Consider the following 57,671-nt stretch of genomic DNA (forward strand, 5'->3'; position numbering starts at 1 on the left):
ATGGCGTCCAGCTTCCCTTCCAGCACCGGAATAATTAACTCACCCTGCGATAAATCCTGTTCAATTAAAAATGCCCGGCTGGTGATATAGCCGCGCTGCATATACCAGTCAGAAATGGCATGCACCAGTGAATTAATTTCGGTTAAGTTCAGGCAGCGATGAATATAAGGTGCGGCCAGCGATTGCTGCTGGCTGGCAGAAATCAGCGTGGCGTTGCGAATAGCGATTTGCTGCACCGGAAAGCAGGGGCCGGCCTGAGCGGAATCCGCTGCTGGTGTGCTCTGCGGCGCGGTAGCATTCCATAATGCGTCACGCTGCTGCTGGTCATTTTGCAAACGTTGCTGTTGCTGGTTCTGAATATAATCACGATCGCCGGGGTTTAAGGGGGCAGCTGTGACTTTTGTTGCGGTTAACATAGCGACGAGCGCTAACCACATCCTTGTATTAGGCATCATTTTTTTCGAATGGTTAATTAATCTGTTTGTAAGCGTTCTGTAAAGAAGCGAAAGGGAGGATATCACCTAATCAATCAGAGAGTTCCGTTAATTTAGAAAAAAGATAGATAGTCTAACATTTATATTATTTGTTAAAATAAGTAATGACTTATGTCAAATATCAGGATAAAGCACCATTATCAGTTGGCCCGATTACTAATAAATAAAAGCTAAGAGTAGTCACTCTGATGATTAAAGGATATTTACGATGAGAGAAAAAAGGAAATCATTAAAAACACCTAATGCTTAATTACTTTCCGTTATAAATAAAATGTGAAATTCATCACCTGTCACCCAGTTGCAGGATCTGAGTAAGAAATACGCAATTTTAAAATAGGATTTATGAAGTATTTAAACCAGAGCAATTAATGAGATGTTAGAAGTTTCGAGAGAAGCGGCTCAATAATGAAACTCAACCAGACGACGCCAGTTTATATTGGCACTTGGGGTTGTGTTGTAAAGTGTTAAAAATCGGTTATCAGGATTTACACCATTGTAGATATCCCTTTCTGTCGCATCGTAATTCAGGGAATGCCTTGAGGCAGCTTTGCAAAGAAATCAGCATAGCTTCGCGAACGCTGCTGGCGTATGACTTCCTTAAGCGCATCCAGTGGCGTTTCTGACCAGTCGACCCGTGTATCGACAGAGGCGTACTCCCGATCAAGCCAGATTTTCAAGGCGGCAGATTTAATGCCGCGCCTATCTCCACCTGCTCCAGCACCGGCTTCTAGCGCGGCGAATAATCGATCGTCAAAAGATTCGTTCTGCGATTGATGATAGTGATCCAGCATGGCTGTCAGTGTGTGATCATTTAACAGAAGATTGCCACCGACTACGCATTCACTTGTTACCAGGCAGCCAGCATACGTGCCGCATAGCCTGCCGCTCCAGTGAGCTATCTGGCCGTTAACATCAACAATCATCACCTGACGCCGTTCACTGTCATCATCTTCACCCAGAAGTCTTTCAAGCGTTTGTGCTGCAGAAAAACCGCTCCGCAGGTACCCAATACCATGAATACCATACAGCGGATTTGTCATCGCCTGAGTGGCAATAGCACCGACTCCCGCTGCACCATGCACTACCAGAGCCCCCACGGATGGGCCAGCCGTGGCTGTTGCAACTCCAAGCGCGCCGGTAATCGGATCACGCGCAACAATCGATAAAGTCATTTCTACTCCCGTTCACATATAAGAAAATTATAGGGATAAATTATTGCAAAGAACTTTATTTATGCGCATAAATTAATTTAAGGCAATGCTTAATCTTTCACCGCAGGTAGATGAGGGCGCTATGTTCAGCGAGCACACCAGAATGGGTTTAATCAAAAGATTGCTGCCAGTTTGTCTGGCTCTGGGGATGGTCACTATTTACCCGTTAAAGGCCGCCACACCGGCGGATGCGCTATTGATTGGACAGGTGGCAGAACCGCAATCTCTCGATCCGCAGGTCGCAACAGCCGCCAATGATTCCCGTATTCTGGTTAACCTTTACGATGGTCTGGTGCGTAATGGTGCCAATAAACTGGATATTGAACCTGCTCTCGCAATACACTGGCAAATCAGCCCGGATGGCCTTAATTATCGTTTTCAGCTGCGCCGGGGCGTCATCTTTCATGATGGCACACCCTTTAATGCTGCTGCGGTGAAGTACACGTTTGAGCGCATGCTGGATGATAAGCATCCAGAACATGATACCGGGCCCTTCCCGCTCTCCTTCTTCTTTTCTTCGATCAAAACCATCGACGTTGTCGATGAGTACACCGTGGTATTTCATCTTAAACAGCCGTTTGCCCCACTGCTCTCTAACTTCGCCACGCCAGCGGGCCTGATCGTGTCGCCGACCGCAGTAGCAAAATATGGCAAAGACTTTGGTCGTCATCCGGTGGGTACCGGCGCATTCCACTTCAGCGAATGGCAATCCAATCAGCGCGTGGTGGTTAGTGCCAATAAAAATTATTGGGACGGTAAACCGGCTATCAATACCGTGGTATTCCGCCCCATTACGGACAGCAACACCCGTGTTGCTGAAATGCTCTCTGGCGGTATTGACGCCATGCCTGAAGTGCCGCCCGATACCGTCAAACTGTTTGAGCAAAAGCACGATCGCTTCCGGCTTTACCAGACCACAGGTCCACATGTCTGGTACGTAATGCTGAACACCAAAATTGCTCCGTTTAACGATGTCCGTGTTCGGCAGGCGGTGAACTACGCCATCAATAAACAATCGCTGGTGGAGAATATTCTGCAGGGCTCTGCCGATGTCGCCACTGGACCGATACCTGCTGCATTTCACTGGGCAAATAACAAAGACGTCTCTGCCTATCCTTATGATCCTCAGAAAACACGCCAACTGCTGAAAGAGGCCGGAGCAGAAGGTGCGACCCTTAAGTTCTTCGTTACCGAGGGTGGTTCGGGCATGCTTGATCCGTTACCGATGGCCGTTGCCATTCAGGCCGATCTCAAAGCCGTGGGCTTGCAGGTAAAAATTGAAACCTATGAATGGAACACTTATCTGGCAAAAGTGAACGCCGGCCTTGATGGTCAGACACACATGGCTGAAATGGCCTGGATGACCAACGATCCCGACACGTTGCCTTTCCTCACCCTCCGAAGCGACGCCTGGCCCGACAAAGGTGGCTTTAACTCCGGTTACTACAGTAATCCTAAGCTGGATACTTTACTGCAACAGGCTCGCCTGACTACCGACAACACAGCACGCGGGGCGATTTATCAGCAGGTACAGGAAATCGTGCATCAGGATGCACCGTGGATCTTCGTCGCCAACTGGAAGCAGAACGCGGTGACGTCGACCCGTATTGAGCATTTCACCCTGCAACCAAATTTCAATCTGTTACTTAACCGGGTAACGAAACACTGACTCTCATTTGAGGAGCCTGACGATGTGGATCTACCTATTAAAAAGGTTGTTATCTGTTATTCCGGTGCTGATTGGACTGTCACTGATTGTGTTTCTGATCCTGGCGCTGATCCCCGGTAATCCAGCGCAGGCGCTACTGGGTGCATGGGCGACTCCAGAAAATGTTGCGCGCATCAATCAGGAGTTGGGCCTGGATAAACCGCTGTACCAGCAATACTTCATCTGGATTGGCAACCTGCTGCATGGGGATTTTGGTCGCTCGTATGTACTCCATCGACCGGTTATAGACGAGGTGCTCGATCGATTGGGGGCTACCCTGATCCTGGGCGGCACCGCCCTGCTGATCAGTTCTGTTCTTGGCCTGCTGGCAGGGGTGATTTCAGCAGTCCGTCAGTTTGGCTGGGCCGATCGGACAATCACGCTGTTGGTGCTGTTGGGGATCTCGCTGCCTTCTTTCTGGATTGGTTTACTGATGATCATGGTATTTGCAGTACAGCTGCAGTGGTTCCCGGCATCTGGTATGTATGCCATATGGGGTGGCGGCGGACTGCTTGATTTGCTGCACCACCTCGCCATGCCTGCGATCACGCTTGCGCTGGTGGCAACGGGTGTGATCGCGCGCTTAACCCGCACGGCCATGCTTGAGGTTCTGCGTCAGGATTATATTCGCACCGCCCGCGCTAAAGGACTCAGTGAACGCAAAGTGATCTGGCGCCATGCATTCCGTGCGGCGCTGGTGGCGGTGATCCCGGTGATTGGCATTCAGGCTGGTTTTGTTATGGGTGGCGCAGTTTACATTGAGACTGTTTTTCAATGGCCGGGACTGGGCGCGATGCTGGTTAAAGCCGTCGCTACGCGCGATCTATTGCTAGTACAGGGCGGTGTACTGGTTGCTGCCGCAGCCTATGTGCTGATCAATCTATGTGCAGACATCCTGCAGTCGCTTCTCGACCCGAGGTTAACATCATGAGCCAGACAACATCTTTGGCGCCGACGCGTCACCGGGCGTCTCTCTGGTCACTGCTGCTCGCCAATCGGCTTGCCACATTAGGCCTGATAATACTGCTGCTGGTACTGATTACGGAACTGGCCGCACCGGTGATGCCGCTGCAAGACCCCGACGCCACGAATCTGCTGCAACGTCTGCTGCCACCGATGTCGCCGAATCATCTTCTTGGCACAGACCCGCTTGGCCGGGATCTACTATCACGCCTGATATGGGGCACGCGAGTGTCGCTGGTAGTGGGAATAAGCGCCACACTCATGGCTGCTCTGTTTGGCACATTCATTGGGTTAGTCGCGGGTTACGCGGGTGGACGAACGGATAGCGTGTTAATGCGTCTGATCGATATGCTGATGGCCTTTCCCTACATTCTACTGGCACTGGTTATTGTTGCTGTGCTGGGGCCGAGCCTCATCAATGCTCTGTACGCTATAGCTGTGGTCAATATTCCTTTCTTTGCTCGTAACATCCGTGGTCTGACCATCGGGCTGCGCCAGCGCGACTTCATTCATGCCGCGCGCCTATCTGGTAAAAATCACTTCCAGATTCTGCTGACCGAAGTGCTGCCAAATGTACTGCCTGTGATAGTGATAACCATGTCCACCACCGTTGGCTGGATGATCCTTGAAACCGCCGGACTTTCGTTTCTTGGCCTTGGCGCGCAGCCGCCCGCCGCTGATTTAGGATCTATGCTTGGCCAGGGCCGCGCACAGATGTTCAGCGCACCGCACGTATCGTTGGTCCCGGGCATCATGATCTTCCTGCTGGTGATGAGTTTTAACCTACTCGGTGACGGCATCCGAGACATGCTCGATCCACGTATGAAATCCGGGGTGCAACTGCGAGCCAGCGAAATGACTGACGTCAACCGACCTGCTATCCCTGCAGCGCGCTTTGCCAATGATGCCGTACTCGAAGTGGTCGATTTAGAGGTGGATTTTCGTTCAGGAACACGCCGGCAAGCCGCAGTTAAGGGGATTAGCTTCTCAGTGCGCGCGGGGGAATGCTTAGGTCTGATAGGAGAAAGTGGATCGGGCAAAAGTGTCACTGCATTATCTATAATGGGTTTGGTCGCATCACCGCCGGGTGAAGTCAGTGGTGGCGCCGTCTACGTCTCAGGTGAAGAGATGTTGTCACTCACCCCTTCCCAGCTGCAGCAACGTCGGGGGACGCGCGTCGCCTACATATTCCAGGACCCGCTAACCACCCTTCACCCGCAGATCAGCATCGGACAACAGGTTATTGAAGCTGTTCAGGCTCATCAGCCGCTTTCACGTCGCCAGGCTGAGATCAAAGCGCGGGCATTACTCGATAGTGTTGGTATTCCGGATGCCGGAAAGCGTTTTACCGCCTATCCACATCAGCTCTCCGGCGGGCAGCGGCAGCGCGTGGGTATTGCCATGGCATTAGCCAACGATCCTGACATCATCATTGCCGATGAACCCACTACTGCGCTGGATGTGACGGTACAGGCGCATATCCTCGCACTGTTACAGCAGTTGCGGCGTGAACGTGGCCTGACGTTGTTATTCATTACTCACGATTTCGGCGTCATCGCGCAAATTTGTGATCGGGTGGCTGTGATGCGCCAGGGCGAAATAGTCGAAACCGGTGACACGCAGCAGGTACTTAATGCCCCGCAGCACGAGTACACGCATCGACTCATTGCCAGCGTGCCAAAACTTGGCCAGGGGCGGTCATTCCTGCAGCATGTCGCACGTCTCTATATGCCCAACAATACCGCGGAGAAAAGCCTATGACCTACGCGTTAGAAGTAGAACATCTCAATAAGACTTTTGGCCGACGTGCAAGCTGGTTATCACCCGCGGAGCATCAGGTTACCGCGGTGAAAGATCTCTCACTGCAACTGGCCAAAGGCGAAACCCTGGCCGTTGTTGGGGAAAGCGGCTCAGGAAAAAGTACGCTAGCGCGCATGTTAGTGGGACTCGAAACACCCAGTTCGGGTGTAATCCGCCTAATGGGCGAAGATATGCGCCAGCACAAGCGTAACAGCAAAGCGTTCGCCCAGTTGATTCAGTATGTGTTTCAGGATCCCCAGGCTTCTCTCAACCCGCGTCACACCATTGGTGACATTCTGGATGCGCCACTCAAACATTTGCGCAACTACACCTCATCGGAAAGACAACGGCGCAAGTTAGAATTACTGGACGCGGTACAGATGCCGGCAGATGCACTTCACGGCTACTCGCATGAATTCTCCGGCGGCCAGGCACAGCGACTGGCGATTGCCCGAGCACTGGCAGCAGAAGCACAGATACTCGTGCTGGACGAACCGGTCAGCGCACTGGATGTGTCAGTTCAGGCACAGGTTCTGCTGTTATTGGAGCAGCTAAAACAACAGTTCTCCCTCTCCTATCTGTTTATTAGTCACGACCTGGCGGTAGTTGAAGCTATCGCCGATCGTGTGGCCGTTATTTATCGGGGAGATTTGGTAGAATGCGCGGCAAGTGATGCACTGTTTAACGCGCCGCAGCATGCCTATACCCAAAGCCTGCTTGCCAGCGCGCCGCGCCTGTAATGGACAAAGATGAAAAGTGAAAACCGAGATCTAGCAGAACCCGCCCGTCGTAAGCGTACCGATGAGATTGTTGATGCCATCAAAGAGGCGATCGTTCGTGACAACCTGCAGCCAGGCGATCGACTGCCGCAGGAAAAAGATCTCGCCACACGTTTTTCCGCAGGTAAAAGCACGGTTCGCGAGGCACTCAAGTCGCTTGAAGTTCAGGGACTCATTCGCACGCGCACTGGACCTGGTGGCGGCGCGTTTATCGAACCCATGAGTGAATCACGTGCCATGAGTTTGATGTCCAACTTCCTCTTCACACGCGACCTGTCGATCGCAAACATTTATGCCCTGCGCAAGGCCCTGGAGCCACTGGTTGCAGTGAGCGCCATCGAGCATATTGATGCGAAAGGATTTGAGCAGCTGCACCAGTTAATTGCCACCTACGATCATGAACCAGTAGACGATGATGAACGCTGGAACCAGCGCATGGCAGAGCTCGATTTTCATGCTGTGGTGGCCAGCTATTCCGACAATGTGCTGCTGGCATTCATTTGCCGATTCTTACAACGCCTACTCAAAGAGCAAGCCGTCTGCAAAGACATTTACCAGCGCCCAGAGCCTGTCGCACGCGCCACCGGTATAGATTTTCAATACAAGTTAATCGACGCAATGCGTCGCAAAGACACCTCACAGGTTGAAAACATCATGCGACAGCATATGCAGCATGCAGAGGATGCAATGCTCAAGCTGGAAGCATCGCTTGAAGAGCGTTTCATGAATGAGTAAGTAGACTCATGATTAGGAATCCAGATGTGAATGAGATAAAGCAGGCAGTACCGAATATACTTATTATGTTTAATAAGATATCTAAACACGTACTCAAATCGCCAACTGCTCATCACCTAGCTTCTATCTAATCACCCTCACGTTATTCCATACTTGCTCTTAGCATTTTGCTCTAAACATGAAGATCATAATTTAAAAAATTGAATTTTTTACATAAATAACATTATGCGACCTTTGGTTTGTAACGGCTAAATTCAGATGTCCGCCTCGGAGATGCGGATATTTTGTTGGACTGATTATGTTGAGCATCCTCAGATGCTGCCGTAGTACATTTCATTATTGATCCGCCCGAAGAAACCTTCGCATGCTGCGTTATCCGATGAGCAACCTTTGCGCGACATGGACCTTATAAGTCCCGACGAGTTGATACGATCAAGTCAGCCTGACCATTGATAATGACTGCCTCTGTCGCTGTGTATCAAAGGCTTTCCATTTTCTGTGAGCGTATCGATCGCATCATCCAGCATGGTATTCACCAGCTTTGCGTCCGGCCGCGTTCCGATCGTCCTGCTCACCACTTTGCCGTCAAAGGGGGGCGGACAATTTAAAGGCAGAAAGTTGGGTTATTCAGAGGAATACAGCATCCTTGGCTCTGGCGCCCTAATCAGGCAGTCCGTTTGCGTACAACCACTGTTTTACAGCACTGACTACGGAATACATACCTCCAGAGTCAGGCTGTCGTTCATCAACTTCAGGCGCATTCGAGCACTGAGCGCTTCATCGTTCCGGCCAGGTTTTCCAGTAAATTTTTCAACATCTGCACGGCGAGCATGACGCTCTGCAGGTTGTAATAAAGTGCGGCGTCATGCTGAATCAGATACTCTTCAAATTCCCGGTTGCGGAGTAATCCCATGGCTGAGTTAATCTGTTCCCGGAGATGGTTGCAGTTATTCATGTAAACATCCAGAGACTGATAATTCCCATCAGTCAGCTGGTGAAGCAGGATATTTACCTGCTCAAACTGCGTCATCAGCTCGCGATGATGCTTACCGTGTTTAATGAATTCATTAATATCCATGATTTCCCCATGAAATAAAGCACCCATCAGAAACGCTGCCAGTTCGCGCTGTCAGGCTTGCTGTAAAATGATCGGATCGGTACGTGCAGACGAGTGGGTTCAACAGGAATAATACTTTCTGGCAGTGCTGACTCCACACCTGCGGTACCGGGAAGAGAAAACTGCCTGACCAGACCAGAAAGCCTCTGCGCCTGATCCTGAAGCGAGGCGGAGGCCGCGGACGCTTCTTCTACCAGCGCCGCATTCTGCTGGGTAACATCGTCCATCTGACTGATGGCGAGGTGCACCTGAGTAATGCCGGTATTTTGCTCTTCTGCCGCGGCCGCGATGTCACTGACCAGATCGTTGACCTGACGGAACGCTCTCTTGAGTTCCGACATATTCCCCTCAACCGCCTCGGCCTGAGTGGCGCCGGATTCCACCAGGTTATAGGATGTATCGATGAGGTGTTTTATCTCACGTGCGGCCTGCGTAGACCGCTGGGAAAGGCTCCGGACCCCGCCTGCAACAACGGCGAAGCCCTTGCCCTGTTCTCCAGCCCGCGCGGCTTCTACGGCTGCGTTCAGTGCCAGGATGTTGGTCTGAAACGCGATGCCCTCTATCAGCGTGACAATTTCCGTGACCTTTTTCGAACTGCTCCTGATTTCCGCCATGGTAATCAGCATACTTCCCAGCGATGCCGCACTGGCGTCTGAAAGTTCAGCGGCATTACCGGACAGATGGCTCGCCTGACGCGTATTTTCGGCCGTCTGCCGGACCGTTTCGCTCAGCTCCGCCATGCTGGCCGCCGTCTGCTCGAGCGAGGCTGCCTGCTGCTCGGTACGGGAGGATAAATCTTCATTGCCGGCCGCAATCTGTGCTGAAGCCGAACTCACCGCATGGGAGGATGTACTTACAGCGTCCAGCGCGGTACTGACACGAAGCAGGAGCTGGTTGAATGCCTTTGCCATGACCCCGACTTCATCTCTGCGGCTGTCGTCAGCCTTAACGCTCAGATCCAGTCGGTCACCCGCGTGCAGCATGATTTCACTGATATGTTGCAGGCTCCGGCGAATACGCAGCAGGGTAAAAACGGTCAGCGTGCCAAGCAGCGCGATAGCAAGCGTCACCCCGACAGACATCCCCCAGAGGGTCCGCTTAAAAATCTCGTGGTTGATACGGCGCAGCCCTTCAGAAAGCGAGATATTGAGCACCAGCTGTTGACGATAGCCTTCTTTCAGCTCGTCGATGGCACCGCCGATGCCGCTTCCGTTCTCGAGCATGCTAAGCGTAACGTTGTCCTGATGCGCGCGGGACGCACTGAGGAAGGCTGGCAGCCTTGACTCAACTAGCCGGATTGTGACCAGCCCCTTTTCAGTCATCTTTTTGTCTTCATCGCTGGAGACATCGTTTTTCAGGTAATAATCCGCCAGGGTGCGGATATCCGCGATCCTCTGCGTAATGTCCTTTTCAACGGCCGGCATGCGCGCGTTGTCAGTCTGACTCTGATGCCGGTAAAGCGTCAGGGAAAGCCGGTTGCTGCGATCAATGAGCTCCCCCAGGTCCTTTATAGAAGGAATAGCATTATCCTGAACGTATTCAAAACGATCTTGAAATACGGAAAGCAGATGCACTGAAATAATTCCGGTCACAACGAGCGAAGCCGAGAGTAAAAAAAAAGCCAGGGTCAGCCTTTGCGTAATGTTCATTATTTTTTCACCTGGTAAAAGTTACAATTAAAAGGATTTAACAGCCGATCCATCGGCAAAAAAAAACCAACAATTATTTCAATAAAGCTGATTGAAATTATTATTAATTATTCATTTTATTTGATGTAGGTTCCCAGGGGAAATAATGGACATTCGTAATTCGGTGCTAATTTAAACCTCCAGAGTTCTTGGCTCGCATCCACTGACGGTAATGTGCAGGTGACATATCCATGGCCAGTTTAAACGCTTTACGGAAGGCCGTATCTTCAGAATAACCGCAGTTGAGAGCTACCTGATGAACACTGACGCTGGTGCTGGTAAGCATGGGGCACGACATCTCAATACGTATCCTTGTAATAAACTCCTTAGGACTCTCCTGCGACAGCGCCTTAAGCCTGCGCTGCAGCGTGCGTTCCGTAGTACCAAGAGCGGCAGCCAACTGTGCGGCATTTGTGGAGGGATTCTTAAACCGGATGAATTCCTGTGCGCGAACCAGAAAGGACATACCTTTATCTACAGGGCTGGAGACTGTGTCCAGATTCTGCCCCAGCAAATCATTATCCTTCAGCGACATCTCTGACGTGAGGCTGGCCACCTCCGCCCCTGCTGCTTTTTCAATGATATGCAGGGCAAGGGAAATCCACGAAAAGCACCCTCCCGTAGTGATCACCCCCCTGTCTTCCTCAAACTTTTTACCTTTTGCTAAGACGGCATCAGGATAACGTTCCTGTAGCATATGGCTGACCCACCAGGTTGTTGAATATGATCGTCCCTTCAGCAATCCCGCTTCGCCGAGGATAACGCTGCCAGTGCCCGCTCCGGCGACCAGTACGCCTTTCTCATGCATATTCCTGAACCAGTCCGCTGCAAGCCGGATACTGGCCATATTCAACGGCTGCAGGTCGTGCCCAAGCAACATTCCCGGCGCAATGAGTACGTCAGGCTGTCCCGCCGTTTTAAAGGAACTGTCAATATGAATGAGTCTGCCTTCAGCATCCCAGACCGGAGCGCCATCCGCGCTGACGATAAGCGTTTCAAAGGTTTGAGGATGAAGCCTGGATGCATGTTCTGGGGAGGCGGCAATCGCCTTATTGGTTATCCAGAACAGGTCGGTGGGGCCTGCAATAGCGGACAGTACGCTCCCCTCTAAAGCAAGTATGGCAATACGCATGGCGGTCTCCGTATAAGAAAAGTGTCGTAATTTGCGTGAAAATTGTTACTTTTTTCACTTTTTATAGGCTGAAAAAACCGAAAAATTGCAAAAAAGGGTGCGGCAGCCGATATTTTGCACAATATTATATTCATCTCCGTTCTCTGGTTAGTTATATGTGTTATTTTTTTCACATTTATATAAGCACTTAGTGTTGTATATTCAAACAAAATTGAGAGGGCTGCCGGTGTAGCATACGATGTGCAGGCAATCCGCTAAATATGGTGTACCTGGTTTTCCTAAAAAGGCTTACTTACTATTATGACCAGTGAAGAAGCACCGCATTCATATAGCAAACCTGCGATCCCCATTTAAAAAACATCTGCAAAACCCACGTCGTATCGATATTCAGGTGCTCTTTGATCAGCATGCTTGGCGAGAGGTATTGCTCAATGCAGCAGCGTGATCAAAAAGTAATTGAGGAGGGCTCCAGCGCCGGGTGTAGCTCCGGATGAACTATGACTCGCTTTATGTGGTGAGTTCGCGACACACGAAGAGGCTTACGCCTCTTCCTTTTTGGTTACTTAACCGTTTCGCAGAATTCAATGATTAACTGACAGGCTTTTTCCAGAGAATCGTTATCAATGGCGTAGGCGATGCGAATATAAGGCCCCAAGCCAAATGCACTACCATGCACGACGGATACACCTTTTTCTTCCAGCAATGCGGTTGCTACATCTTCATCCGTTGCCAGATACTGACCCGCTGCTGACGTTTTGCCAATCAGAGCGCTACAGTCTGCAAAGGAATAAAATGCACCCTGCGGCATGTCACAGTGCAGGCCTTGTGCGCTATTGAGCATGCGGACCATTAAATCCCGGCGTGCTGAGAAAGCCTGACGCGAAGTGGTCAGGAAATCACGCGGACCGGTCAGCGCTGCCAGCGCGGCGTGCTGTGAAATGGAGCTGGCACCGGAGGTCTGTTGCCCCTGCAGCTTCTCCATGGCGCTGATGAGCCAGCGCGGGCCTACGCAGAACCCGATACGCCAGCCAGTCATGGCCCAAGCTTTCGATACGCCGTTCATCGTCAGAATGCGATCTCTGAGCGCAGGAACAACCGCCGCCATCGTAGCAAACTCGATGTCATCAAAAATGAGATGCTCATAAATATCATCCGACAGGATGAGTATTTGCGGGTGTCTGATCAAAACATTTCCCAGCGCCGCCAGTTCGTCTCTGCTGTAGACCGCACCGGTTGGATTGGAGGGCGAGTTCAGAATAATCCAGCGCGTACGCGGCGTTATTGCGGCATCCAGCAAGTCAGGCGTGAGCTTAAAGCCGCTTTCCTGCCCACAGGCCACCGTAACGGGTGTTCCGCCGCAAAGCTGAACCATTTCCGGATAACTCACCCAGTAAGGCGCCGGAATAATGACTTCATCATCGTCATTCAGCGTAGCGGCCAGTGCGTTATAAATGACCTGTTTTCCGCCATTACTGATAAGGGTTTCCTGCCAGCTGACGTCAAGTCCGTTATCCAGCCGGAATTTATTCACTACGGCCTCACGTAATGCCCTGAGACCGGCTACCTGCGTATAGCGGGTATGGCCATTCTGAATAGCCATCATCGCCGCTGCACAAATATGCTTTGGCGTCGGGAAATCAGGTTCCCCGGCGCTCAGTGAAATGATGTTTTGGCCCTGCGCCTTCAGTTCTGCCACCTTGTCCATTATGCGATAGGTGGCGGACGGCTTGCCGCGCTCCAGGTATCGGTTAAGCTGCTGAGATGCTGTCATTGAGTTCTCCAGTGCGCCAGGCCCATCAGATCAACCGTAGTGCTGCCTGCTTCCAGTTTCTGCATCATGGCCCGCTCTTTCACCTCCCTTTGTTCAGAAGCCTCAAGCACGCGCGTCACCTCCTGCGCCGGGATAACGACAATACCGTCATCATCGGCAACGACCAAATCGCCGGCCTCTACGGAAATACCGGTAAAGCTGACAGGTTCGCCAACCGATTTGTAGCTCGCTTTAATCGTGCCGCGTACCGCAACTCCGCGCGAGTAAAGCGGAAAGCCGCGTTTCAGTACGGCTGCAATATCACGCACGCCACCATCAATAATCAGGCCTTTGACGCCGGCCGCCTGCGCAGCGACCGTCAGTACTTCCCCCCAGTAGCCTGCGATGAAGTTATCCGTTGTCACAACCAGCACGCTCCCCTCTGGCACTTTTTCCAGCGCCAGATGCAGTGCCAGATTATCTCCGGGAGAACAGGCAAGCGGATAAGCAGGCGCCGCGATACCCATGCCACGCCAGACCGTTTTTATTGCCGGGTCTACGGCACAATTCAGACCAGAGGCTTCAAACAGCGTTGAGCTACCAAGCTGCAGCGCGCGTTGAGCCTGTTCTTCTGTATAAAGTGACATTATGCTTTCCTCTGCAGCAGGTGGTACCCCAGCTCTTCGCGCGCCTGGCGCAGCGATTTATCTTCAACAAGTGCATGACGGATAGCTGATTCTATTTTTTCAATTTCATGCGCTACGCCTGCGACCTCTTCCGCCCTGTCGCGCGGGACAATCACCACGCCGCTCGCATCCGCCACAACGATATCGTTCGGTTCCACGCGCGCCGTGCCGATCGATACGGGCTGATTAATGGCATTGACCTGCACGCGGTCTTTGCCTGTGCGCATGAAGCGGCCTTTAGAGAAGATCGGATATCCGTCACCTAACGCTTTATGAACGTCACGGCATACGCCATCAATAACGGTGCCCGCGATACCTTTGCTGCCGGCAACCTGCGTCATGATGTCGCCCCATACCGTACAGTCTGTGCGTCCGTTGTTATCAATGACAACCATATATCCGGCGGGCACATCATCGATAAAATCGCCCACGGTTCCGGGAGGATTGCTGGCTGGCTCATACCGTACGGTATAAGCAAGACCCACGACAGCTTGCCTGTAGTTATCAAGTGGCATGACATCAAAACACTGTCCGCTCAGTCCGAGTTTATCCAGCGCGTCAGAAACGCCTGCGGTATTAAGTCCTTTGAACAGCTCGAGGAGCTGCTTTTCTGTTTCGCTCATGCCTTTTCACCCTAGTTAATCGCTTCAAACTGACTGTCATGCATGACTTCCGCTACTGAACGGCCTGCGCGAACGGCGGCTACCATGCCGTTCTGACGATGCGCGATTTTTTCAGCCTGCTTAATGACTTCTTCAATGAATTCAGCGGGAATAAAGACCGTTCCGCAGCGGTCAGCGATCACATAGTCATTTTCTTTTACCGTAACACCCGCCATGGTGACCGGATTGCCGGAATCAAGCTGTATGACGCGATTACGGGCGCTGATCATAGTGATGCCGCGGCCATAAACCGGATAGCCAATTTCCTCACTGCCTTCAATGTCCCGGCTCATGCCGTCCAGTACTGAACCACGTACGTTTTTACCCTTTGCCGCATTTGCAATGATGTCTCCCCAGCAGGAAATCCCCTCTTTACCGCCGGCAATGACCAGCACACGATCGTCAGAGGTAATTGCATCGATGACTGGCGTGATGAGGTGAACGGTAGGTCTTGCATCGGTTTTGGGGCCAAGCTGAATCGTGCTGGCGCGTCCAGCGATTTTTGGACAGTTCCATAGCGGGCGCAGGCCATAGGTCGCCCCCGGAAGCTCCAGAAAATCGAGAGCATCGGAAACCGTATTGGTATCAAGGCTGGCAAGCCTGTCGAGCAGAGAATGAGATGACATGGCGTTATCCATGGTGGTTGATTTAACCACACTATTGAACAACTATCCTGATAGGTAAAATACTTAAAGAAAATGGTTTTAATATTAAAAACATATCGAGGGAATATGATTAATTTTCGCATATTAAGACACATGTGGCTGTTTCTGGCCGTGGCAGAAGAGAAGCATTTTGGCCGCGCGGCTAAACGGCTCGGCATGACACAGCCACCACTGACGCAGCAAATTCAGGTGCTTGAAAGCTCGCTAAAAATCCAGCTGTTTGACCGGTCCCGGAAAGGAGTGCAGTTAACGCCCGCCGGCCAGGCAATCCTGCCTGCAGTGAAAAAGTTCGCCGGGCAGGTTGAGCGACTCGATCTGGCTATTCGCGAAGCGATTGCCGGTCAGACCGGCATTATTACCGTGGGGGCTATCAGTACGGCCATGCTTGACGTGCTGCCGGCCTACCTGGAAAAAATGAAGAAAGCGGTGCCAGAACTGACCATTTCGGTTAAAGAGATAGACAGCGCTGAGGCTATACCCTTACTGCAAAGCGGGGACATTGACCTGGCCTTTGCGCGTCTTACCGGCGCACTTGGTAATGATATCGCGTCCCTGCCGTTGGCCAGCGATAATCTGGTTGTTGCCCTTCCCCATGACCACTTTCTTGCCGGAAAAAACAGCGTTGCGCTTGACGCATTAAGCAATGAAAAGTGGGTTATGTTTGCCCGACATGTTAGCCCGGTTTTTTACGACAGCATCACAGCTGCTTGTCATAACCGGGGGTTTTCGCCCCGGATAATTCATGAAGTTCGATCTGTTGCATCTCAGATAGCATTCGTGAGCTGCGGCCAGGGCATCGCGCTCGTTCCCTCGAAGCTGGAGCGTCTGTCCCCCGCAAACATAGTGACTTTACCTCTCGACAAAAATATCAAAGTCATCACAACCGCCGTTGCCTGGTCCAGCGCAAGAAACAATCCTGCTGTAGATATGTTTATAGAGGTTATCAAGCAAACTTAAAGTATCAGGTAAGCCGTTAATTATCACAGGATCTTTTGTCAAGCCCGCTGCCAGTTTTCTTAACGTTCATTATCGGGCCCCGTTGTTGCGAGACTTAAGCACTGCAATGGACAGAAAGTTTTCCACAACACGGCTTTTATTCTGGTTATTCCAGGCTGCGGCTAAACCAATGGCTGGCACCGGTGGCCTGAGCTGTTTGAAACAGACACCGGCAAGCCTGAACTGCATCATCGACTGAGGTACGAGGGCAACGCCCAGAGCCGCTGCCACAACTGTCAGTATTGAAACTATATGCGGAGCCTTCTGACCTTCGATTGGGTCGAAGCCTGAACTGTGACAGGCCTGTAACGATGCCTCTCTAAGACTGGTACCAGTGTTCCGTGGGGTAAGAATAAAGGGTTCAGATCTCAACAAGTTCAGGTCAAGCTTACCTCTTTTGCCAGCAAGTGGATGATTATCCGACAGCGCCAGCACCAGTTTCTCCTCCAGCAAATGAGAAAGCGTAATGTTTTGCGGAATCTGTGTTGCTGGACGTAACAAAGCCACATCTAGTCTTTTAGCTTCAAGTTCGGCGATCAAATCTGAAGAGTTGGCTTCCGTCACGGTAAGGTTTACATCCGGAAAGCGATGCTTAAACGTGTTTATCGTGGCGGAGACAACAGGATTTACTCCCGCAGTCCCGGTAAATCCCAGATGAAGCCTGCCGGTTTCACCCAAGCCTGCACGCCGTGCGGATTTTATGGCCTCCTCTGCCAGTTTTTCCATGGGCTTTACGGCAGTATAAAATGCCTTACCTGCTTCGGACAGTTTAGCGCCCTGCCTGCCGCGTACAAAGAGGGAGACCTTCAGTTCTTTTTCAAGATCTCTGATTTGCATACTTAATGGTGGTTGACCAATACCTAACCGGGCAGCTGCGCGCGTAAAGTTTCTTTCTTCAGCCACCATAAGAAAATAGCGTATATGCCTGAGCTCCATACTATTTATATATCACAAGAATGACATTCATATATTGGACAGATATTAGCTGTTGCCGTAAGTTTTAGCGAATTTTTAAAAATGGAAACTTACATGGGTAAAAGTATCGTAACTTCTGAACGTTCTATTACTGTAAATCGACCAGGACGCAGAGAAGATATGCAATCAGTAGCCATAAAGCGTGGCACAAAAGAATATCTTCGTGCTGGCATCTCCCTCTTCTTGCTGGGGTTTGCGAGTTTTTCGCTAATCTACTGCGTTCAACCTTTATTGCCGGCATTTTCAGGTGCATTTTCCATATCTCCGGCCCAAAGCTCTCTGGCACTGTCTTTTACCAAAGGTCTCTTGGCTGTCTCCATATTACTTTCAGGCGCGTTCTCTCAGGCACTGGGCCGGAAAGGGCTGATGTTTACTTCAATGATGCTGGCCTCAGTGTGTAACATCGTAGCTGCGATTGTGCCGGAATGGCATCAGTTATTAATTGCGCGTGCAATTGAGGGGGTTGTGCTTGGCGGGGTCCCCGCTGTTGCTATGGCTTGGCTGGCTGAAGAAATTGAACCGACGCATCTTGGTAAAACCATGGGCTTATACGTCGGAGGTACAGCCTTCGGCGCCATGATGGGGCGTGTTGGTATGGGGTTGCTGACTGAGCTGACATCATGGCGCGGTGCGATGGAAATCCAGGGATTACTTTGCTTAGTCTCTGCGGTTGGGTTCTACGTGTTGCTACCCTTTTCAAAAAACTTTGTGAAAAATCCTGGTTTTAATGTCCGTTTTCATCTTAAAGCCTGGGGGCAACATTTAAGTAATCCGGGCCTGATTAGACTCTACGTTATCGGATTTTTTCTTACCAGCATATTTGTCACGTTGTTTAATTATGCGACCTTTCGCTTGTCAGAGGTTCCCTTTAACTTCAATCAAACTCAAATAAGCTCAGTTTTTTGTGCATTTGCTTTTGGCATCGTTTCATCCTCTGTTGCAGGAACTCTTGCAGATAAACTGGGCAAGAAGCCATTATTGATTGCTGGTTTTTTTCTGATGTTAGCAGGCTCCCTCTGCACACTTTCGTCTTCATTAGCGGGGATTGTTGCAGGCATAATTATGGTTACAACGGGTTTCTTTATTTCGCACTCGGTTGCGAGTGGTGCAGTGGGGCCACTTTCCGGAACTTTAAAAGGGCATGCATCGTCGCTGTATCTTCTTTTTTATTATATGGGATCGAGTGTGACAGGTTCGGCGGGCGGATGGTTCTGGCAACACGGCGGGTGGTCCGCGATTGTATATTTGACGGCGGTATTTTCAACGGCAGGAATGATTATATCCGCAAGTGTCAAAAAAAAATAATAATACTTTATTTATATATTATGCTCAAATAATTAATCATATTCTGGGTAGTGACATCGCCTGTACAGGAAAGAATATGACAAATGGGTGCTTCTGAAAAGCATACTCCCCGGGTGTTTAATCAGCCTGAGGGTGATAGGGAATCTGCTTTGACCTTCTGGTGCCACTCGCTGAGTGGTAGCCAGTTCTCAAGGGAGGTGACAGATAGGACCCTCCCTTTATTTATAGGTTTATTTCATGGTGCAGCACTCACCTCTGCAGGAAAGGCCTTTTTTACATGAGGCTGATCAAACCAATGCAAGTGCTTACCACGCCTAATAAGCAGATCAGGAGGTTGCCAGCGGCATGATAGATAAGTTGAGGTTGTGATTGAAGAGCGCAGCTGCATTCTTGCCAATGGTGATTCCTCACTTAAGGGTATTTCGACGTGCCTCTCTTAAAATATGGATACATCATCCAAAGATTAACCCTTCAGACCTGCTTGATGAGCTTAAAGGAGGCCATCTTGATGCCGTATATAAAGCCATGTATAACAACATCCAAATAAATTGATCTCTACCGGATGCCAGATGAGAAAATAAAAGTGATTGTACCCTCCGCGCATTCTTTAGCGCAACGCACCTCTGTTGAGTTAAAGTCATTAGGTGAAGAAGCATTTGTACTTTTGCCGGTAGCAGCAGGCCTCACATTGTGTTATGACATCCTATATTCCTGTCGCAGCGTAGGTTTTGAACACATACAGGGCTATGTACCTTGGCAAATTTCTTTTGTGGTGAATTTGGTGGCCGCGGAAATGGGTATCTCATAAATTCCCACGTCCGCAGCCTTTAACGTTTATTACCTTGATATCAACGCTGAGGCACCGGTTGTTTGCCTTAGCCCCACAACGAAGCAAAACGTGGCCTCTAAGGTGATACAAAACTCTTAACGTACTGTTGAATGAAAAAACTAAAATTTCTCATTTAGATGAATTTTTTTATAAATTAGTGAAGTTTAACAATGAGGTCAATAACCTCGGCTGCAAGCTTTGATTTTGTTGCCCTGGGAAAAGGATATTCATTGAATTGATCATCAATAGCTAGAAGCTCATTTTCGTCGTTATTAAAGCCAATGCTCTCGTCTGAAACGTCATTGGCAAGGATAAGGTTTATTTTTTTTCGTATTATTTTGCTTTTTGCGTTTTCTTTAATATCATGCGTCTCGGCTGCAAATCCAACTGTAAAATTGCTTTTTTTTGATTCAGATATTGTTTTGATAATGTCTGGGTTTTTTGATAAATATAATACTATATTACTATCGTCATCATATTTTTTTTTGATTTTAAAAGTGCTTGGCGATAACACTTTAAAATCAGCTACTGCCGCTGCACTTATAAAAATATCGCATGGCATATTGGCTTGGCAGGCTGCAAGCATGTCATCGGCACTTAATACGTCAATTCTTATAACTCCCTCAGGTGTTGGCAGTGAAACCGGTCCGGAAATCAATAAAACCCTACCCCCTGCTTTTTGCGCTGCCTCTGCCAGCGCATACCCCATTTTCCCCGAGCTATCATTAGTGATATACCTGACCGGATCGATTCTTTCCACAGTAGGTCCTGCAGTAATCACAATTTTTAAACCATTTAGTGAGTTCATTATTTTCCTCTTTAAGAACAACTGCCCAAGATCAGGTTTTAAACTGTTTATCAGTCTTTTTTACCATGATATAACATTGGAATTATAAACTTTCTTTTCTCGAATCATCGGGTGTGTGAATACAAGAAAAACTTATGCAGCACGAGTAGCCTTGCATTGCAGAGCCTCAGAGAAATTCACTCTACAGTATCAACAAGTTAGTCTAAAAATTAGTAATGGCTTTAGGATACCATAATCTGTTCTGTCATACACATTCAATTGTTGGAGAATGATAACTGTCTGTCCATCCGAACCCTGACCATTTTGAGCTTAGATTGGACTTACTTCATATTGAAAATAATTATGAACCCTTATCTTTTACTTTTATTATAAACAACGATCAATTATTAATTGAGTATAATTTTGAGTCAGGGTAAAAGGCGATCTATGAATTTTATCCGGATAGATAAATATTTAACGGCTCAACGTGAGATGTTTAATTAGTGCTGATGCTCCGGTATTTAATGCATTACCATTTTTCCAGGCAATCCATAGCTGCCGAAAAGACCAATTGTCTTGCAATTTAATGATGCGTAACGCCTTCTCCTTAGCGATTTTTATCACCGCAGAGCGTGGCAGAACAGAAATTCCTAAGCCTGCTTCAATAAGGCTTAATGCGGCATCGAATGAAGCCGCATGGAAAGGGATATTCAAGCTTTTACCTTGAGAAATCGCAGCATCTTTAATTATATTAAGAATTGCACTTCCATTATTCAGTCCGACAAAACAGTGATCAACAATCTGAGAGAACTGACATTCATTACCTAAATCAGGCATGAACGACGGTGGCGCCACAATAACTAACTGATCGATATGGTAGGTTTTTTTTTCCAGTCCGCGTGCATCAATATTGCCAGAAAAAATACCCACATCAATTTCGCCATGATTAAGGGCTTTAATAATCTCCACGCTTAACCGCTCCTCCAGAAGTATGTTCACATCTGGATGAAGACTCTGGAACGCAAAAAGATCTTTAGGCAGAAATTGGATTATTGAAGATGTGTTTGCCCAGATGCGGATATTTTCTTTAATACCAATAACATAGGTGTTAATTTGCTGAGTCAGAACATCTACGCTGGCAACTACGGATTTTGCTTGTATCAAAATCGATTCGCCGGCAGCTGTAAGTTGCAATCCCTGTGGACGCCGCTCGAACAGACGCTGACCAATCAGCTTTTCCAGCTCATTAATTCGTTTACTCACGGCAGAAAGCGTCATAAAGACATGTTCAGATGTCTGAGTGAGGCTACGCGTATATGCGGCCAGTACAAAAATTCTCAGTGTGATAAGATCCAGGCTACTGACATTGACCAAGCTTGACGCTCCTGACAAAAATTCATGAAATAAGGATAAAACGATAAATAATGCAACCATTATGATTTGAATATTGCAAAAGCTGACCCTGCATAAATAGCGCTCAGCTTGCCCGCTGTTATCTGTATCCAATCAAATGTAACCACGACGTGGCGGCAAAATCCCGTTCAGATAGTAATTGCCAATGGCTGCATACTTCCAGCGAACCGGATCATGCAAAGTATGCGTACGGGCATTCCGCCAGTGACGATCAAGATTATATTGGACAAGTGCTGCCTGTGCACCTGCATGTTCTATAAGCTTGGTACTGGCATTCAAACACAATTCTGTTGAAAGCGTTTTCACTTCCGCAACGGCAATTGACGCTTCGGCCAGAGCCTGAGGTGCAGGGTGCTGTTTGATGTCATTAACCTTTTCTGCCGCATTCATGATCATTGTCTCTACTGCATGTAACTCCGTCATAAGCGCACCATAATCTGCCAGCAATAACGTGTCTTTGGCGGCGCTGTCGACATCACTGTCGATCCAGGGACGTGAACGCGTGAGCACAAAGTGACGACAATCTTTCAAGGCAGCACGCGCAATACCTATCTGGATAGCGGCATGGTAGATCTGAGAATAGGGCCCTAGTCTCGTGGGCGAATCGAAGAGCGACTGAAAAGGAAGGATATTTGTGCTGACCACCGGCACATTGTACAGCGTCGCGCTTCCGCTGGCAGTGGTGCGTTGCCCCATGGCGGTCCAGTCGTCATGCAGTGTTAATCCGGGGCTATCTTTAGGCACATAAGCCATATGCTGAAAGCCCTCGTCATCTTTGACGAAGATGGCCAGCCAATCACACAGTAAAGCTCCGGTACAATACGCCTTAGCGCCATTGATGCGATATCCCGCAGCCGTATGCGTTAACAGCGTATTTCGGTGTGCGGCAGATGCGGTTTTACCTTGAGTTTCAGCCACCGCATTACCAAACCGCTCTCCTCTTAGCACTTTAGCGAAAAACGTCTGCTGCTGCTGCTGATTACCTAATAGCCTAAAACATTCAACTGAATAGAAATGCGTCTGCGGAATTTGTGCGATAGAGGGGTCTGCTTCACTGAGCGTCATTACAATCTCTACCAGCGTGCGTGTGCTGACATCTGCACCACCAAATGCTTTAGGTACCGTGATGCCCAGGATTCCACTCTGAGAAAGGATGTTAAGTTCACTGGCCGGCAGCGTGCGTGTCACATCGCGTTCAGATGATGAGGCGGCAATCTGCCCGACCACCTCTTGGATCACTGCCAACGCATCCTGCTCAGAACGAATAACATAGGCAGGTAGCATCTGAGATGGCATCTTATTACGTGAAAGGTCAATCATCTCTGGCTCCAGTTAGATAAAAGAGTGGCGCTGCGGGTATTCATTATTCAGCCAATAATTGCCAACGATTTTGTATTTCCAGCGAATAGGATCGTGCAGCGTATGGGTTCGTGCATTACGCCAGTGCCTGTCAAAGCCCAGATGGCCTAAAGCAGAGCTAGTGCCAGCCAGTTCAAACAATTTTTGTGACGCATCCAATGCGATTTGCGTGGTCAAAATTCGTGCTTCGGCCACAGCAACGGATATGTCGGCCGCCATTTTTGACGTGGCGCGTTGGGTGGTGAGCGCATCCAGCTTTTCTGCTGCCCGGCTTAATAAAGCACGTGCAGCTTTATATCTGACAGAAAGCAGTCCGATAGCAGAAACGATGTAGGGATCTTCACCCGCAGTTTCTTTGCCACTGTCTATCCATGGACGGGAGCGTGATTTAATGAAAGATTGCGTATCTTTGAGGGCAGCTTCTGCAATGCCTGCATCAATAGCAGCATGTAAAATCTGGACAAAGGCGCCCTGCAATGACAGCTGATCATCATAGAGCGTATGTGCTGGAAGGATTTGCGACGCCTCAAGGACAACCTGATCAAAGGAGACACTACCACTCCCGGTAATGCGTTGGCCAAAACCAGTCCAGTCATTGTGCAACGTAACTCCTTCACTATGGGTTTGCACAAATACCCGGGCCAGATGCCCCTCTTCGTCCAGAGCCAAAACCTGTAGCCAGTCCGAAAACTGCGCACCGGTACAATAGTATTTTGTGCCATTCAGCAGATAAGAATCCCCCTTCGCCTGGAGGGTCGTTTTTATATCCCGCGCATGTCGGGTATCACGCTCAGAGGTCGCACTGCCAAAACGCTCACCCGCCATTACACGCTCGAAATAGCGTCGTTTTTGCGGCTCTGCCCCCAACGTCTTGAGCGTATTAATCGCACCAAAATGGGTGACAGGAATCTGACCAATAGAGGGATCGGCAATAGAAATCAGACGAACAATATCGACCAGCGTCGAAACCGCGATATCCGCACCGCCGTATTCAGCTGGCAATGTACAGCCCAATAAGCCAGATTTAGCAAATAGGGACATTTCTACGTCAGGTGGAATGCGTTGCTCATCACGTTGGCGAGCTTCCAGGGCGTACTGTTCCGACAGCGCAGTTGCCACGGCCACGGCATGTTTATCATCTCTGATTACATTGCGGTTAGCCGTTTGGGAATGAGATTGACGATGGGGTAACATGTTTATGCCATCCTTATGCTTGTTTTCTGTAAATATTCAGCGCAGAAAAGGACTGTCTGACAGGCATAATCTCTATGGCATTAACGTTAATATGCTCGGGAAGCGTGGCGATCCAGTAGACCGATTCTGCAATGTCCTCAGCACTCAGTGCCTTAACATTTTCATAGCGTTTTTTAGCTTCTTGCTCATCACCTTTTAAACGTATGGTGGTAAATTCAGTGCCGCCAATTAAACCGGGTTCAACATTGGTCACTCGGACATCGGTGCCAATTAAGTCAGCACGCAAATTCTGGCTGAACTGTTTAACAAAAGCTTTTGAGGCACCATAGACATTGCCGCCTGGGTAAGGATATTTTCCGGCTACTGAACCAATGTTGATGATATGTCCACGGTTACGTTCGACCATACCCGGCAAAAACGTGTGCGTGAGCAGACTCAACCCGGTGATATTGGTATCAATCATACTGACCCAGTCTTCAGCGTTGGCCTGCTGCGCTTTTTCAATGCCTAATGCCAGACCAGCATTGTTGACCAATACACTGATCGATGAGAATGCTTCAGGAATCGCATTGAGAATATCAGGATAAGATGATCGATCAGCAACATCATGCTGAATGGGGTAGAAACGCTCACCTAATTCAGCGCGAATTTCATCTAAACGCGCTTGGCGGCGACCTGTGCCAATAACATTATGTCCTGCGGCGATGAAACGTCGTGCTATTGCCAATCCAATTCCTGCCGTCACACCTGTCACTAATATAGTCATCATATCCTCCTGTTTGTTTCCCGCATTTTGGTGGAACCCAAACTTCAAACCACTGGAGAGATAATCAAGCCGCCTTTCCCTTTCAGAAAGTGCTGAGCGAAAAAAGAAAACTTTCTGAAAAAAATGCTTTTTTATTATCTTTTATATAAAACGAAGAGGAAAAGTTATTAAAAACGCCATCTTACTGCATTTTTCGCATTAGCTTATGCTGAATACATCATATGCATTAGTAAATGCTTAAAAATACTTTAGCCACATCGTACAACCCCAATAACGTGTCGGGAGTTCATTACATCGCAGGAATTACAAAATGACTTTTTTGACTAAAAAAAAACAAGCTTTAGCTCTTTTGGTTATGAGTTTCGGCGCTATGGCCGGTTTAGCTCATGCTGCTAAACCAGAAAATGCATTAGTCGTTGCAAAAAATCTTGAGGACGTTATCACTCTTGATCCTGCCGAAGCCTATGAAAACACCACAGGTGAAATCATTAATAACAGCTATTCTCGTTTAGTTCATCGCGACAAAACGGATGCCACTAAAATCGTTGGTGATGTGGCACAAAGCTGGGCGGTTTCCGATGATGGTAAAACTTACACCTTTACACTTAATCCGAATGAGGAATTCCCCTCAGGACGTAAAATTAGTGCTGACGATGTGGTTTACTCTTTACAGCGTGTCATTCTGTTAAACAAAACACCCGCTTTCCTGCTGCGTAATTTTGGGTGGAATAAAGATAATATCCAGAAGAATGTCGAAGCGGTTGACGGAAAAGTGGTATTACACATCCAGGATGCGATAGCTCAACAACTGGTGCTGCAGATTCTGGCTACATCCGTCACGTCCATCGTTGATGAAAAACTGTTAGAACAACATACCAAAGATAATGATTTTGGTAACGGTTGGCTGCGCACGGCCTGGGCCGGCAGTGGTCCTTTCAGTATTCAAACCTGGCAACCCAAACAGGCTATCGTACTGGAAAAAAATAATCATTATTATGGCGATAAAGCTAAAATTGAGCGTGTTATTTTCCGCCATGTACCTGACAGCAGTACCCAGGCTCTCTTATTAAAGAAAGGGGATGTTGATTTAGCCTACAATCTCCAGCCCGATCAGTTAAGTGATTTAACGAAAGATAAGAACTTTACTACCGTTGACACACTTAAACTGACCCAAATTTATATGCCTCTGAATCAGAAAGTGGATGCATTAAAAAATGAGAAAGTCCGTGAGGCATTGAAGTGGCTCATTGACTATCAGGGAATTGAAAAAAATCTGCTGAAAGGCCAATGGGTCGTCCATCAGTCCTTTTATGGTATTGGGCAACGTGGCGTCATCACAGAGAACCCGTATCATTTAGACGTCAGCAAAGCGAAAGCCCTGCTTGATGAAGCGGGCTATAAAAATGGCTTTGCACTCAAAATGGACGTGGAAAATGCCTCGCCTTATCCGGATATAGCGCAGTCGATTCAGTCCACGTTTGCCCAGGCAGGCATTAAATTGCAGCTAGTCACCTCTGATCGCCGTCAGGTCGTCACTGAATACCGTGAACGTAAACATCAAACTATTCTGTGGCATGCGTCAGTGGATTATAACGACCCTAATGCCTCCGCGGCAGATTACGCCTATAACATCGACAACAGTGAGGCCTCGACCAATCGTAACCGCGCCTGGCGCAGCAGTTGGATTAACCCCGATATTAACAAGTTGACTGACACTGCCCTGCACGAAAAGGACGAAACAAAACGTATTGCGGATTATCAACAACTGCAGCGTGAAATGTGGAAAGTGTCACCGTATATCTTCCTCTTCCAGCAAAAAGAGCGGTTAGCGACTAATACCCATGTACATAACCTGATCACTGGCCCTAATTACGATGCCACGATTTACAACTACGTGGTTAAACGCTAAGTGAGACGAGTAAGCTGATGCCTGTAATTAAACGACTTGGCAACAATGTGGCAATCTTCCTGAGCACAGTAGTCGGACTGCTGTGCTTCACCTTCCTGATCGGAAAACTATTACCCATCGACCCGGTATTAGCGATTGTGGGTGAGCATGCCAGCGCCGATGTTTACGCTCAGGAGAAAGCAAAACTGGGGTTAAATGATCCCATTCCGACACAATTTTTCCACTACCTGGAAAAAGTGGTGCATGGCGATCTGGGCACGTCCATCACTACCGGTAAACCGGTCTTGCACGACGTTCTGCTCGCGGTTCCTGCTACGGTTGAGCTCGGCACAACGGCCATGCTGATTGGCCTTGTGTTAGGTATACCTTCCGGCATTGTGGCCGCAGTCTACCGTAATAAAATCCCGGATCGGTTGATCCGGGTATTAAGCATTTTCTCGCACGCGGTGCCAGGATTCTGGCTGGGTCTCATCTTCCTGCTCATTTTTTACGTAGAGCTGGGATGGGCACCCGGTCCGGGTCGCATAGATATTGCCTATCAATACAGCATTCCTTTGAAAACAGGTTTTCTGCTCTATGACACCCTGAGTGAAGGCGATATCTCCGCCTTTAAAGATGCTGTTGCGCACCTCATTTTGCCTTCACTGGTATTGGGGCTGGCAAGTGCTGCCTATCTTTGCCGTCTGACGCGGGGTTACATGATTGAGGCCCTCACCTCGGAATATATCACTACCGCTCGCATGAAGGGTATGCCAGAGCACGTGGTTATTCTGCGTCATTGTCTGCCCAATATTGCCGTGCCTTTAGTGACGTCGACTGCACTGTGCTACGTACACCTGATCGAAGGAGCCGTCTTAACGGAAACCATTTTTACCTGGCCAGGCCTGGGCCTCTATATCACACAATCCATTTTCAGCGCCGACCTCCCTGCCGTCATGGGAGCGGTGACCTTTATTGGCATCTTTTATTTAGTCGTGAACAAACTGGTAGATGCGCTCTATCCACTCCTCGACGCCAGGATAGCTAAAAAATGACCTATGAATCTGACATTGATCGTACTGAGCCTGTGGCCATAAGCGATCCCGCTCTGCCAAGGCTGATTAGCGTTCGCCAGCGAGTGAAAAACGCGTACAAGATTTTGACGAGCAATAGCCTGTTACTCTCCGGTACGTTGATTTTACTGGTGACCGTTTTAGCCGTGGCCTGTGCAGGCTGGATCAGTCATGCCAATCCGATACTGCAATCCTTGAGCCACCGCGTTGAACCGCCTTCCGCTGAACACTGGTTCGGAACAGACCAGCTCGGACGCGACATGCTTAGCCGGGTGTTATACGGCGGACGCGCCACGCTGATCATCGTTTTGTTTTCCGCACTGGCGATTGCGCCGGTGGGATTATTGGTTGGGATACTGGCGGGTTATTACGGCGGCGTGATTGATACCCTGTTTATGCGCATTACGGACATTTTTTTTGCGTTCCCACGACTGGTGTTAGCGTTGGCACTGTCCGCGGTGTTAGGAGCAGGCCTGTTTAATGCCGTGTTTGCGATCGTCATTAGTGCCTGGCCGCCCTATGCTCGCCAGGCGCGTGCCGAGGTGTTAACCATCATGGAAATGGACTTCATCAAAGCCGCACGTCTCTCTGGCGCTTCTGACATGCGTATTATTGTGCATTACATTCTGCCACTCTGCGCCTCTTCTGCTTTTATTCGCCTGGCACTCGATCTGTCGGGAATCATTATTATTGCTGCCGGTCTGGGGTTTCTTGGATTGGGGATTCAACCGCCCACACCTGAATGGGGCGCGATGATTTCGGAAGGCCGTCAATACATTTCTACCGCGTGGTGGATATCGCTGTTTCCCGGTCTTTCGATCCTGTTGATGAGCGCTGCATTCACTCTTTTAGGCGATGGCCTGCGCGATACCTTCGACCCGAAAAAGGAGCTGTCACAACATGACCAGCCCACTGCTTGAACTGGAAAAACTGTCGATTGCTTATCAGAATCGACGCGTAGTCAATGAGGTCAGCCTGACACTTAACTACCAGCAAAAGATCGCTATTGTTGGGGAATCAGGATCGGGGAAAACGCAGCTCGCTCGTGCGATTGCAGGTATTTTGCCTGATCAGGCACAGGTCACCTCACAGAAGTTCCTGTTTGCCGATCAGAATGTGACGGCCTTAAGCCGCCGTGCGCGTCAGGCGATGCGCGGAAGACAGATTGCGATGATTATGCAGGATCCGCACTATTCACTGAATCCGGTCATGCAGATAGGCGAACAGATCGCGGAGGTTTATCGTTATCATTTTGGTACTCCACGTCAACTCGCCAGGCAGAAAGCCCTGGAATCACTGGAAAAACTGCATATTAAAGACCCGGAGAAAATTTTTAAATCCTGGCCGCATCATATCTCCGGGGGGATGGGGCAACGTGTAATGATTGCGATGATGATGGCTGCATCACCCAAGCTGTTAATTGCCGATGAGCCCACTTCATCCTTGGATGGCTCAACCGCTTTGCGCGTGATTGAGGAGCTCGACCAGCAATTTAAACAGCATGATATGGGCATGATTTTTATTACTCACGATCTCGATCTTGCTACCCAGTTCTGTGAACAAATCATTGTGATGTACCGCGGCAACATCGTGGAAACGCTGGCGGCAAAACGCGTAGATGAAGCTCAGCACCCTTACACGCAAGGACTCCTGAAATGCATTCCCCGAGCAGGCCAGATGCCGGATCGATTGCCGACCTTAAGAGAAGGAACCTTTGCATGACGAGTCATAACGTGCTGTCGATTGAAAATGTCTCATTGCGCTATGGCGACAAAACAATTTTGCAGGATATTAATTTTGCCCTTCCTCAGGGAAAAAGCCTGGGCATCAGTGGTGAATCGGGTTCTGGTAAATCAACACTGCTGAAAATTGTCATGGGGCTGCTCACACCTGACAGTGGCACCATCGAGATTGAGGGTACGGCGCGTAAGCCAGGGCAAAAACTCAGTGCGTTTTCACAGCATGTTCAGATGGTGTTTCAGGATCCCTTTGGCGCACTGCATCCACGGCACACTATTCGAAAAATTCTGGCTGAACCTTTGGTGATCAATGACATCAAGCATGATGACGCAGATATCATCTCGACCCTGCAGGAAGTCGGTCTGAATCACAGTTTTTTGCACCGTTATCCGCATCAGCTTTCTGGGGGCCAGAGACAACGTGTCTCAATTGCTCGCGCGTTAATTTTAAAACCCAAACTGGTTGTTCTTGATGAGCCGACTTCCGCGTTAGATGTTTCAGTACAAGCTGAAATACTCAATCTGCTGAAAGATATTAAACAAAGCCATCATATTAGCTATCTGCTGGTGAGCCATAATCCAGCCGTAATCGAGTTTTTGTGTGATGAAGAAATGCACTTAAATAAAGGCCACTTTAGCCGCGTGAATTAGATAAAATCCCCGGAGTTTCCTCCGGGGATTTTATCTATTGTTTAATCGCTTCATCGTACAGCGTTGAGTCGCTAGGACCGGTAATCAGATTTTTGACTTTCGTATTAATTGCCAGGCGCTCTTTCTGTTGGAATAAATGTATGAACGGAGCAACCTTCCACATCTCGCGTTGTAACTGCTGATATTCCGCAATACGTTTGGCTTTATCGCGTTCATGTAAGGCCTTATCCGTAAGCTGGTTGATATTGTTATTAATCCAGTTGCTACGCCAGGCACGATTACGATTAGTGGAGTTGGCGCTGTCATCAACGTTATAGGCAAAATCTGATGCGGATACGTTAGGATCGTTATAGGAGCCCGATGCATGCCACAAAATAGTCTGATGTTTACGTTCACGGTATTCGGTAACGATCTGACGGCGGTCTGAAGTGACCAGCTTAAGCCGTATTCCCGCTTGTGCAAACGTGGACTGAATCGATTGCGCGATATCTGGATAAGGAGCTGCATTCTCAACGTCCATACGCAAATCAAAGCCATTTTTATACCCGGCTTCGTCCAGCAATTTTCTCGCCCGAGCAACATCCAGATGGAAAGGATTTTCAGTCAGGGCGCCCGGTTGGCCAATACTGATGAAAGACTGATGCTCGACCCATTGCCCCTGAAGTAGATTTTTCTCAATGCCCTGATAATCAATGAGCCATTTTAATGCCTCGCGCACTTTTACATTTTGCAAAGGTACATCTGTCTGGTTCAAAGGCATATAAATTTGGGTGAACCGCAACGTGTCAACGGTAGTGAAATGCTTATTTTGCAGCAATTTTGTTAACTGGTCGGGCTGCAGATTATTCGCCACGTCAACATCACCTTTTTCCAGCAGCAGCGCCTGCGTGCTGCTGTCGGCGACGTGTCGGAATATAATGCGCGCCAGATAGGCTTTATCACCAAAATAGGTGGGATTGCGTTTAAGCACAATAGCTTGTTTAGGTTGCCAGGTTTGAATACTAAAGGGGCCACTGCCCGCCCATGCGGTGCGCAACCAGCCATTGCCATAGTCATTGTTCTTGGTATGTTCCTCCAGCAATTTTGCATCCAAAACCGATCCCGGTGCCGAAGCAAGAATTTGTAATACCAGATCGGAAGCAATACTGTCTGCGATATGCACGACCACATTATTCCCGTCAGAATAGACGTTCTGCAGGATGTTTTTACTGTCCCAACCAAAGGTTTTCAACAGGAAGGAAGGTGTTTTATTGAGTAAAATCACGCGGCGCAGCGAATATACGGCATCATCTGCAGTAATGGCGCGGCCAGAAGGAAAATGCTCATTAGGCCGAATAGTGAACGTAAAGGTTTTCCCATCATCGGAGACTTTCCAGGTGGACGCAACGTCACCTTCAATGGTGGCAGGATTTTTCGGATCGCGTCGTACCAGACGTGAATAAGCATTATTAAGAATTTCGCTGGTGCTATTTTCATAGGCCTCAGCAGGGTCAAGGGTGATGACGTCTTCTATATTTTTCGCTACCACTAATGTATCCGGAGGTGTGGCACTCTGCACCCATGACGAGAAGAGTGAAGCCGTGATTCCCGCTAAAAGTAATGCCAGCGGTTTTCGTTTTAATATTTTATTAGTCATGATCCTTCCTGTGAGTTTTATAATGCATAGCCCGCACAGGCTAAAAACGGCGCGCAACAGAGATAAACGACTTTTTTGCATAAGCATTATCATTAGCTGATTTACAGAAAAGCTTTGTCAGAAAATGAATATGCGAACGGAGAATACTGCTAAAATCAGGGGGGCGATGCTTTTTTTGACGGTAATTTCCCTTTTTATCCTGCTCATTATAACCCGAACGTCCTTATTTCCTTCACAGAAACCCGCATTGACATTGCATCAACTGGAAGCCATTTCATTCACCTTCAGAAAGGGATAATTTATTTTTGACAAACTCAATGTTGCTAATAATGACTCACCCTTTCTGAATTATTCGCCTTGTTGAATATCAGGGATATTAAGAGCGTTTGATAGCAGACCACAACTATCTGGAGTGTAACATGTGTGCATTATCTCTTTCGGCGCGTTCAAATCCTCCGACCGATAAAGAACTTCTGGATGTATTTCGCCCCGTATTTAAACGCATCGCAGAAAATGCCATACAACGTGAAATAGATGGACGTCGTCCTCTTGAAGAAGTGAAATGGCTTCGTGAATCCGGTTTTACCGCCGTACGCGTGCCTCGTGAATACGGTGGATTGGGTGCCAGCTTACGTCAGCTTCATTTGCTATTAATCGAGCTGGCCGCCGCTGATTCTAACCTGTCTCACGCACTACGCGTACAGTTCCGCTTTATTGAAGGGCATCTAAAACAGCGTGATACCCCATGGAGCAGTGGCTGGTTGAAGAAAATTGCCTCTGGCGTCGTGATTGCAGCGGGAAGTGCTGAGCGTACCGGTCAGCATGGTAAACCCTCCACGCGTGTCACGGAGTTAGACGGTAAGTTCTATGTGAACGGCGGAAAATATTACTCTACCGGTTCCATTTATGCAGACTACCTCTCCGTTACCGCCACTACCGATCAGGATGAAGTTGTTACCGTGCTGGTGCCTGTTAATGCACCGGGCGTAGAAGTCATCGATGACTGGGTGGGATTTGGTCAAAAGTCCAGCGGCAGCGGTACCGCGATCTTTACGAATACCCTGGTCGATAAAGAAAATATTATGCCCCCCGCTCGCGGTACAGGAGGTCACTATGCGCATGTGCAGTTATCTCACCTCGCGACGACTGCGGGCATTGTGCGTCGTGCAACGGATGAAATCAGTGAATTTGTGGCCACACGCCACCGCACTTATAACCAGGCAAGCGCACAGGTCCCTGCCGATGACCCCCTCGTGCAGTCTGTCATCGGCCGTGCCGATGCCGCCGCATATTCTCTTAAGGCGCTGGTGCTCCAGGTTGCCGGTCAACTTGATGAGCTGGCAGACGCCCGCTATGCGCAACATCTTGGTGACACGTCACTGACGCAGCAGGAGATTGATCAACTGGAAAGAGATGCGGGTCTTGATACCTATCGCGCACAAACGGTGGTGTTTGATGTTGCCCTACGCGTCACGAATGAGATCTTCGAGGTGGGCGGTGCTTCTGCCATCGATCAACGCCGCCATCTGGATCGCCACTGGCGCAATGTTCGTACGCTTGCCTCACACAATCCTTTGATTTATCGCCATCGCCAGCTGGGCGAGTATCGCCTGAAAGGCACATCACCCTTTGATAAAAAAGATAAGAGCAAAAATCTGGCCAGTGAAGACGCGGGGCTCGGGGTTTAGCGCCCCCTGCTGAGGAAACACAGTGATGAGTACACGTCAGCTCCATCTCAATTTATTTATTTTTGATACCGGTCATCATGAAGCCGCATGGCGGATGCCGGAGTCCGAGCCCCATGTCAATGTCAATGTGAAGGCCTATCAGCACCTGGCAAAACTGGCCGAAGAGGCCAAATTTGATTCGCTGTTTTTGGCCGACAGCCCGGCAATGATGGGAGAACCAGGACGACGCCCAACGGCACGTCTTGACCCCACGATCCTTTTGTCTGCTATCGCTGCCAGTACGGACAAGATTGGACTGATTGCCACGGCTTCCACCACCTATAACGCGCCCTATGAACTGGCACGCCGCCTGAGTTCACTGGATCATATCTCTGCCGGCCGCGCAGGGTGGAATATTGTGACCACCTCAATTAAAGAGGCGGCGCGCAGTTTTGGTCTCCCGTTCCACCCGGGGCATGCGGAGCGCTACGATCGTGCAGATGAATTTGTGCAGGTTGTGACGCAACTCTGGCAATCCTGGCAGCCGGATGCAGTCATTGCAGATAAAGCAGCGGGTATCCATGCCATTGCCAGCAAAATCAAAGAAGTTAAGCATCACGGCGAACATTTTTCCGTTGAAGGCCCGCTGAATATCTCCCGTAGTCCACAGCTTTACCCGGTGCTGGTGCAGGCGGGTTCCAGCGAAGGAGGGAAAGCTTTTGCCGCGAAGTGGGCGGAAGCGGTCTTTACGGCCCAGACGACGTATGAAGAGGCACAAGTCTTTTACACGGAGCTGAAAACAAGGGCAGCCAACAATGGCCGAAATCCGGATCATCTGATCATTATGCCGGGTGTCGTGCCGGTTATTGCCGACACGCTTGCCGAAGCGCGCGAACTTGAAGCCGAGCTAAACGCGTTAATTATTCCTGAATACGCGTTGAACAAGCTTGCGAGTGTGCTGCAGATCCCGGTGGACGATCTGCATCTGGACCGCCATATTCCTGACAATCTGCCGCCAGAGGCGCTGGTTGAAGGCGCACGCAGCCGCAGAACGCTGGTTGTCGAACTGGCCCGACGTGAAAATCTGACCGTACGGCAGCTGATTAAACGTCTGGGAGGCGGCCGGGGTCACTGGACGCTAGTTGGGACGCCGACACAAGCCGCTGATGCCTTACAACACTACTTTGAGCAAGGTGCTGCCGACGGTTTCAATATCATGCCGGCACTGTTGCCATCCGGTCTGACGACCTTTGTGAAGCAGGTGGTACCCATTCTGCAGGAACGCGGTTTATTCCGCCGTGAATACAGTGGCAACACATTACGTGAACATTATGGGCTGCCCCTTCCGGCAGAACATCGTTAACTCATCTCTCTGAGGTCTGTATGTCAAATAATCTCCGCCTCGGCGTTGAACTGCCGGGAGAGGACCTGCTTCGTGCCATTGTGGAAGGCAACCACCTCGTTACGCGTTATTTAAAGCAGATCAACCCTGCCTATCTGTATATCGGTGGTGAGCGTAGTACCACGCTGAAGGGCGTATCGCCTAACCCGGGCATTGTTGCTGGCTGGCTCTCACGCAAGTTAACGCAGACAGGGTTCGTCATGGCCGCGTCATTTCAACGCGATCATCCTTTTAATATTGCGCGCCGCGTTGCGTCCTTTGACCACATTAGCCAAGGGCGCACAGGCGTGGCGATTAGCGCACAGGATCCGGCGCAGGCGCTGGGATTCAATGCACAATCATCGTGGACAACTGCCCCGCTGGATGCCCATGCGGTTGCCGATGGCATGTTAGCCATACGCAAACTCTGGCGCACCTGGCCACGTGAAACCTTGTCCGCTGATCCCGCGACCTCTGCGCAGGCGGTGGTGCGTTATGCCCACCATCAAGGGGTTTTCCCGACCTCTGGTCCCCTCAACAGCCCGACCACGCTACAGGGAGAGCCGTTACTATTCTGGCGTGTACCCACGTCGCCCTACCGGGAAGAACAACGACAGTGTGTGGCAGAGGCCGACGCGGTGATCGTGGATTTCTCCGATCTTGAAACCTTCACTCACTGGGCTACCCCACAGCTTGACGCAGCACGTCAGAACGGTGAACCGATTCAGTTACATGTTCGCCTCCCGTTAAACGCGCTGAAGCAGGACAACCTAAATCTTCTGGACCAGCATCCGGATGTCACTGCCCTGGTCATCTACGCCATCAGCGATGCACTGCCGGATTTGGTTGATCATATGCTGACCATCCCACGTCTCAGAGCCTTGACCCGCTATAGTGCATCGGCAAGTTCACTGCGTGAGGTGCTCGGCATTACGCGACATGCTGAACCTAATCTACAGGACAACGCCCCCGCATTTTCCGCTAAAAACCCGGAGCCAGCATGAAAAACAGCACCGCACGTAAACTGATAATTAACGTTAACGTTCTGGACTTCGGTCATTCGGGCTCGGCACGTGCTTATTCTGGACTTCCCGCCGACACGGTGATGTCGGCAGATTATTATGCGGAACTCGGACGTATCGCAGAGCGGGGTACCTTAGACGCTTTCTTTCTGGCGGATCACCCCTCTCTGACTAACGACCCACGCAGCAGCCGTGGAGCAAGAGCACTGGAGCCCACCGCGATTCTTACCACGGTCGCAGAAGCGACAACGCATCTCGGTTTGGTGGGTACGCTCTCTACCACTTATAACGATCCGGTTGAACTGGCAGATCGTTTTCTGACCCTCGATCATATCAGCGGAGGGCGCGCGGCATGGAATGCTGTCACAACCTACAGTGCGGCCACCGGGCCTAACTTTGGTGTTGAGGTGAATCCCGATCGTGAAACGCGCTATCGCCGGGCAGAAGCCTTTGTGGATGTGGTGGCACAACTGTGGCGTGCTGCTTACTACGGGCATGATGTCAATATTAACAATCAAGACTTTCAGGTGCATGGCCGGCTTGCTTTGCCTGGCTCCGCGCAGGGCTACCCGCTGTTCATTCAGGCAGGAGGTTCGGATCAGGGACGGTCACTAGCGGGTAGAACCGCCAATGGGGTATTCGCTGCGGAGATGGTGCTTTCCGCCGCGCAGGAACATTATCAGTACGTGAAAAATGTGGCAGTCGCGCACGGCAGAAAACCAGAAGATATTGCGATTCTACCCGGTCTGGTCACGGTGATTGGCAGTACCCAGGCTGAAGCCGAAGCGCGCGAACTGGCTCAAAAGTCTAAAGAGCCCGGTGATTATGAAATTCGTCGCCTGAGTGAAAAACTGGGCTTTGATTTATCCCTAGTTGATCCCGATGATCCTTTGCCTCAGGAAGCCATTTCGGACTACCCTGACCCACAACTGTTTAAAGGTTCGATGGGCTTCCGTGAAGCCTCTGTGCGTTTATTGCGTGAACGCCCTTACACCGTGCGGGAAGCGGTATCCGCCCTGGCGGGTAGCGGTCACAAGCGTATTATAGGCACTCCGGAAGCCATTGCTGACTTTATGGAAGAGTGGTTCTTATCGGGTGGTGCGGATGGCTTTAATCTGATGCCAGATATTCTACCGAGTGGCCTGGAAGATTTTGTCAGCGAAGTTGTGCCGCTCTTAAGAAAAAAAGGTATTTTCCGCCAGGAGTATGAAGCCAAAACATTACGAAAACGTTGGAACATGCAAGTGCAATAAAAAAATCCAGTAAATGAAAAAGTCTAAGAAAGAGTGCCCGATGAAGCGGGCGCTTACTAACCTATTTCATGAATTAATTAGAGTAACTCAACCATTTTGATATACTGCCTTCATAATTTTATAATCTATAGCTCAGCTTTAGGGTTTCCACATTCAGAGATATATGATAATTGTAGCCAGGGTATATTGATTTTTATTTTTTTTCAGCAAGCGATTTATATAACATTATCGAGCGCTAACACATTACTTGCGACATTATCATGTGAGATGATTGTCGGTTGATGCAATGGTTAAGTGAATAGAGTTGGAAATTAAACTATTTTCTCTTGGAAAGTTTAAAATAATTTTTTCGGCCGTGAAATGCATGCGTAAACTATTGTTGTTTAATTAATTAAGGTGAGCGGTCGCTTATTTGCTTCTGCAACTTGATAAATAGCAATAAAAGCAGGTTATAACCTTTCTTTTACCGATCTTCATTTGAGGAAGTAGTTGGTAGAGATTAAATTTAAATTTTACATTAGTAAGTTATCAACGGGTTATGATAAAAAAAAATCATCTTAATGAGAACGATTAAGCTTAATTTTTAATTTTTTTCAATTTAAGTAAGAGAAAATAGGATCTGATCGCTGAGTGATAATAAAAAACACGATAAAGATCTCAAAAAAAACTTTTCTATAAATGCCTGATAATTTTTATTTTGCATAAATATTAGTATGTTAGGTCGCCACCCCCTCCTCGCACCAGCCCAATACTCTTAAGGTTCATTTTTTCTGAACATAAGTTCATAAATGTAAGATTGCGATTTTAAGTATAATGTTCAATTATAATTACAAAGGAAAAAAACATGAACGAGTACGGTTTAAAAAATAAATAGATAAGCATCGATCTATAAGTACACCTAAAATATCAGATGTTCTTGACAATTTTTATCTGCCAGGACCATTGTTAGGTATAAAGCATGTTGCAGGTAAAAAAGCTATTGTTGGCAGTGCCTGAACGGTTCGCTATGACGCTATTGATAATGATAAACCAGGAACATTTTTTTTATTTTATTGACGATATTCAGGCAAGAGATGTCGTTGTAATCGATAATTCTGGTCGGCAGGATTGCACCGTCTGGGGAGGAAATCTTAGCAAGATAGCGGTACTAAAAGATATAGCCTGCACGTTGATAAACGCTATTTATCGTGATACCAAGAAAGCAAATGAGGTTAACTACCCACTATATGCAATAGATAATTTCATCCGAACTGGTAAATATTTTATTGAGGTTGTGGCAGTCAGCGAGCCTATATCGATCAACGGTACCATTAATAAAAATGGTCATTTAATTGCTGATGTTGATGGCGTCGTAGTAATTCCTGATCAGCATATCGGAAAGACGTTTGAAAGCTGCATCTTAATGAAAATGAAATTATAAAGGATACTTTTGTGGGATGTCCATACCAGAGGTGCGCGAAAAAAATAATTATCATCGGATAAGGCGAAACTTAAATAATTTAATCATTAACTCCATCAGGAATAATAGTTTATGAATAATTCCATATCTTTATCTTCCGAAACCATTGAATTATTGAAACAGCTTGGCGCTGCTACGGTTTATGAAGCACAAGGCGCATTTGGTGCACTCGACTCAGGCATTAAACCTCTTTGTCCTAAGATGAAAATGGTTGGGCCAGCTTTTACACTTGATATGCGACCCGCTGATAACCTTCTGATTCACTATGCTCTTCTCCATGCCAAGCCCGGCGATATTATGGTGATTGACTGCAAAGGATATTTAGAAGCAGGCGTCTGGGGTGATGTTCTTACGACTCAGGCGATAACTATTGGACTGGCGGGAATTCTTGTTAATGGAGCGGTGCGCGACGCACAGGCGATAGCTGATCTACAGTTTCCTACTTTTGCTCGTGGGCTGTCCATAAAAGGAACAGGCAAACACCAGCCGGGTAAAATAAACGTACCTGTACATATTGGTGAGTCTTTAATTAATCCCGGTGATATTATTATTGGGGACCGTGATGGCGTTGTAATCGTGCCGCCAAACATGCTTACAAATGCTATCGAAAAATCCATATTAAGAGAAGAGAAAGAAAGTCACTTCAAAAAACTAATAAAAGATGGCGCTACCACCGCTGAATTAATGATTCTGACAGAAACTTTCAGACGTTTTAATTTAAAATAAGGTGAAATCATGAGTACACCGGTGGAACTAAATTCAGCTAAGCGTAAATCCAGCCATTATCGTTGGTGGGTTGCTACTCTATTCTTCTTAATTTATACCATAGCAGCGGCAGATCGTGCTAATCTGGGAGTGGCTTTACCCTTTATTAGAAAAGAATTTACTATGACAAACACAGAGGCAGGTGCCCTTGCGAGTTTGTTTCTTGCTGCTTATGCACTGGTACAAATACCTTCTGCCTGGCTAATCTCACGTTTTGGCGTTAGAAAGGTTTTTACAACTTCAATGTTATTGACTTCTGTTGCTACTGCTCTAACAGGTATTGTCAGTTCCATTATTCAGTTAAAAATTTGCAGAGTTTTATTAGGTATAGCAGAAGGCCCATTACCAATTGGTGTAACTTCCACAATCAACAGTTGGTTCCCTTCTCGTGAAAAAGGTATTGCCTCAGGGATTTTTCTCTCATCAATTAAGCTAGGTCCTGTTCTTACACCTATTTTAGGTTCGTTAATAATTACCCATTGGGGCTGGAAAGAAATTTTTATTTTCTTTGCTTTGCCAGGACTTGTGTTACCTTTTGTGTGGTATTTTTTTGTCGCGAATAAGCCCGAGAATTCACGATTCACAAGCGAAGAAGAAACTAACCTGATAAATGAAAAATCAATTACAATAGGAGATTTTAAAAAGGGAAGTGATTTTAAAAAAATTGCTATTCTCGATAAATTAATACGGGTGAGAACGATAAAACATCTCGATTCATCCATGAAAGTATATCGCTCATGGAATGTATGGGGTTGTAGCTTTGGATACTGCTTCCAGCTTGGTATTTCAAGCCTGATGCTTACCTGGATCCCAACGTATCTGCTGACCGAAAAACATTTTTCAGTAATGGATATGGGATTTGTAGCCGCCGCACCTTGGGTAGGAGCAGTGATCGGAAACCTTTTCGGTGGCTTCCTTTCTGATAAACTCCTCGGAAAACGTCGAAAGCCTGGCATGCTAATATCTGCAATTGCCACCTCCATAATGATGTATTTTCTAGCGTATATTCCTGAAAATCCGTTGGCATGTTCAGTACTTTTGTTCTTGACTGGCCTTCTGCTGAGCATTGGTTTCTCAGCATATATGGTCTATCCAATGTCTTTTATTGACACGAAAAACTTCCCTGCAGCTAATGCTATCGTCAATATGGGAGGACAACTTGGTGGTGCGGCAACGCCATTTATTGCAGGATTAATCCTTGATTATCGAGGGTGGGATGCAGTATTTGTCTTTATGTCAATTATATCATTCCTTACCTTCATAATTGTGCTTACAATTGACGAGCCGATGAGCATGAATTAATTACGATAAGATGCTTTTTAATACATCAATAAATGCTGTAACATGAGTGCCGCAGTTGTCTGGATTACTGATAGCGTAGATATAACTGTTGATCTTGAAATCCTCAAATGGCAAAAATAAAATATCTTTCCGGGTATCATGAATCGCAGTTTTGCCTAATAAGGTCACTCCCAAGCCAGCGCCTACAAGTGCCAGTGCGGTATGAATTTCAACAGCTCGATGTGATATTACAGGCATGCATTGATGAGAGCTGAAATAGTTAAGTATTTTATTAGCGAAACCGCTTAGATTATCCTTAGGATAGCTTATAAAAGGTGAGCGGCAGAAATCATGTATAGTCAAAAAGCTTTTTTTCGCCAGGTAATGATTTCGTGGGATTGCGGCAAATAATGGATCAATCAATATAAGTTGATGATTCAAATTAGAAGGCACGATACAGTCCCCTTCAAATTCACGGGTGATACCGATATCTATAGTTTGATTTGCAATCAGCTCGGGCTGATATTCCGATAATATTTCTGTAAGATTAATGGATACATCATTATATTTTTCAGAGAAAATCCTTATTGATTCTGGTAATAAATTTATCATTAATGAACGAGGGAATGCTATATTCAATACGGTATCTGCACGGGTCATAAATTTTTTTGTTTCTATCTGCAGCTTCTCAAAATCAAACACGATCTGCTGAGCTCTTGGGTAAAAAAATTACCCAGTTTGGTTAGAGACATGGGGCGTGAGCCGCGATTGAGTAGCTCGCCTCCTAACTCTTGCTCCAGAGCTGCCAGTTGCATGCTGATTGCAGTAGGGGCAATGAACAACTGCTTTGCGGCCATGCTTGCACTTCCTGATTCCACTACCTGACAGAAGTAAATCAGCTGCTTGATGTTCATATCTTCATTCACTCAGTAACAAAAAAAACTTATCACAATAAATTTCTATCACGTGACAGCTTAAGACCATATTAGACTTTTTCGATGTTAAAGCGCCTGCTGTGAACAAATCTCTCATAAGCATATACTTGCAATCCTTATTGATTATGTAAGGATACACTTTAAAGCAAGAAAGTAATATCAGTATGATATCGCTTGGCAGAAGAACATCCAGAGGTGAATTATTACGATGTGTAAGCTTTTGACTTGGCCAGTAAGATCACTGGTTAACTTCAACAACATTGTTGATGACACTTATTTTCATACTTCCCGTGTAAAATATATGCTGTTCATTCATATTTGAATTAGTGGACATCCTTGTGAATATTAGTCATTTCGACCTCAATACTTTGCGCCTGTTTGTTACTGCCGCTGATTGCAAAAGCCTTACCAGAACGGCTGAGTTATCGAGCATTACACTCTCTGCAGTCAGCAAACGTATCAGTGAGCTTGAGCGGAATCTTAACTGTCAGCTTTTTACCAGACAACCTAGGGGTCTTGAGCTCACTACAGCAGGGCTAGGTCTTCTCAGGCATGCACGCTCAATTCTTGACAGTGTTAACTCAATGGCAAGTGAACTGAACGACTATGCCCGTGGTGCTGTTGGCCATGTCCGGATTGCTGCCAATGTTTCAGCAGTAATCCAGTTCCTGCCTGAAGATCTTGCCACTTTTTTCGAACTAAACCCGGGCATCAGGATTTACCTTGAAGAGGCGCTCAGCGATGCCGTTATTGACTCAGTCGAGTCTGGCCGCGTTGATATAGGTATTTTTGCAGATAACGTTGACGCGACAGTGTTAAGAACATTCCCATGGCGGCAGGACAGACTTGTACTGCTTGTGCCTGCAGCCCATCCTCTGGCAGCGCATGAAGCCATATGGTTCGAAGAAACCCTCGCCTGGGATTATGTAGCCCTGAACCAGGGGAGTTCGCTGCTCCGGCGAATAACCGATACGGCCGTAAGCGCAGGCCGCGTACTGAAGGTCAACATTCAGGTAACCAGTTTTGATGCCGTGTGCCGCATGATCCAGGCAGGCCTGGGTATAGGTATTTTACCTCTGAAAGCCATTACGCCGGCCCTTCTTGGTTCATCTCTGAAAGCCATTACGCTGAAAGACGACTGGGCGCTGAGGACGTTGCGTCTTGGTATTAATGCTAAAAAAAGCCTTCCTCCCGAAGCCATCAAGCTCATGGAGTATTTGATGAGTGTCTCAGATTCATCATCCCCTGAATAGCAATTAACTTGCCATTTTTACAAGCACAAGATGAAGTAGTTAATTAAAATTATTCAAAATCAACTAATTAAAATCATCAATCAACCTAGCCTTCCTTCCCACTTTCCATAATGGAAAGTACTTTTGAAAAAATGTGAATTCTCTTATTCCTTATGCAGAGCAATGCTTTCTTATGTTACGAAATAGTGAACGGAGGAAGCATGGCTTTACCACTCGAAGGGCTGCGCGTTATTGAAATGGGCCAACTTATTGCCGGGCCGATGGCTGGACGGATGCTGGCAGAATTTGGCGCTGATGTCATAAAGATAGAGCCGCCAGGCAAAGGCGATCCTTTACGTAAGTGGCGCATGCTGCATGACGGAACATCTGTCTGGTGGGCAGCACAGTCGCGCAATAAACGCTCTGTCACGCTGGATTTGCGGCAGACAGAAGGTCAGCAGATTGCCATGTCACTGCTCAGTACTGCTGATGTACTGATTGAGAACTTCCGTCCCGGAACCCTGGAGAAATGGGGACTCTGCTGGGAAACCCTGCATGCGAACAACCCCGGACTTATCGTCTTAAGTGTTTCCGGTTACGGGCAGACTGGCCCTTATCGGGATCGGCCAGGCTTCGGCGTGATTGGTGAAGCGATGGGAGGTTTACGTCATCTTTCGGGTGAACCCGGCAGAACGCCGGTGCGCGTCGGCGTGTCCATCGGAGACTCTCTTTCCGCCCTGCACGGCGTCATCGGCGTTTTACTCGCACTTCGGAGCCGGGAAACGACCGGCCACGGGCAGCAGGTAGACGTGGCGCTGTATGAATCCGTCTTCAACATGATGGAAAGCCTGATACCTGAATACGCTGTATTCGATCATATCCGTCAGCCTGCGGGCAGCAGCCTGCCCGGCATTGCGCCAACCAATGCTTACCGCTGTAAAGACGGCAAGTATGCGCTTGTGGCTGGAAATGGCGATTCTATTTTTCAGCGTCTGATGCAGATTATTGAACGCCCGGACCTGGCCGCCGATCCGGCGCTGGCACACAATGACGGGCGCGTGAAGCAGGTCGAAATGCTGGATGAAGCGATTGGAAAATGGACCAGTCAGCGTGGCCTTCCTGAAGTGCTGGCCTCATTAAATGAGGCCGGTATTCCGGCCGGAAAAATCTACGACGCAGCGGACATTGCCAACGATCCTCACTATAAAGCGCGCGACATGCTGTTACCAGCGCAGTTGCCTGACGGCACGCCGGTTATCCTGCCGGGCATCGTTCCTAAACTGCTGTCCACTCCAGGAAGCGTCAGGCATGCAGCGCCAGTGCTGGGCCAGCACACGGAAGAGGTATTGTCTGAACTGGGCATTGATGCGAAACAACGCCAGATATTGAAAGAAAAGGGGGTGGTATGACTCTCCAGCAACAACTCCCGGCCGGACGCATTTATATGCAGGAAGTTTGCCCGCGGGACGGGTTACAGAATGAGGCCGTCTTTGTAGAAACACAGGACAAAATTGCGTTGATCGACCGCCTGAGTGCGTGCGGTTTCGCTAAGGTAGAGGTAACGTCATTCACCTCTCCGAAAGCCATACCGGCGCTGAAAGATGCTGAAGCCGTGATGCACGGGATCCGGCGAGAAAAAGGCGTCGAATACAGCGTACTGGTGCCCAACCTGCGCGGCGCGGAACGGGCCATGGCCTGCCGGATTGATGAAGCCAATCTGGTCATGTCCGCGAGCGAAAGCCATAACAACACGAATCTGCGCATGAGCCGGGAGGCGTCTTTTTCGCAACTGACCCAGGTGATCCACGAGCTGAATAACACGCCCGTTGCAATTAACGTTTCTCTGTCAGCAGCTTTTGGTTGCCCGTTCGAGGGCGACGTACCGCAGAATACGGTCGTGAATTTTGTTGATCGCTTCGCTAATCTGGGCGTTCGCGGCGTGACGTTATGTGATACCACAGGAATGGCGTTTCCAGTCCAGGTATCCAAGCTGAGCCGGATGTTGAAACAGCATTTCCCGCACTTAGAGATCACCCTGCACTTTCATGATACCCGCGGACTCGCGCTGGCAAACACCGTTGCAGCGCTCTCTGAAGGCATTGATCGCTTTGATTCAGCAGCAGGGGGCCTCGGCGGATGCCCCTACGCACCGGGCGCCAGCGGCAACGTCTGTTCGGAAGATATGGTGCATATGCTTGAATTGATGGGCTATCAGACCAATGTGGATCTGCCTGCTCTTCTCGATATATCGCGTGACCTTGAGCCACTCATTGGGCACAAGGTGCATGGCGCAGTTGTAAAAGCCGGCCAGCGCTCTGAGTTACATCAGATACCGGCATCGCTTGAACAAAATTTTGATTGCTTCAGAAAAACAGAGAGCTAAACATGATTAACCATATTGATCACATTGTCATTACCACCCGGAATATCAAAGCCTGCACAGATTTTTATACTCGCGTGCTGGGCATGAAACTTATCCAGTTTGGTGACAACAGAATAGCGTTTACCTTCGGCCAGCAAAAAATCAATGTCCATGAATACGGCAAAGAAATAGATCCCAAAGCGCATCTCCCCGTGCCGGGTTCACTTGATATCTGCCTGATAAGTGCTTATCCGGTTGAAAAAATACAGGCGCATCTGAAGCACTCTGACGTGACGCTTGTCGAGGGACCGGTAACCCGCACCGGGGCGTGCGGTCCCATTACGTCGTTTTATCTTCGGGATCCCGACCTCAATCTCATTGAGATCTCACGCTATCAGGACCAGTAACCGGGGGCGATATGAAAATTGTGACGCTGGATGCGGGGACGTTGCCCGTTCCGTTAAAAAAACCTCAGAGCTGCGATAACTGGATTTATCGGGAAAGCACGCGCGAAGAGGATATCGTGTCCGTTCTGGATAACGCAGAAATTGTTATCACCAATAAAGTCCCGTTACGTAAAGCCTCCCTGGAAAAATTGCCCTCCCTGCGCTTTATCTGCGTTGCGGCTACAGGCTATGACTGTATTGACACGGAGTTTTGCCGGGCGCGCGGGATAGCGGTCAGTAACGTGCCGGGTTATTCGACCCGCAGCGTCTCTGAGAGCGTGATTGCTTCTGTTTTTGCCCTGAGGCGCCACCTTCTTGAGTACAGCTGCTCGTCACATACTGAGTGGTCGCTGTCCTCGCATTTCTGCCTGCATAAATCGCCTATCGGTGACATTCAGGAGGCAACGCTGGGCATTATCGGACGCGGAGATATTGGGTGTGCCGTTGCCCGTATGGCCAGAGCGCTTGGCATGAATGTGCTGTTTGCTGAACGGCCCGGACAAAGCAGTGTACGGGAGGGGTACACGCTCTTTGAAGACGTGATATCGCAGAGCGATATCCTGACCTTGCATTGCCCCCTGACCCCGGAAACTCATCAGATCATTAATCAGGACGTGCTGGCACGAATGAAGCACAGTGCTTTGCTGATAAATACGGCCAGAGGGGGATTAATCAATGAGGACGACCTGGCTGACGCCCTCAGCAGAGGAGAAATAGCGGGCGCAGCGCTGGATGTACTGACTAAAGAACCGCCTTCTCCGGAAAATATGCTTCTTCATGTTCGGCATAAAAACCTGTTAATCACGCCTCATATTGCCTGGGCGAGTCAGACAGGTGTGCAAAATCTTATCAAAGGAATTAATTACAACCTTGCTGGTTTTTTCGCTGGCGTAATAAAAAATCGCGTTGCCTGAATAAAAATGGCGTGCAATGACGCGCCTTTAACTGTCCCTACAAATCTAGTATCTCACCCGAGGAAATATTATGTCTCAGAACATCGCCACCTCGAAAAACAACAAAAGATGGTATAAACATCTATATGTACAGGTCATTATTGCCATCATCATTGGTATAGGTATAGGGCACTTTTATCCATCAGTGGGAGTGGATTTAAAACCGCTTGGCGATACATTTATTAAACTCATTCGTTTACTGATAGCGCCTATTATTTTTTGTACCATTGTCAGTGGTATCGCCAGCATGAAAAGCCTCAAAAGCGTAGGCCAGGTAGGCTGGAAGTCACTCGTTTATTTTGAGATTCTGACAACCCTTGCACTGATCATCGGTCTAATTGGTGTAAACCTGATGAGCCCCGGAAAAGGGATGCATATAGATCCTGCATCGCTTGATGGCGGAGCTATTGCAACCTATACCAAAGCGGCACACGAACAATCAGTGACAGGTTTTTTGACACACATCATACCTGACACCGTATTTGGTGCATTTGCAGAAGGGAATATCCTTCAGGTACTGTTTATCTCAGTTCTTTTTGCCTTCGGCCTTCAGCTTCTGGGGGATATTGGGAAACCTCTGCTTAATACAATTGATCTGATTGCCAAAACTTTCTTCCGTATGTTGAAAATAGTGATGTACGTTGCACCATTAGGCGCGATGGGAGCGATGTCCTTCACGATCGGGAAATATGGTGTATCTTCCCTGTCCTCATATGGTGCACTGCTTGTATGTTATTACACTACCGGTTTCATTTTTGTTTTTGTCATCCTCAATGTGGTGGCAAAACTATGCGGATTCAGTCTGTGGCGCTTTTTGTGCTACATACGTGAAGAGCTGGCATTAGTTCTGGGAACCTCATCCTCAGAATCCGCTTTACCACGCCTGATGACAAAGCTTGAAAAACTTGGTTGTGATAAGCCGGTAGTTGGCCTGGTAGTACCCTCCGGATATTGCTTTAATCTGGACGGAAGTTGCATCAATATGACCGTGCTGGTAGTTTTCATCGCGCAGGCTCTGGACATTAACCTGTCCGTGCAGCATCAGATTTCACTGTTAGTTATTCTGTTACTCACGTCCAAAGGAGCAGCGAGCGTCAGTGGGGGTGCTTTCATCACGCTTGCGGCAACGCTGGGTTCTATGAACAGCGTGCCTGCAGCTGGCTTGGTGCTTGTTCTTGGTGTTTACCGGTTTATTTCTGAAGGTGGAGCCCTTATAAATGTGATCGGTAATGGTGTAGCTACTTTGGTTATTTCACGCTGGAATGGGTCATTAGATGTGACGAAATTGCACGAAGAGTTGGGTATGAAAGTCACTAAGAAAAAAACGAATGATAATTATGTTATAGCGCGAGTGGTGAGTAAAGATTCATCCGCAAAAAGCTGAATATCATATTGAGGTAACAGTTGTTACCTCTTTTTTATCAGAAACGTCGCCAGTCAATCCCATCAATTTTAATCTAAATCTGCAACTCAGATATTGAATTCAGGGCAATGTCACGGGGCAAAACTACAATACCCGTTTCGTCACAAAAAACATAATCGCCGGGTGTAAAAGTAACATTTTTAAAGTTAACAGGTATACCAGAGACTCCCTCCCCGCGACGAATACGTTTTCCTGGATGCGCTGCGAGGGCTTTAACCCCCACGCAGAGCTTTCTCACGTTTGGCAGGTCACGAACGCAGCCATTTAAAATTACTCCTTCCCATCCATTTGAAACTCCTCTCCCCAACACTTCATCCCCCGTTAATGCCATCCTGAGTGACCCCCCACCATCGACCACCAAGACCTTTCCCTGCCCCGTTGAGTCAAGATTTTCTGCTATTTGAGTACTGTCTTCAAAACAGAAAACTGTCTGTATCTCCCCAAAAAACTTTTCTTTACCACCAAAGCTGTGTAATCCGGCATCAGCAATAAAAGCATGATGGAAAAAATGATCTACAAGATCGGGTGTACTGGTAAACTTGACCATAAGCGTTTTCCTTATTTAAAAGTCACGATTGTTCTGTTTATTATAATGTGTAAATATCATTATAATAAACAGATTGTGTTTGATTTTTTGTATTTCACAGCATATAGAACAGCTTTTGCAAAAAGCTATCTGCGTTAGCACACCAATAACATTGTCAGATGATGATATATTTATCACATTCTTAGACAAATAATGTACTTCAATAACCGGTTGCAAGTTTCGGATAAGTCATGCAGGCCAATTCACCCTGAGATATTTGTGCAACTTTTCTCATTTCAGCCTTCGATAAGGCATAATTAGTACAAACAATAACAATTATTATATTGCTTACATCGGAGTCGACAGCACAGTTATCTTCAAATAATTTATGAAGGATATCCATGGATTTCTATCCTCATTAATTACTTATTAAATAATCCCATTCCTTAATTGGAGTAATTATTTCACCTGTGCGGTTTACCATCACAGGCGCTAGAAATGAAAGTCCATTTTATTAATGAATAGAAGCGCCCAACAATCATGGCTATATAAAATGCGCAAAGTTCCCGATACATCAGAGGCTGCTAAGCGTCTCAGCGCGCCCTATCTTTTTTATATGGTCACCTGGCGTCCAGCATAAAGTGCATAGTACATCATTTGTCCCACTAGACATCTTCCTGTAGAGATTATGTATCGGTTTGTCACTTTAACGAAGCTACATGAGTTTAATTTAACAGTAATGGTTTGTTTCATGCCATAGCGGATCATATTAATATTCGGCAAAGCGGATAGACTCTGTTGTCAGCCTGTATATGTGTGCTTATGCTAAATGCTTGCAATTTTTTAACTGTTCGGTCTCATCCATCTATTTTATCTATCTGTTCGCTAAAGGCGTTATGTATGTTCATCAAAATATCAATGAAGTCTCATCCTGTGCATCGGTGCTACCAGCTCACTGAGCAGCACAGTTTTTTCTATTTTAGCAGTTGATGCACCGGTCTTCAGTACTGCCATTTTTCTGATTTCATTACTGATATACGGGTCTCCAACACAACTTCGCCATATATATTTTCCTTTGCTCATTTAACTTCTCTATTTATTATCCTATACATTAAAGAATATGGTAGAAAGCTCTATTTGATCTTTATCTGCCCTCGGCAAGATAATGACCACACATTGCTGACGTGACGCGCATGCCAGACAGCTCTGTGATTTGACTTTTTCATCCCGGTTGGTTTAAGGTAATTGGTGATATCTTTAACATCGCTTATTTCGATTAGTGATCTTTAATTGTTGGCTTTTGATCAGAGTGCACAATCCTGACGGAGTTATCTCAACGTGGCCTGCTGTTCCGAACGGCTATTTAGCTGAATTTTCAGGTCTCGTCCTTATTTTATGAAGACTGATGAAATTACGGATGATGAGTTCACTGTCTTCCGGATTCCCGTTCATGCCATCATGAGATTCAATATCCAGCTGCGCATTCAATAAAACGCATCTTCCATTTAACATTCCACTTCCTGACATTTTATGCGAATAAATTGAAATGTCCGAAAGAGGTACGAGAGCAGTTATGAAGTTATCATTAATCAAGGCGCGAGTTTCCTGATGCCACAGAAAGTATCTTAGTGCCCAGTTAAAATTCTTGCGGTCACCAATCTTATCGTCATAGACAAAAGCAATTATCCATTTACCTTTTTTTTCTGCCTCAGGTCTTGCATCAGCCAGTTTTAGATACGGCTGATTTTCCTTAAAATATTCCTGTTCCGGAATATGAAGTTGGGGGTCATTCAATGCTGCCAGAAGACGAGGCATAATATCGGTTTCGATATCACTTTTTAAACTGCTGTTCCAGATGAGGGGGGTGACAGACGTCCGGTGGATTTCCTTGGCTCCAAAACTTATAATGACCTGGCTCCCGTTAACTACTGTTTTAACGGTTGTCAGCACGTAGGCCTCATCTGTGGCGGTTTTGGTCCATGCGTAGCTTGTCAGGCAGCGTTCTGAGCTTTCTTCATAGTTGATTTGCTGAGCAACAATATTTCCATTAAGGCTGGAGCAAATTTTATTAAAAACCAGGGCTACCTGATTTGAGGCTTCTTTCATCGCTTTTAACGATTCAGCCTTCTGTTTTTCGGCAGGTAGAGTTAACAATGACTGGATTTTATTGAAATCATCTTTAACCGACGTGGAGACTTTTTCAGGTAGTAAAATTTGGTCCAGCTTATTGATAAAGAATTCCATATTCGGGTATCTTTTTTCAGGCTGATAGGCAAAGCAATTGTCAAAAAATGCCATCATATTCTTTTTATGGCTAGCATTCATCTTCCTGAACTGATCGGTCAGCTCTTCACGCTGGTGAGGCATGCGGTTACGGCCATCTAATAATACGTCCGGATGGCTTCCGGTTATCAGATAAAAAAGGATGCCTGCCGTAAAAGCAAGATCAGAACGTGGGTCCTGCTTATCGAGGCTGCCAGCGGATAGTTCTGGCAATCTCAAAAAGCGGTTTCCTACCTCTTGCCCGACTGAGGTCATTAGACCCCTGTCAGTATTATCATGATAATTAAGCCCAAAGTCTATCAAATGAGGACATTCGGGTCTGTCATCCAGAAGAATAATATTATCTGGTTTGATGTCTCTGTGAATGACCCTTACGGAGTGACACTTCATGACTATTTCAGCCAATTTCATCGTTGAAGCCACAGCCACATCAGGTTCCACACAGGACTGAATATCACGCCATTTAGATAATGTTTTTCCAGTAATGAATTCTGTAACAATATAAGGTGTGAATGATAAATCTTCGTGCTGATGAGCGTTGCTTTCAATTAATCTCGGCACACCTTCTGATTTAATAGCATGAAAGGCTGAAGCTTCAAGAAAGAATCTTGCACGGCGCTCTTTATCTTTACTGGATTTGATGACCTTAAGAAATGCTGATTCACCGCTATTCTTATTTTTTACTTTAAAACCATCTCCCTGTCCCCCAGCACCAACACTCATCCCCTCTTTAATCCAGCATGCCTTATAGTCTTTGTTATCTGCCCAGTTCATGCATTCTCCTTAATGGCGTTTCTCTTAGTCATCGTAATTGTACCATGATGTAGCGGAATCGATATTGGTGACATATAAACATAATTTAGACGTTCATATTTCCCTTGAAAAAGTCTGTAGCTGTTCGCTATGACTGAGCGAGATCTTATATCAGTGATTGCCTGTTGTACTAACTCCTCTTGCAACCAGGCATTTAACCAAGAGTGCCTGGTACGCCCCCAGCCCAGCCTTTAACGGTGCTTTCCTATTCCCGTCAGCGGGTTACGCCCGAAACGGCGACCGGTCCGCGCGCGATCGCCGCGCGGTTTAATCCGCGCCGCCCAGGTTATTCTCCGTATACGGGAGAAAAGCCGGAAAACCGATCCGGAACGGATCCGCAGAGGATCGATTTATTCCCGTGGTTTTCGCTGGACAGACAGGAGAAAATACGTTCCACACCGCCAGACAATGGAGATTAAAAGTTTGGGTACCGTTACCCCGCGAACTGACGCAGATTTCACGCAGCGACGGCCCACTTCTTTTTTACCTAAGCAATACCACGGCGATCACTAAGCTGTTATATAACCGATGCCTTAAGATTAAGGATTTCATTGCGCAAAACTATTTATGTTCAACGAGAACCCCTATTACTAGCTTCTTTTAATGGGAGTTTTAAGAGTCCATAGACTTTCGCATCACCTATCGACCGGACGCTTATCAAATCTCTAACCTTATATAATTATACTTATATAAGGCCAGACAATCATTTAAAACCCCTGTATCATGCGGATCCGAGCCGGATCCTGACCTCTCGGGCATTTATACGTAACGGCGAACATGAACGCTGGCCTGGCGATCGCGGTACCGACCGCAGGTGGTTAAAACTCCGGCAGCGCTACGTAAAATCTGGCGGGTATCTACCCTGCTCTTTCTCCAGAATTCACGTAGCGCTGCTGCCAGATACACGGGTGAAAATTGAGCAAAAATGAATGAACTCTCCGGTTTTACCGGCGTGGCCCTCAGCGGCAGCGCCGACGACGATATTACCGAGAAGCTGGCTGCGTTCGTACGTCACCGCGAGGCCTTTTCGCCCAACACGTGGCGGCAGCTGTTGAGCGTGATGCGGATCTGCTGGCGCTGGTCGCAGGAAAACAGGCGGTCGTTTCTCCCCATGTCTCCGGTGGATTTGCAGGACTACCTTTTCCATCTGCAGGCGATGGGGCGGGCAACTTCAACCATTTCGGTACATTCCGCACTCATCGCCATGTTACACCGTAACGCAGGTCTGGTCCCTCCAACGGTCTCACCCGAAGTTGTGCGCGCCAGAAAAAAGATTAACCGTACGGCCGTCATCTCGGGTGAACGCACCGGTCAGGCGATACCCTTCTGCCGGCCGGATCTGAATCGCCTTGATGCAGCATGGAATAAATCCCCCAGGCTTCAGCATCTGCGCGATCTCGCCTTCATCCATGTCGCCTATGGCACGTTACTGCGTATGAGTGAGCTGTCCCGCCTGCGGGTGCGGGACATCTCTCGTGCGGCCGACGGGCGCATTATCCTCGACGTCGGCTGGACCAAAACCATCCTGCAGTCGGGCGGTATCGTTAAGGCCCTCAGCACTCGCTCTTCCGAGCGGCTGATGCAATGGATTAACGCGGCTGGCCTGGCTGGCGAACCCGATGCCGTATTGTTCTGCCCCATACACCGGTCAAACAAAATTACCACCTTTTCAAACGTGCCTATGAGCGCCCCGTGTCTGGAAGATATCTGGCGGCGTGCAAGACATCAGGCGGGTATGAAGCCTCCAACGAAAACGAATAAGGGACGCTATTCCAGCTGGAGTGGTCACAGTGCGCGCGTCGGCGCAGCACAGGATATGGCCAGAAAAGGCATATCCATCGCGCAGATTATGCAGGAAGGTACCTGGTCACAAACTCAGACGGTCATGCGCTACATACGTATGGTGGAAGCCCACCGCGGCGCAATGGTGAGCCTGATGGAAAAGGATGATGATTAGCCGGGCTCTGTTGCTCTGCTTATCATGATCAGTGCGCAGTTAAGCCACACTGCAATCTGACTGTGCAGCGGGTAAATCAGCGCCATGTGTATTACTGTGCAATTCACCATAATACGCATAACCGGATTGGGAGTGTATGGCTGTTGATATAAACAGATTCATTGCAATGCCTGATTTCAGAGGGTTGCAGTCCGCCTATTTTCAGGAAATAACTGATGTGGTTCAGAAAGTTAATGCTATGATACCTCACCTAGTGTATAGCATTAATCAGCGTTTGAACCACACCGTTTCTTAGCAGCCACCTGCCTGTTTTGCCCCGTAGGTTGCTTGATCTACGGTGTATTTGTCTCCGGCACTTGAGGACAGTTGCTTAATGAGGCCTTTGCACGAGAAGCCCATCATATTGAGATACTGCTTCGCAGATTTCACCGCCTCCTGGTTCCAATCAATGTTCAGGCTGTCCACTGCTACCGTTGCGTCAGAAATCTCATAACCATCCCCAGCATCCGACGAGAGTTGGTCAATAAGTCCGTCCCGTGAGAAGCCCATCATACTGAGATACTGCTTTGCAGATCTAGCAGCATCATTTTGAGGCCCGGTCAAATCTCCCGCCCATGTGGGCGATGCGACAAATAAAGCAGCAGTCAGTACAATCTTCAAGATATTCATTGAAACATCTCCAAAACCTGTACGGCGCCTCTAACACCCTCTAAGCCCTTGTCTCACGAGCCTACTTTGCAGGGGGCCGCATATAAAAGTTAAACATCCTACGCCAGGGTTGTTTTTAAGCATCGGTCTGATACCGGCTTGAATTGAAGATACTGTGTTGTTTTTGCACCAGACGGGACGGATTATTCATTAAGATCAAAACACTTAACGCAGGATAATGTTCGTTGCCAGGCGGCCTCCATGGACGCTGAATTTCACAAGGGACAGCGCTGAATATCAGCAGGCGAAACCCTCCCCGGTTTAACCTGCTGACAGCATAGGAATGAACACATTTGTAGTTAAAGAAATCACCTGGTTTTGGTACGTAGCTCTTTAAGCCGCTTTTCTTCAGCCCGGCGCTGCTTATCCCGTCTTATTCTGTCCACAGTTTCCCTGAGCGTTGCTGCCTTAATCGGCAACTCTTTTGTCCAGAAAGCCTCCGGCACGAAGTAACTGTCTGGTTCTGCCTCAAATACGGCAGCCAGCTGCTCCAGAATGAGGTGCAAGTTTATGTTGTGTTCGACCTGTGATCGGATAACGGATTCCTGCATCGCAATTCTGAATAATTCATCAAGGTAAACTTTCATGGCCCGAAAACTTACGGGATGCGATTGCGTTTTGTCTTCCGGATCAGTGATAGCATCAAACTTTTCCAGCATAAAGTACACAGCAGGAAGCATCATAGCTTTAATGCGCGCCACCTCAATTTCAGGGCTCCGCCTTAAATCTCTCAGATTACTTAACCTTGAGCGGATGCAGGCGATGGGGTTAATCACTCTGACCAGTTCATGAGACTCTGCGCCTTCAGCCGTATCCTGCTCAACCATAAAACGCTCGGTATTCAGGAGCAGGTTATCACCTGAAAAATCTTCGTAGTTAAATCCGGACGGAAAGTCTATGACATCGACCGTATTAGGGCGATCGGGAGCGTCTGGATCTGCGAAGAAACGGCCATCAACTTCTTTAATTTGTTCTGTATCGCCATCAACCAGTGCAAACCGCGCCAGGGACGGCGGTTGCCCCTGTTCATTCATATTTGGATCCACGCCAAGAGCTGCAGCTATTGCGGCAGCATCATGACGCCGCGCGGAGTAATCCAGGTCCACAGAGGTGACAAGGCGGGCATCAGGAAGCGCATCTCTGTAGAGCTCTCTGTAATAGGAGACCCAGTACTGTATAGCTTGTCCTCCGATTGTAATCACGGGGTCTGCAAGTGTTTCTGCTCTGGCGATCAACTGTTTATTGAGGAGATATGCCTGTTCATAAGGCGGGATGACAGAGGATTCAGACATAAAAAAACCATCTTTAAGAAGATGGTTCATTTTGCATCATGAAGAGGTTTCAGGCAAAGCTGACGACATGTTTTGATGAAAGTTTACAGGATTTGCTGTAAGGGGACTTCTCAGCTGGTTTGTAGCCGAGTTCACCCCGGGCCACCGCAGCCGCTTTTTCATCATAACGCTTGTGTTGTGCTTCTTTGATTTCAGACGGAGACATTTTAAGTAACCGGGTTGCCTTTAGTAGATGACACTCCAAATTTATACCTTTTCATCTGCGGATTCCAGTTTTTTGACCATTAAAGAAGCAAAACACAGGCTGTGCCGGAATATCACTGCAGGCGAGTCATACTGAGAGGACCGGGAGCTGCAAATTACCAAGATTTTAGAAAATCTGATTAGTTTCGGTAGTACTGGCAAGAAGATGATGAAGGAAACTACCAGGATCAACTTCCTGCCTGCGCCATCCGGCACGGCTGAGCAAAGTATCGACCGGGGCAAATCTGCAGTTATACGAACGGACAGCGGTTTGAGCTGTTAGCCATCGTCATCAAAACCGCTTTCAAATAGGCTTTTCGCCGAAATAAGCACGATGCTTTTGGGCTGATACGAACGGCCTGCCGCCCCTCCCACCCAGATTCGCTGGAAGAGACAAACCCGGACATACCGGCGAGTCTCGCCAGCGATTTTTCGGCCTTTTAGTTCAGCTCCTGATAGCTGGCGGGGTCAAGATCAGGCATTGCCGGTGGCAAAGGCGCCGGCAGGACTCCACGGACGGTTTCATCATAGCTGACGGTTTCTGTAAACTGTCCCAACTTACGCTTCATTAAAAAATCCTGTAACAGCATTGTGCGTTATTAAAAGATTTTTTGATTACGCCATCCGTAATAAAAAAATTCTTTAGTTAAGGGGGCGGGATTAAAATAATCTTGTCTTCTAACTGAGCCATGAGGAGAGCGGGATAGCCATGATCAGAGGTTTAAGCGTGCTATAAGAGACAACCCTATAGCTGTTTTGGACAAAAACAGTAACTTACAAAGCCGCTTATAGGCCTTGGACACATAAAGATTTATGCTATGCGTGGGTGCTCACCCTCACTCAACTCAGAATGAAGGATAACTATGGCAGTTGACCAACGGGGATTCATTGCAATTCCAGAATTTCATGGTTTTCAAACCGCATTTGAAACAGTCGTCAACGATGTGGTTCAAAATCTGATAGAAGGAAATGGGACCCTTATTCATAGCATCTATGTCTATGGGAGTGTTGCTAAAGCTCGTGCTCAAGAAGCAGTCTCCGATTTAGATTTAACTATCATCCTGAACCATGAACCTAGTCAAATTGAACTTGATACAATGAACTCGATACAATGCAAATTGGAAGAAAATCATCCAGTTATCAGTAAAGTCGATTTCGATATTGGCTATCTGCATGAAGTGATGATTCCTGAAAATCTGCACAGCTGGGGATACTGGCTGAAACATCATTGCGTCTGTATTTATGGGCATGACTTACGTAATAGCATTAAACCCTTCAAACCTTCTCGATCAATCGCTTTGGCAGTCAATGGCGACTTCATGTCTGTACTTGATGGCTACATCAATCAACTAACCACCACGTCAGACCAGGCAGGAGTAAAACGTATACTTCGCGCAGCGTCCCGGAAGGTCATACGTGCAACAAGCATTCTTAGACAAGAAAGCGACAAAGATTGGCCTGAAACTTTAGAAGAGCATGCAAAAAAATTCAGCGACCGCTATCCCGCGTTAGAAGAAGAAATGGATTATTTCCTGGCAATGAGCGATACACCTCGAGGGGACATCATGGTTTTCTCGCGCCGATTGCAGACGTTTTCTTACTGGTTGAATGCCGAATCTCAATCGAGGTCGAGATCAGGCTTATAACGCATACTACTCGTGTGAAACTG

53 protein-coding genes and 1 pseudogene are annotated in these 57,671 nt (G+C 47.9%); 28 read left to right on the forward strand and 26 right to left on the reverse strand.

Annotated elements, in window-relative coordinates; translation table 11 throughout:
- Both K5Y32_RS21560 and K5Y32_RS21565 read right to left on the reverse strand, forming a co-directional pair.
- On the reverse strand, positions 1 to 416 hold a 416-nt coding region (locus tag K5Y32_RS21560; RefSeq protein ID WP_304624063.1), incomplete at its 3' end, for a POTRA domain-containing protein.
- A 602-nt stretch (positions 417 to 1,018) separates the two neighbouring features.
- Positions 1,019 to 1,666: a DUF1028 domain-containing protein gene (locus K5Y32_RS21565; protein WP_222185736.1), complete on the reverse strand. Its 648-nt coding sequence runs from the start codon at positions 1,664 to 1,666 to the stop codon at positions 1,019 to 1,021.
- A gap of 187 nt (positions 1,667 to 1,853) precedes the next feature.
- Between K5Y32_RS21565 and K5Y32_RS21570 the strand changes: the two genes are divergently transcribed.
- From K5Y32_RS21570 to K5Y32_RS21590, 5 genes are read left to right on the forward strand one after another with little or no spacing between them, the layout of a single operon-like run.
- A complete protein-coding gene (locus K5Y32_RS21570; protein WP_255602777.1) occupies positions 1,854 to 3,374 on the forward strand; it encodes an ABC transporter substrate-binding protein in 1,521 nt (506 codons plus the stop codon).
- Positions 3,375 to 3,396: 22 nt separating this feature from the next.
- Complete coding sequence (locus K5Y32_RS21575; protein WP_222185737.1) at positions 3,397 to 4,344, forward strand: ABC transporter permease; 948 nt, start codon at positions 3,397 to 3,399, stop codon at positions 4,342 to 4,344.
- The gene (locus K5Y32_RS21580) at positions 4,341 to 6,137 is read left to right on the forward strand and encodes a dipeptide/oligopeptide/nickel ABC transporter permease/ATP-binding protein (RefSeq protein WP_222185738.1); all 1,797 of its coding nucleotides are present in this window, start codon (positions 4,341 to 4,343) and stop codon (positions 6,135 to 6,137) included. The genes K5Y32_RS21575 and K5Y32_RS21580 overlap by 4 nt, the downstream gene beginning before the upstream one ends.
- On the forward strand, positions 6,134 to 6,916 hold the full coding sequence (locus K5Y32_RS21585; RefSeq protein WP_222185739.1) for an ABC transporter ATP-binding protein: 783 nt from the start codon (positions 6,134 to 6,136) through the stop codon (positions 6,914 to 6,916). Before K5Y32_RS21580 ends, K5Y32_RS21585 begins: the two co-directional genes overlap by 4 nt.
- A gap of 9 nt (positions 6,917 to 6,925) precedes the next feature.
- Positions 6,926 to 7,690 (forward strand): FadR/GntR family transcriptional regulator, encoded by a 765-nt coding sequence (locus K5Y32_RS21590; protein WP_222185740.1) that lies wholly within the window; start codon positions 6,926 to 6,928, stop codon positions 7,688 to 7,690.
- Between the two features lie 323 nt (positions 7,691 to 8,013).
- On the opposite strand, the pseudogene K5Y32_RS21595 reads toward K5Y32_RS21590, so the two are convergent.
- The 8 genes and pseudogenes from K5Y32_RS21595 to K5Y32_RS21630 all read right to left on the reverse strand — a co-directional run.
- Positions 8,014 to 8,280 (reverse strand): annotated as a pseudogene (locus tag K5Y32_RS21595) (IS3 family transposase); the annotation flags it as partial.
- 161 nt (positions 8,281 to 8,441) lie between these two features.
- Positions 8,442 to 8,795 (reverse strand): hypothetical protein, encoded by a 354-nt coding sequence (locus K5Y32_RS21600; protein ID WP_255602779.1) that lies wholly within the window; start codon positions 8,793 to 8,795, stop codon positions 8,442 to 8,444.
- The gene (locus K5Y32_RS21605) at positions 8,795 to 10,456 is read right to left on the reverse strand and encodes a methyl-accepting chemotaxis protein (RefSeq protein WP_222185741.1); all 1,662 of its coding nucleotides are present in this window, start codon (positions 10,454 to 10,456) and stop codon (positions 8,795 to 8,797) included. The genes K5Y32_RS21600 and K5Y32_RS21605 overlap by 1 nt, the downstream gene beginning before the upstream one ends.
- A 166-nt stretch (positions 10,457 to 10,622) precedes the next feature.
- On the reverse strand, positions 10,623 to 11,627 hold the full coding sequence (locus K5Y32_RS21610; protein ID WP_222185742.1) for a GlxA family transcriptional regulator: 1,005 nt from the start codon (positions 11,625 to 11,627) through the stop codon (positions 10,623 to 10,625).
- 559 nt (positions 11,628 to 12,186) lie between these two features.
- Positions 12,187 to 13,398: a pyridoxal phosphate-dependent aminotransferase gene (locus K5Y32_RS21615; protein ID WP_222185743.1), complete on the reverse strand. Its 1,212-nt coding sequence runs from the start codon at positions 13,396 to 13,398 to the stop codon at positions 12,187 to 12,189.
- Complete coding sequence (locus K5Y32_RS21620; protein WP_222185744.1) at positions 13,395 to 14,024, reverse strand: RraA family protein; 630 nt, start codon at positions 14,022 to 14,024, stop codon at positions 13,395 to 13,397. Before K5Y32_RS21620 ends, K5Y32_RS21615 begins: the two co-directional genes overlap by 4 nt.
- Positions 14,024 to 14,686 carry an RraA family protein gene (locus K5Y32_RS21625; protein WP_222185745.1) on the reverse strand — a complete coding sequence of 221 codons (663 nt, stop codon included), beginning with the start codon at positions 14,684 to 14,686 and terminating at the stop codon, positions 14,024 to 14,026. Before K5Y32_RS21625 ends, K5Y32_RS21620 begins: the two co-directional genes overlap by 1 nt.
- An 11-nt stretch (positions 14,687 to 14,697) precedes the next feature.
- Positions 14,698 to 15,351, reverse strand: a complete 654-nt coding sequence (locus K5Y32_RS21630) for an RraA family protein (RefSeq protein ID WP_222185746.1) — start codon at positions 15,349 to 15,351, stop codon at positions 14,698 to 14,700.
- A gap of 105 nt (positions 15,352 to 15,456) precedes the next feature.
- Here K5Y32_RS21630 and K5Y32_RS21635 point away from each other — a divergent pair, with 105 nt between their 5' ends.
- Positions 15,457 to 16,347 (forward strand): LysR family transcriptional regulator, encoded by an 891-nt coding sequence (locus K5Y32_RS21635; RefSeq protein ID WP_222185747.1) that lies wholly within the window; start codon positions 15,457 to 15,459, stop codon positions 16,345 to 16,347.
- Positions 16,348 to 16,416: 69 nt separating this feature from the next.
- Here the strand turns inward: K5Y32_RS21635 and K5Y32_RS21640 are convergent, their stop codons facing one another.
- Positions 16,417 to 17,322, reverse strand: coding sequence for a LysR family transcriptional regulator (locus K5Y32_RS21640; RefSeq protein WP_255602781.1), 906 nt, complete (start codon positions 17,320 to 17,322; stop codon positions 16,417 to 16,419).
- A gap of 93 nt (positions 17,323 to 17,415) precedes the next feature.
- Here K5Y32_RS21640 and K5Y32_RS21645 point away from each other — a divergent pair, with 93 nt between their 5' ends.
- Together K5Y32_RS21645 and K5Y32_RS21650 are read left to right on the forward strand one after the other, a co-directional pair.
- Positions 17,416 to 18,666: an MFS transporter gene (locus K5Y32_RS21645; RefSeq protein ID WP_222185749.1), complete on the forward strand. Its 1,251-nt coding sequence runs from the start codon at positions 17,416 to 17,418 to the stop codon at positions 18,664 to 18,666.
- 562 nt (positions 18,667 to 19,228) lie between these two features.
- Positions 19,229 to 19,474, forward strand: a complete 246-nt coding sequence (locus tag K5Y32_RS21650) for a LysR substrate-binding domain-containing protein (protein ID WP_222185750.1) — start codon at positions 19,229 to 19,231, stop codon at positions 19,472 to 19,474.
- Positions 19,475 to 19,649: 175 nt separating this feature from the next.
- Here the strand turns inward: K5Y32_RS21650 and K5Y32_RS21655 are convergent, their stop codons facing one another.
- From K5Y32_RS21655 to K5Y32_RS21675, 5 genes are all read right to left on the reverse strand, one after another.
- On the reverse strand, positions 19,650 to 20,303 hold the full coding sequence (locus K5Y32_RS21655; protein ID WP_222185751.1) for a phosphopantothenoylcysteine decarboxylase: 654 nt from the start codon (positions 20,301 to 20,303) through the stop codon (positions 19,650 to 19,652).
- 453 nt (positions 20,304 to 20,756) lie between these two features.
- On the reverse strand, positions 20,757 to 21,788 hold the full coding sequence (locus K5Y32_RS21660; RefSeq protein ID WP_222185752.1) for a LysR family transcriptional regulator: 1,032 nt from the start codon (positions 21,786 to 21,788) through the stop codon (positions 20,757 to 20,759).
- Positions 21,789 to 23,015 carry an SfnB family sulfur acquisition oxidoreductase gene (locus tag K5Y32_RS21665; protein WP_222185753.1) on the reverse strand — a complete coding sequence of 409 codons (1,227 nt, stop codon included), beginning with the start codon at positions 23,013 to 23,015 and terminating at the stop codon, positions 21,789 to 21,791. It lies immediately after the preceding gene.
- 12 nt (positions 23,016 to 23,027) lie between these two features.
- Entirely contained in the window at positions 23,028 to 24,248 is a 1,221-nt protein-coding gene (locus K5Y32_RS21670; RefSeq protein WP_222185754.1) for an SfnB family sulfur acquisition oxidoreductase, read from the reverse strand.
- A gap of 13 nt (positions 24,249 to 24,261) precedes the next feature.
- The gene (locus tag K5Y32_RS21675; RefSeq protein WP_222185934.1) at positions 24,262 to 25,014 is read right to left on the reverse strand and encodes an SDR family NAD(P)-dependent oxidoreductase; all 753 of its coding nucleotides are present in this window, start codon (positions 25,012 to 25,014) and stop codon (positions 24,262 to 24,264) included.
- 310 nt (positions 25,015 to 25,324) lie between these two features.
- On the opposite strand from K5Y32_RS21675, the gene K5Y32_RS21680 reads away from it, so the two are divergent.
- Genes K5Y32_RS21680 through K5Y32_RS21700 form a run of 5 tightly spaced genes read left to right on the forward strand, consistent with a single transcriptional unit; the run spans position 25,325 to position 30,365 of the window.
- On the forward strand, positions 25,325 to 26,923 hold the full coding sequence (locus K5Y32_RS21680) for an ABC transporter substrate-binding protein (protein WP_222185755.1): 1,599 nt from the start codon (positions 25,325 to 25,327) through the stop codon (positions 26,921 to 26,923).
- 17 nt (positions 26,924 to 26,940) lie between these two features.
- Positions 26,941 to 27,957: an ABC transporter permease gene (locus K5Y32_RS21685; protein ID WP_222185756.1), complete on the forward strand. Its 1,017-nt coding sequence runs from the start codon at positions 26,941 to 26,943 to the stop codon at positions 27,955 to 27,957.
- The gene (locus tag K5Y32_RS21690; RefSeq protein WP_222185757.1) at positions 27,954 to 28,895 is read left to right on the forward strand and encodes an ABC transporter permease; all 942 of its coding nucleotides are present in this window, start codon (positions 27,954 to 27,956) and stop codon (positions 28,893 to 28,895) included. Before K5Y32_RS21685 ends, K5Y32_RS21690 begins: the two co-directional genes overlap by 4 nt.
- Positions 28,876 to 29,697: an ABC transporter ATP-binding protein gene (locus tag K5Y32_RS21695; protein WP_222185758.1), complete on the forward strand. Its 822-nt coding sequence runs from the start codon at positions 28,876 to 28,878 to the stop codon at positions 29,695 to 29,697. Before K5Y32_RS21690 ends, K5Y32_RS21695 begins: the two co-directional genes overlap by 20 nt.
- A complete protein-coding gene (locus tag K5Y32_RS21700; protein ID WP_222185759.1) occupies positions 29,694 to 30,365 on the forward strand; it encodes an ABC transporter ATP-binding protein in 672 nt (223 codons plus the stop codon). Before K5Y32_RS21695 ends, K5Y32_RS21700 begins: the two co-directional genes overlap by 4 nt.
- 34 nt (positions 30,366 to 30,399) lie before the next feature.
- Here K5Y32_RS21700 and K5Y32_RS21705 read toward each other — a convergent pair whose 3' ends face one another.
- Positions 30,400 to 32,001, reverse strand: coding sequence for an ABC transporter substrate-binding protein (locus K5Y32_RS21705; protein ID WP_222185760.1), 1,602 nt, complete (start codon positions 31,999 to 32,001; stop codon positions 30,400 to 30,402).
- Between the two features lie 419 nt (positions 32,002 to 32,420).
- Between K5Y32_RS21705 and K5Y32_RS21710 the strand changes: the two genes are divergently transcribed.
- The 7 genes from K5Y32_RS21710 to K5Y32_RS21740 all read left to right on the forward strand — a co-directional run bounded on the left by K5Y32_RS21710 (position 32,421) and on the right by K5Y32_RS21740 (position 40,850).
- On the forward strand, positions 32,421 to 33,689 hold the full coding sequence (locus tag K5Y32_RS21710) for an acyl-CoA dehydrogenase family protein (protein WP_222185761.1): 1,269 nt from the start codon (positions 32,421 to 32,423) through the stop codon (positions 33,687 to 33,689).
- A gap of 25 nt (positions 33,690 to 33,714) precedes the next feature.
- Positions 33,715 to 35,031, forward strand: coding sequence for an LLM class flavin-dependent oxidoreductase (locus tag K5Y32_RS21715; protein ID WP_222185762.1), 1,317 nt, complete (start codon positions 33,715 to 33,717; stop codon positions 35,029 to 35,031).
- Between the two features lie 20 nt (positions 35,032 to 35,051).
- Complete coding sequence (locus K5Y32_RS21720; protein WP_222185763.1) at positions 35,052 to 36,053, forward strand: hypothetical protein; 1,002 nt, start codon at positions 35,052 to 35,054, stop codon at positions 36,051 to 36,053.
- Positions 36,050 to 37,324 carry an LLM class flavin-dependent oxidoreductase gene (locus K5Y32_RS21725; protein WP_222185764.1) on the forward strand — a complete coding sequence of 425 codons (1,275 nt, stop codon included), beginning with the start codon at positions 36,050 to 36,052 and terminating at the stop codon, positions 37,322 to 37,324. Before K5Y32_RS21720 ends, K5Y32_RS21725 begins: the two co-directional genes overlap by 4 nt.
- 958 nt (positions 37,325 to 38,282) lie before the next feature.
- Positions 38,283 to 38,744 (forward strand): RraA family protein, encoded by a 462-nt coding sequence (locus tag K5Y32_RS21730; RefSeq protein WP_222185765.1) that lies wholly within the window; start codon positions 38,283 to 38,285, stop codon positions 38,742 to 38,744.
- 111 nt (positions 38,745 to 38,855) lie between these two features.
- A complete protein-coding gene (locus tag K5Y32_RS21735) occupies positions 38,856 to 39,509 on the forward strand; it encodes an RraA family protein (protein ID WP_222185766.1) in 654 nt (217 codons plus the stop codon).
- A gap of 9 nt (positions 39,510 to 39,518) precedes the next feature.
- Positions 39,519 to 40,850 carry an MFS transporter gene (locus tag K5Y32_RS21740; protein WP_222185767.1) on the forward strand — a complete coding sequence of 444 codons (1,332 nt, stop codon included), beginning with the start codon at positions 39,519 to 39,521 and terminating at the stop codon, positions 40,848 to 40,850.
- Here K5Y32_RS21740 and K5Y32_RS21745 read toward each other — a convergent pair whose 3' ends face one another.
- Both K5Y32_RS21745 and K5Y32_RS25080 read right to left on the reverse strand, forming a co-directional pair.
- Positions 40,851 to 41,531, reverse strand: coding sequence for a LysR family substrate-binding domain-containing protein (locus K5Y32_RS21745; RefSeq protein ID WP_222185768.1), 681 nt, complete (start codon positions 41,529 to 41,531; stop codon positions 40,851 to 40,853).
- Positions 41,504 to 41,743 (reverse strand): LysR family transcriptional regulator, encoded by a 240-nt coding sequence (locus K5Y32_RS25080; RefSeq protein WP_222185769.1) that lies wholly within the window; start codon positions 41,741 to 41,743, stop codon positions 41,504 to 41,506. The genes K5Y32_RS21745 and K5Y32_RS25080 overlap by 28 nt, the downstream gene beginning before the upstream one ends.
- Positions 41,744 to 42,102: 359 nt before the next feature.
- Between K5Y32_RS25080 and K5Y32_RS21755 the strand changes: the two genes are divergently transcribed.
- The 6 genes from K5Y32_RS21755 (at position 42,103) to dctA (ending at position 48,141) form a co-directional block, all read left to right on the forward strand.
- The gene (locus K5Y32_RS21755) at positions 42,103 to 43,017 is read left to right on the forward strand and encodes a LysR family transcriptional regulator (protein ID WP_222185770.1); all 915 of its coding nucleotides are present in this window, start codon (positions 42,103 to 42,105) and stop codon (positions 43,015 to 43,017) included.
- A 200-nt stretch (positions 43,018 to 43,217) separates the two neighbouring features.
- On the forward strand, positions 43,218 to 44,405 hold the full coding sequence (locus K5Y32_RS21760; RefSeq protein ID WP_222185771.1) for a CaiB/BaiF CoA-transferase family protein: 1,188 nt from the start codon (positions 43,218 to 43,220) through the stop codon (positions 44,403 to 44,405).
- Entirely contained in the window at positions 44,402 to 45,379 is a 978-nt protein-coding gene (locus tag K5Y32_RS21765; RefSeq protein ID WP_222185772.1) for a hydroxymethylglutaryl-CoA lyase, read from the forward strand. Before K5Y32_RS21760 ends, K5Y32_RS21765 begins: the two co-directional genes overlap by 4 nt.
- Positions 45,380 to 45,381: 2 nt before the next feature.
- Positions 45,382 to 45,765: a VOC family protein gene (locus K5Y32_RS21770; RefSeq protein ID WP_222185773.1), complete on the forward strand. Its 384-nt coding sequence runs from the start codon at positions 45,382 to 45,384 to the stop codon at positions 45,763 to 45,765.
- An 11-nt stretch (positions 45,766 to 45,776) separates the two neighbouring features.
- The gene (locus tag K5Y32_RS21775) at positions 45,777 to 46,718 is read left to right on the forward strand and encodes a D-2-hydroxyacid dehydrogenase (RefSeq protein WP_222185774.1); all 942 of its coding nucleotides are present in this window, start codon (positions 45,777 to 45,779) and stop codon (positions 46,716 to 46,718) included.
- 70 nt (positions 46,719 to 46,788) lie between these two features.
- Positions 46,789 to 48,141, forward strand: a complete 1,353-nt coding sequence (dctA, locus tag K5Y32_RS21780) for a C4-dicarboxylate transporter DctA (protein ID WP_222185775.1) — start codon at positions 46,789 to 46,791, stop codon at positions 48,139 to 48,141.
- 73 nt (positions 48,142 to 48,214) lie between these two features.
- On the opposite strand, the gene rraA is transcribed toward dctA, so the two are convergent.
- The 3 genes from rraA to K5Y32_RS21795 all read right to left on the reverse strand — a co-directional run bounded on the left by rraA (position 48,215) and on the right by K5Y32_RS21795 (position 51,763).
- Positions 48,215 to 48,727, reverse strand: coding sequence for a ribonuclease E activity regulator RraA (gene rraA, locus K5Y32_RS21785; protein ID WP_222185776.1), 513 nt, complete (start codon positions 48,725 to 48,727; stop codon positions 48,215 to 48,217).
- A gap of 199 nt (positions 48,728 to 48,926) precedes the next feature.
- Positions 48,927 to 49,109, reverse strand: coding sequence for a hypothetical protein (locus K5Y32_RS21790; RefSeq protein ID WP_222185777.1), 183 nt, complete (start codon positions 49,107 to 49,109; stop codon positions 48,927 to 48,929).
- Between the two features lie 956 nt (positions 49,110 to 50,065).
- A complete protein-coding gene (locus tag K5Y32_RS21795; protein WP_222185778.1) occupies positions 50,066 to 51,763 on the reverse strand; it encodes a protein kinase in 1,698 nt (565 codons plus the stop codon).
- A gap of 964 nt (positions 51,764 to 52,727) precedes the next feature.
- Between K5Y32_RS21795 and K5Y32_RS21800 the strand changes: the two genes are divergently transcribed.
- Complete coding sequence (locus K5Y32_RS21800) at positions 52,728 to 53,759, forward strand: tyrosine-type recombinase/integrase (protein ID WP_222185779.1); 1,032 nt, start codon at positions 52,728 to 52,730, stop codon at positions 53,757 to 53,759.
- A gap of 291 nt (positions 53,760 to 54,050) precedes the next feature.
- Here K5Y32_RS21800 and K5Y32_RS21805 read toward each other — a convergent pair whose 3' ends face one another.
- The 4 genes from K5Y32_RS21805 to K5Y32_RS24935 form a co-directional block, all read right to left on the reverse strand.
- Positions 54,051 to 54,428: an Ltp family lipoprotein gene (locus K5Y32_RS21805; RefSeq protein ID WP_222185780.1), complete on the reverse strand. Its 378-nt coding sequence runs from the start codon at positions 54,426 to 54,428 to the stop codon at positions 54,051 to 54,053.
- Between the two features lie 347 nt (positions 54,429 to 54,775).
- Complete coding sequence (locus tag K5Y32_RS21810) at positions 54,776 to 55,789, reverse strand: hypothetical protein (protein ID WP_255602782.1); 1,014 nt, start codon at positions 55,787 to 55,789, stop codon at positions 54,776 to 54,778.
- 19 nt (positions 55,790 to 55,808) lie between these two features.
- Positions 55,809 to 55,964, reverse strand: coding sequence for a hypothetical protein (locus K5Y32_RS21815; RefSeq protein ID WP_222185781.1), 156 nt, complete (start codon positions 55,962 to 55,964; stop codon positions 55,809 to 55,811).
- Between the two features lie 478 nt (positions 55,965 to 56,442).
- The gene (locus tag K5Y32_RS24935; RefSeq protein ID WP_255602783.1) at positions 56,443 to 56,571 is read right to left on the reverse strand and encodes a hypothetical protein; all 129 of its coding nucleotides are present in this window, start codon (positions 56,569 to 56,571) and stop codon (positions 56,443 to 56,445) included.
- 294 nt (positions 56,572 to 56,865) lie between these two features.
- Between K5Y32_RS24935 and K5Y32_RS21820 the strand changes: the two genes are divergently transcribed.
- Positions 56,866 to 57,648, forward strand: coding sequence for a nucleotidyltransferase domain-containing protein (locus K5Y32_RS21820; protein ID WP_222185782.1), 783 nt, complete (start codon positions 56,866 to 56,868; stop codon positions 57,646 to 57,648).
- The last annotated feature ends 23 nt before the right edge of the window (positions 57,649 to 57,671 follow it).

Source organism: Pantoea sp. DY-15, assembly GCF_019795935.1.
Taxonomy (GTDB): domain Bacteria; phylum Pseudomonadota; class Gammaproteobacteria; order Enterobacterales; family Enterobacteriaceae; genus Pantoea; species Pantoea leporis.

Bases quoted from the DNA above. Each gene is read 5' to 3' on its own strand.
- K5Y32_RS21635 (WP_222185747.1), top strand. From the start codon at position 15,457: ATGATTAATTTTCGCATATTAAGACACATGTGGCTGTTTCTGGCCGTG.
- K5Y32_RS21760 (WP_222185771.1), top strand. From the start codon at position 43,218: ATGGCTTTACCACTCGAAGGGCTGCGCGTTATTGAAATGGGCCAACTT.
- K5Y32_RS21585 (WP_222185739.1), top strand. From the start codon at position 6,134: ATGACCTACGCGTTAGAAGTAGAACATCTCAATAAGACTTTTGGCCGA.
- K5Y32_RS21610 (WP_222185742.1), bottom strand. From the start codon at position 11,627: ATGCGTATTGCCATACTTGCTTTAGAGGGGAGCGTACTGTCCGCTATT.
- K5Y32_RS25080 (WP_222185769.1), bottom strand. From the start codon at position 41,743: ATGAACATCAAGCAGCTGATTTACTTCTGTCAGGTAGTGGAATCAGGA.
- K5Y32_RS21565 (WP_222185736.1), bottom strand. From the start codon at position 1,666: ATGACTTTATCGATTGTTGCGCGTGATCCGATTACCGGCGCGCTTGGA.
- K5Y32_RS21715 (WP_222185762.1), top strand. From the start codon at position 33,715: ATGAGTACACGTCAGCTCCATCTCAATTTATTTATTTTTGATACCGGT.
- K5Y32_RS21725 (WP_222185764.1), top strand. From the start codon at position 36,050: ATGAAAAACAGCACCGCACGTAAACTGATAATTAACGTTAACGTTCTG.
- K5Y32_RS21740 (WP_222185767.1), top strand. From the start codon at position 39,519: ATGAGTACACCGGTGGAACTAAATTCAGCTAAGCGTAAATCCAGCCAT.
- K5Y32_RS21650 (WP_222185750.1), top strand. From the start codon at position 19,229: ATGCCAGATGAGAAAATAAAAGTGATTGTACCCTCCGCGCATTCTTTA.
- K5Y32_RS21645 (WP_222185749.1), top strand. From the start codon at position 17,416: ATGGGTAAAAGTATCGTAACTTCTGAACGTTCTATTACTGTAAATCGA.
- K5Y32_RS21710 (WP_222185761.1), top strand. From the start codon at position 32,421: ATGTGTGCATTATCTCTTTCGGCGCGTTCAAATCCTCCGACCGATAAA.
- K5Y32_RS21790 (WP_222185777.1), bottom strand. From the start codon at position 49,109: ATGGATATCCTTCATAAATTATTTGAAGATAACTGTGCTGTCGACTCC.
- K5Y32_RS21570 (WP_255602777.1), top strand. From the start codon at position 1,854: ATGGTCACTATTTACCCGTTAAAGGCCGCCACACCGGCGGATGCGCTA.
- K5Y32_RS21670 (WP_222185754.1), bottom strand. From the start codon at position 24,248: ATGTTACCCCATCGTCAATCTCATTCCCAAACGGCTAACCGCAATGTA.
- K5Y32_RS24935 (WP_255602783.1), bottom strand. From the start codon at position 56,571: ATGAAGCGTAAGTTGGGACAGTTTACAGAAACCGTCAGCTATGATGAA.
- K5Y32_RS21580 (WP_222185738.1), top strand. From the start codon at position 4,341: ATGAGCCAGACAACATCTTTGGCGCCGACGCGTCACCGGGCGTCTCTC.
- K5Y32_RS21665 (WP_222185753.1), bottom strand. From the start codon at position 23,015: ATGATTGACCTTTCACGTAATAAGATGCCATCTCAGATGCTACCTGCC.
- K5Y32_RS21640 (WP_255602781.1), bottom strand. From the start codon at position 17,322: ATGGAGCTCAGGCATATACGCTATTTTCTTATGGTGGCTGAAGAAAGA.
- K5Y32_RS21695 (WP_222185758.1), top strand. From the start codon at position 28,876: ATGACCAGCCCACTGCTTGAACTGGAAAAACTGTCGATTGCTTATCAG.
- K5Y32_RS21810 (WP_255602782.1), bottom strand. From the start codon at position 55,789: ATGAACCATCTTCTTAAAGATGGTTTTTTTATGTCTGAATCCTCTGTC.
- K5Y32_RS21735 (WP_222185766.1), top strand. From the start codon at position 38,856: ATGAATAATTCCATATCTTTATCTTCCGAAACCATTGAATTATTGAAA.
- K5Y32_RS21820 (WP_222185782.1), top strand. From the start codon at position 56,866: ATGGCAGTTGACCAACGGGGATTCATTGCAATTCCAGAATTTCATGGT.
- rraA (WP_222185776.1), bottom strand. From the start codon at position 48,727: ATGGTCAAGTTTACCAGTACACCCGATCTTGTAGATCATTTTTTCCAT.
- K5Y32_RS21700 (WP_222185759.1), top strand. From the start codon at position 29,694: ATGACGAGTCATAACGTGCTGTCGATTGAAAATGTCTCATTGCGCTAT.
- K5Y32_RS21590 (WP_222185740.1), top strand. From the start codon at position 6,926: ATGAAAAGTGAAAACCGAGATCTAGCAGAACCCGCCCGTCGTAAGCGT.
- K5Y32_RS21600 (WP_255602779.1), bottom strand. From the start codon at position 8,795: ATGGGTGCTTTATTTCATGGGGAAATCATGGATATTAATGAATTCATT.
- K5Y32_RS21690 (WP_222185757.1), top strand. From the start codon at position 27,954: ATGACCTATGAATCTGACATTGATCGTACTGAGCCTGTGGCCATAAGC.
- K5Y32_RS21575 (WP_222185737.1), top strand. From the start codon at position 3,397: ATGTGGATCTACCTATTAAAAAGGTTGTTATCTGTTATTCCGGTGCTG.
- K5Y32_RS21800 (WP_222185779.1), top strand. From the start codon at position 52,728: ATGAATGAACTCTCCGGTTTTACCGGCGTGGCCCTCAGCGGCAGCGCC.
- dctA (WP_222185775.1), top strand. From the start codon at position 46,789: ATGTCTCAGAACATCGCCACCTCGAAAAACAACAAAAGATGGTATAAA.
- K5Y32_RS21720 (WP_222185763.1), top strand. From the start codon at position 35,052: ATGTCAAATAATCTCCGCCTCGGCGTTGAACTGCCGGGAGAGGACCTG.
- K5Y32_RS21795 (WP_222185778.1), bottom strand. From the start codon at position 51,763: ATGAACTGGGCAGATAACAAAGACTATAAGGCATGCTGGATTAAAGAG.
- K5Y32_RS21775 (WP_222185774.1), top strand. From the start codon at position 45,777: ATGAAAATTGTGACGCTGGATGCGGGGACGTTGCCCGTTCCGTTAAAA.
- K5Y32_RS21615 (WP_222185743.1), bottom strand. From the start codon at position 13,398: ATGACAGCATCTCAGCAGCTTAACCGATACCTGGAGCGCGGCAAGCCG.
- K5Y32_RS21705 (WP_222185760.1), bottom strand. From the start codon at position 32,001: ATGACTAATAAAATATTAAAACGAAAACCGCTGGCATTACTTTTAGCG.
- K5Y32_RS21815 (WP_222185781.1), bottom strand. From the start codon at position 55,964: ATGTCTCCGTCTGAAATCAAAGAAGCACAACACAAGCGTTATGATGAA.
- K5Y32_RS21730 (WP_222185765.1), top strand. From the start codon at position 38,283: ATGTTGCAGGTAAAAAAGCTATTGTTGGCAGTGCCTGAACGGTTCGCT.
- K5Y32_RS21685 (WP_222185756.1), top strand. From the start codon at position 26,941: ATGCCTGTAATTAAACGACTTGGCAACAATGTGGCAATCTTCCTGAGC.
- K5Y32_RS21620 (WP_222185744.1), bottom strand. From the start codon at position 14,024: ATGTCACTTTATACAGAAGAACAGGCTCAACGCGCGCTGCAGCTTGGT.
- K5Y32_RS21655 (WP_222185751.1), bottom strand. From the start codon at position 20,303: ATGAACTCACTAAATGGTTTAAAAATTGTGATTACTGCAGGACCTACT.
- K5Y32_RS21770 (WP_222185773.1), top strand. From the start codon at position 45,382: ATGATTAACCATATTGATCACATTGTCATTACCACCCGGAATATCAAA.
- K5Y32_RS21605 (WP_222185741.1), bottom strand. From the start codon at position 10,456: ATGAACATTACGCAAAGGCTGACCCTGGCTTTTTTTTTACTCTCGGCT.
- K5Y32_RS21630 (WP_222185746.1), bottom strand. From the start codon at position 15,351: ATGTCATCTCATTCTCTGCTCGACAGGCTTGCCAGCCTTGATACCAAT.
- K5Y32_RS21675 (WP_222185934.1), bottom strand. From the start codon at position 25,014: ATGACTATATTAGTGACAGGTGTGACGGCAGGAATTGGATTGGCAATA.
- K5Y32_RS21680 (WP_222185755.1), top strand. From the start codon at position 25,325: ATGACTTTTTTGACTAAAAAAAAACAAGCTTTAGCTCTTTTGGTTATG.
- K5Y32_RS21625 (WP_222185745.1), bottom strand. From the start codon at position 14,686: ATGAGCGAAACAGAAAAGCAGCTCCTCGAGCTGTTCAAAGGACTTAAT.
- K5Y32_RS21805 (WP_222185780.1), bottom strand. From the start codon at position 54,428: ATGAATATCTTGAAGATTGTACTGACTGCTGCTTTATTTGTCGCATCG.
- K5Y32_RS21765 (WP_222185772.1), top strand. From the start codon at position 44,402: ATGACTCTCCAGCAACAACTCCCGGCCGGACGCATTTATATGCAGGAA.